The 56,145-nt window shown below is 60.6% G+C and carries 58 protein-coding genes, 1 tRNA gene and 1 pseudogene (1 of these 60 only partly in view); 33 read left to right on the forward strand and 27 right to left on the reverse strand.

The genetic code is table 11. The features are described 5' to 3' along the window. Positions 1-143, forward strand: a 143-nt coding sequence (locus tag NKF26_RS18535) for a Fe-Mn family superoxide dismutase (RefSeq protein ID WP_253234784.1), incomplete at its 5' end; no start/stop codon positions are given. 46 nt (positions 144-189) lie between these two features. Here the strand turns inward: NKF26_RS18535 and NKF26_RS18540 are convergent. After that, positions 190-618, reverse strand: coding sequence for a hypothetical protein (locus NKF26_RS18540; protein WP_253226173.1), 429 nt, complete (start codon positions 616-618; stop codon positions 190-192). 165 nt (positions 619-783) lie between these two features. Between NKF26_RS18540 and NKF26_RS18545 the strand changes: the two genes are divergently transcribed. Together NKF26_RS18545 and NKF26_RS18550 are read left to right on the forward strand one after the other, a co-directional pair. Beyond that, positions 784-1,050, forward strand: coding sequence for a DUF5827 family protein (locus tag NKF26_RS18545; RefSeq protein WP_253226174.1), 267 nt, complete (start codon positions 784-786; stop codon positions 1,048-1,050). Beyond that, on the forward strand, positions 1,047-1,835 hold the full coding sequence (locus NKF26_RS18550) for an ATPase (protein WP_253226175.1): 789 nt from the start codon (positions 1,047-1,049) through the stop codon (positions 1,833-1,835). The genes NKF26_RS18545 and NKF26_RS18550 overlap by 4 nt, the downstream gene beginning before the upstream one ends. Before the next feature lie 9 nt (positions 1,836-1,844). Here NKF26_RS18550 and NKF26_RS18555 read toward each other — a convergent pair whose 3' ends face one another. Beyond that, the gene (locus NKF26_RS18555; protein WP_253226176.1) at positions 1,845-2,423 is read right to left on the reverse strand and encodes an MBL fold metallo-hydrolase; all 579 of its coding nucleotides are present in this window, start codon (positions 2,421-2,423) and stop codon (positions 1,845-1,847) included. A 396-nt stretch (positions 2,424-2,819) separates the two neighbouring features. Then, positions 2,820-3,305, reverse strand: a complete 486-nt coding sequence (locus NKF26_RS18560; RefSeq protein WP_253226177.1) for an Lrp/AsnC family transcriptional regulator — start codon at positions 3,303-3,305, stop codon at positions 2,820-2,822. A gap of 276 nt (positions 3,306-3,581) precedes the next feature. Here NKF26_RS18560 and NKF26_RS18565 point away from each other — a divergent pair, with 276 nt between their 5' ends. Next, positions 3,582-4,481: a DMT family transporter gene (locus tag NKF26_RS18565; RefSeq protein WP_253226178.1), complete on the forward strand. Its 900-nt coding sequence runs from the start codon at positions 3,582-3,584 to the stop codon at positions 4,479-4,481. A gap of 35 nt (positions 4,482-4,516) precedes the next feature. Here the strand turns inward: NKF26_RS18565 and NKF26_RS18570 are convergent, their stop codons facing one another. Both NKF26_RS18570 and NKF26_RS18575 read right to left on the reverse strand, forming a co-directional pair. Continuing rightward, complete coding sequence (locus tag NKF26_RS18570) at positions 4,517-5,134, reverse strand: class I SAM-dependent methyltransferase (RefSeq protein ID WP_253226179.1); 618 nt, start codon at positions 5,132-5,134, stop codon at positions 4,517-4,519. Further along, complete coding sequence (locus NKF26_RS18575) at positions 5,118-5,822, reverse strand: RNase P subunit p30 family protein (RefSeq protein WP_253226180.1); 705 nt, start codon at positions 5,820-5,822, stop codon at positions 5,118-5,120. Before NKF26_RS18575 ends, NKF26_RS18570 begins: the two co-directional genes overlap by 17 nt. Before the next feature lie 163 nt (positions 5,823-5,985). On the opposite strand from NKF26_RS18575, the pseudogene NKF26_RS18580 reads away from it, so the two are divergent. Beyond that, a pseudogene (locus NKF26_RS18580) lies at positions 5,986-7,072 on the forward strand (phytoene/squalene synthase family protein). On the opposite strand, the gene NKF26_RS18585 reads toward NKF26_RS18580, so the two are convergent. Further along, positions 7,069-7,623, reverse strand: a complete 555-nt coding sequence (locus NKF26_RS18585; protein ID WP_253226182.1) for a hypothetical protein — start codon at positions 7,621-7,623, stop codon at positions 7,069-7,071. The pseudogene NKF26_RS18580 and the gene NKF26_RS18585 sit on opposite strands and share 4 nt — an antisense overlap. A 115-nt stretch (positions 7,624-7,738) precedes the next feature. After that, positions 7,739-8,995 (reverse strand): ABC transporter substrate-binding protein, encoded by a 1,257-nt coding sequence (locus tag NKF26_RS18590; protein ID WP_253226183.1) that lies wholly within the window; start codon positions 8,993-8,995, stop codon positions 7,739-7,741. 284 nt (positions 8,996-9,279) lie between these two features. Between NKF26_RS18590 and NKF26_RS18595 the strand changes: the two genes are divergently transcribed. Continuing rightward, a complete protein-coding gene (locus NKF26_RS18595; protein ID WP_253226184.1) occupies positions 9,280-10,158 on the forward strand; it encodes a hypothetical protein in 879 nt (292 codons plus the stop codon). Positions 10,159-10,180: 22 nt separating this feature from the next. Here NKF26_RS18595 and NKF26_RS18600 read toward each other — a convergent pair whose 3' ends face one another. Further along, positions 10,181-11,038, reverse strand: coding sequence for a 3-hydroxyacyl-CoA dehydrogenase family protein (locus tag NKF26_RS18600; RefSeq protein ID WP_253226185.1), 858 nt, complete (start codon positions 11,036-11,038; stop codon positions 10,181-10,183). Between the two features lie 167 nt (positions 11,039-11,205). Between NKF26_RS18600 and NKF26_RS18605 the strand changes: the two genes are divergently transcribed. From NKF26_RS18605 to NKF26_RS18615, 3 genes are all read left to right on the forward strand, one after another. Then, the gene (locus NKF26_RS18605; RefSeq protein WP_253226186.1) at positions 11,206-11,781 is read left to right on the forward strand and encodes a hypothetical protein; all 576 of its coding nucleotides are present in this window, start codon (positions 11,206-11,208) and stop codon (positions 11,779-11,781) included. Between the two features lie 119 nt (positions 11,782-11,900). After that, positions 11,901-12,689 carry a class I fructose-bisphosphate aldolase gene (locus NKF26_RS18610; protein ID WP_253226187.1) on the forward strand — a complete coding sequence of 263 codons (789 nt, stop codon included), beginning with the start codon at positions 11,901-11,903 and terminating at the stop codon, positions 12,687-12,689. Between the two features lie 2 nt (positions 12,690-12,691). Then, positions 12,692-13,528, forward strand: coding sequence for a class 1 fructose-bisphosphatase (locus tag NKF26_RS18615; protein ID WP_253226188.1), 837 nt, complete (start codon positions 12,692-12,694; stop codon positions 13,526-13,528). A gap of 27 nt (positions 13,529-13,555) precedes the next feature. Here NKF26_RS18615 and NKF26_RS18620 read toward each other — a convergent pair whose 3' ends face one another. Beyond that, positions 13,556-15,970, reverse strand: coding sequence for a hypothetical protein (locus NKF26_RS18620; RefSeq protein WP_253234728.1), 2,415 nt, complete (start codon positions 15,968-15,970; stop codon positions 13,556-13,558). Positions 15,971-16,357: 387 nt separating this feature from the next. On the opposite strand from NKF26_RS18620, the gene NKF26_RS18625 reads away from it, so the two are divergent. From NKF26_RS18625 to NKF26_RS18635, 3 genes are all read left to right on the forward strand, one after another. Next, a complete protein-coding gene (locus NKF26_RS18625; RefSeq protein ID WP_066146303.1) occupies positions 16,358-16,696 on the forward strand; it encodes a hypothetical protein in 339 nt (112 codons plus the stop codon). Between the two features lie 131 nt (positions 16,697-16,827). Beyond that, positions 16,828-18,531, forward strand: coding sequence for an acyl-CoA carboxylase subunit beta (locus tag NKF26_RS18630; protein ID WP_253234729.1), 1,704 nt, complete (start codon positions 16,828-16,830; stop codon positions 18,529-18,531). A gap of 178 nt (positions 18,532-18,709) precedes the next feature. Further along, on the forward strand, positions 18,710-19,057 hold the full coding sequence (locus tag NKF26_RS18635; protein ID WP_253226191.1) for a DUF5658 family protein: 348 nt from the start codon (positions 18,710-18,712) through the stop codon (positions 19,055-19,057). 12 nt (positions 19,058-19,069) lie between these two features. On the opposite strand, the gene NKF26_RS18640 is transcribed toward NKF26_RS18635, so the two are convergent. Beyond that, positions 19,070-19,534, reverse strand: coding sequence for a MaoC family dehydratase (locus tag NKF26_RS18640; RefSeq protein ID WP_253226192.1), 465 nt, complete (start codon positions 19,532-19,534; stop codon positions 19,070-19,072). A gap of 165 nt (positions 19,535-19,699) precedes the next feature. On the opposite strand from NKF26_RS18640, the gene NKF26_RS18645 reads away from it, so the two are divergent. Together NKF26_RS18645 and gdhB are read left to right on the forward strand one after the other, a co-directional pair. Further along, complete coding sequence (locus NKF26_RS18645; protein WP_253234730.1) at positions 19,700-20,869, forward strand: PQQ-binding-like beta-propeller repeat protein; 1,170 nt, start codon at positions 19,700-19,702, stop codon at positions 20,867-20,869. Between the two features lie 121 nt (positions 20,870-20,990). After that, complete coding sequence (gene gdhB / locus NKF26_RS18650) at positions 20,991-22,265, forward strand: glutamate dehydrogenase GdhB (protein WP_253226194.1); 1,275 nt, start codon at positions 20,991-20,993, stop codon at positions 22,263-22,265. Positions 22,266-22,336: 71 nt separating this feature from the next. On the opposite strand, the gene NKF26_RS18655 is transcribed toward gdhB, so the two are convergent. Next, on the reverse strand, positions 22,337-22,537 hold the full coding sequence (locus tag NKF26_RS18655) for a hypothetical protein (protein WP_253226195.1): 201 nt from the start codon (positions 22,535-22,537) through the stop codon (positions 22,337-22,339). 145 nt (positions 22,538-22,682) lie between these two features. On the opposite strand from NKF26_RS18655, the gene NKF26_RS18660 reads away from it, so the two are divergent. The 6 genes from NKF26_RS18660 to NKF26_RS18685 all read left to right on the forward strand — a co-directional run bounded on the left by NKF26_RS18660 (position 22,683) and on the right by NKF26_RS18685 (position 27,874). Beyond that, entirely contained in the window at positions 22,683-23,528 is an 846-nt protein-coding gene (locus NKF26_RS18660) for a CoA ester lyase (RefSeq protein ID WP_253234731.1), read from the forward strand. Positions 23,529-23,612: 84 nt separating this feature from the next. Next, on the forward strand, positions 23,613-24,869 hold the full coding sequence (locus NKF26_RS18665) for a Glu/Leu/Phe/Val dehydrogenase (RefSeq protein ID WP_253226197.1): 1,257 nt from the start codon (positions 23,613-23,615) through the stop codon (positions 24,867-24,869). A 141-nt stretch (positions 24,870-25,010) separates the two neighbouring features. Beyond that, the gene (locus NKF26_RS18670; RefSeq protein WP_253226198.1) at positions 25,011-25,664 is read left to right on the forward strand and encodes an HAD family hydrolase; all 654 of its coding nucleotides are present in this window, start codon (positions 25,011-25,013) and stop codon (positions 25,662-25,664) included. Between the two features lie 92 nt (positions 25,665-25,756). Then, a complete protein-coding gene (locus NKF26_RS18675) occupies positions 25,757-26,428 on the forward strand; it encodes a metal-dependent transcriptional regulator (protein WP_253226399.1) in 672 nt (223 codons plus the stop codon). 1 nt (position 26,429) lies between these two features. Continuing rightward, positions 26,430-27,146, forward strand: a complete 717-nt coding sequence (locus NKF26_RS18680) for a TMEM165/GDT1 family protein (RefSeq protein ID WP_253226199.1) — start codon at positions 26,430-26,432, stop codon at positions 27,144-27,146. 71 nt (positions 27,147-27,217) lie between these two features. Continuing rightward, positions 27,218-27,874, forward strand: a complete 657-nt coding sequence (locus NKF26_RS18685) for a LysE family translocator (protein WP_253226200.1) — start codon at positions 27,218-27,220, stop codon at positions 27,872-27,874. A 33-nt stretch (positions 27,875-27,907) separates the two neighbouring features. Here NKF26_RS18685 and NKF26_RS18690 read toward each other — a convergent pair whose 3' ends face one another. After that, on the reverse strand, positions 27,908-28,615 hold the full coding sequence (locus NKF26_RS18690; RefSeq protein WP_253226201.1) for an HD domain-containing protein: 708 nt from the start codon (positions 28,613-28,615) through the stop codon (positions 27,908-27,910). 92 nt (positions 28,616-28,707) lie between these two features. Here NKF26_RS18690 and NKF26_RS24470 point away from each other — a divergent pair, with 92 nt between their 5' ends. Next, on the forward strand, positions 28,708-29,430 hold the full coding sequence (locus NKF26_RS24470; protein WP_342766318.1) for an alanyl-tRNA editing protein: 723 nt from the start codon (positions 28,708-28,710) through the stop codon (positions 29,428-29,430). Here NKF26_RS24470 and NKF26_RS18700 read toward each other — a convergent pair. After that, positions 29,427-30,446 carry a metallophosphoesterase gene (locus NKF26_RS18700; protein WP_253226203.1) on the reverse strand — a complete coding sequence of 340 codons (1,020 nt, stop codon included), beginning with the start codon at positions 30,444-30,446 and terminating at the stop codon, positions 29,427-29,429. The genes NKF26_RS24470 and NKF26_RS18700 overlap by 4 nt on opposite strands. A gap of 163 nt (positions 30,447-30,609) precedes the next feature. Here NKF26_RS18700 and NKF26_RS18705 point away from each other — a divergent pair, with 163 nt between their 5' ends. The 3 genes from NKF26_RS18705 to NKF26_RS18715 all read left to right on the forward strand — a co-directional run bounded on the left by NKF26_RS18705 (position 30,610) and on the right by NKF26_RS18715 (position 32,758). Next, a complete protein-coding gene (locus tag NKF26_RS18705; protein ID WP_253226204.1) occupies positions 30,610-31,044 on the forward strand; it encodes a hypothetical protein in 435 nt (144 codons plus the stop codon). Positions 31,045-31,769: 725 nt separating this feature from the next. Then, complete coding sequence (locus NKF26_RS18710; protein WP_253226205.1) at positions 31,770-32,396, forward strand: PEGA domain-containing protein; 627 nt, start codon at positions 31,770-31,772, stop codon at positions 32,394-32,396. A 131-nt stretch (positions 32,397-32,527) separates the two neighbouring features. Further along, the gene (locus NKF26_RS18715; protein WP_253226206.1) at positions 32,528-32,758 is read left to right on the forward strand and encodes a hypothetical protein; all 231 of its coding nucleotides are present in this window, start codon (positions 32,528-32,530) and stop codon (positions 32,756-32,758) included. An 8-nt stretch (positions 32,759-32,766) separates the two neighbouring features. On the opposite strand, the gene NKF26_RS18720 is transcribed toward NKF26_RS18715, so the two are convergent. The 9 genes from NKF26_RS18720 to NKF26_RS18760 all read right to left on the reverse strand — a co-directional run bounded on the left by NKF26_RS18720 (position 32,767) and on the right by NKF26_RS18760 (position 42,121). Next, positions 32,767-33,609 (reverse strand): class I SAM-dependent methyltransferase, encoded by an 843-nt coding sequence (locus NKF26_RS18720; RefSeq protein WP_253226207.1) that lies wholly within the window; start codon positions 33,607-33,609, stop codon positions 32,767-32,769. Positions 33,610-33,734: 125 nt separating this feature from the next. Further along, positions 33,735-33,837 (reverse strand) — tRNA-Gln (locus NKF26_RS18725). A gap of 55 nt (positions 33,838-33,892) precedes the next feature. Then, positions 33,893-34,633, reverse strand: a complete 741-nt coding sequence (locus NKF26_RS18730) for an HNH endonuclease (protein ID WP_253226400.1) — start codon at positions 34,631-34,633, stop codon at positions 33,893-33,895. Between the two features lie 88 nt (positions 34,634-34,721). Beyond that, positions 34,722-35,150 carry a metal-dependent transcriptional regulator gene (locus tag NKF26_RS18735; protein ID WP_066146353.1) on the reverse strand — a complete coding sequence of 143 codons (429 nt, stop codon included), beginning with the start codon at positions 35,148-35,150 and terminating at the stop codon, positions 34,722-34,724. After that, a complete protein-coding gene (locus NKF26_RS18740; protein ID WP_253226208.1) occupies positions 35,147-35,647 on the reverse strand; it encodes a ferritin-like domain-containing protein in 501 nt (166 codons plus the stop codon). Before NKF26_RS18740 ends, NKF26_RS18735 begins: the two co-directional genes overlap by 4 nt. 78 nt (positions 35,648-35,725) lie before the next feature. Continuing rightward, positions 35,726-36,934, reverse strand: a complete 1,209-nt coding sequence (gene sufD / locus NKF26_RS18745; RefSeq protein ID WP_253226209.1) for a Fe-S cluster assembly protein SufD — start codon at positions 36,932-36,934, stop codon at positions 35,726-35,728. Further along, on the reverse strand, positions 36,931-38,361 hold the full coding sequence (gene sufB / locus NKF26_RS18750) for a Fe-S cluster assembly protein SufB (protein WP_066146363.1): 1,431 nt from the start codon (positions 38,359-38,361) through the stop codon (positions 36,931-36,933). Before sufB ends, sufD begins: the two co-directional genes overlap by 4 nt. 9 nt (positions 38,362-38,370) lie before the next feature. After that, a complete protein-coding gene (locus NKF26_RS18755; protein ID WP_253226210.1) occupies positions 38,371-39,276 on the reverse strand; it encodes an ABC transporter ATP-binding protein in 906 nt (301 codons plus the stop codon). 163 nt (positions 39,277-39,439) lie between these two features. Continuing rightward, the gene (locus NKF26_RS18760; RefSeq protein WP_253226211.1) at positions 39,440-42,121 is read right to left on the reverse strand and encodes a DNA-directed DNA polymerase; all 2,682 of its coding nucleotides are present in this window, start codon (positions 42,119-42,121) and stop codon (positions 39,440-39,442) included. Positions 42,122-42,229: 108 nt separating this feature from the next. On the opposite strand from NKF26_RS18760, the gene NKF26_RS18765 reads away from it, so the two are divergent. Genes NKF26_RS18765 through NKF26_RS18775 form a run of 3 tightly spaced genes read left to right on the forward strand, consistent with a single transcriptional unit; the run spans position 42,230 to position 43,274 of the window. Further along, on the forward strand, positions 42,230-42,415 hold the full coding sequence (locus tag NKF26_RS18765; protein ID WP_066146371.1) for a hypothetical protein: 186 nt from the start codon (positions 42,230-42,232) through the stop codon (positions 42,413-42,415). Between the two features lie 46 nt (positions 42,416-42,461). Next, positions 42,462-42,812, forward strand: a complete 351-nt coding sequence (locus NKF26_RS18770) for a M48 family metallopeptidase (protein ID WP_253226212.1) — start codon at positions 42,462-42,464, stop codon at positions 42,810-42,812. Positions 42,813-42,839: 27 nt separating this feature from the next. Beyond that, positions 42,840-43,274 (forward strand): hypothetical protein, encoded by a 435-nt coding sequence (locus NKF26_RS18775; protein WP_253226213.1) that lies wholly within the window; start codon positions 42,840-42,842, stop codon positions 43,272-43,274. Here NKF26_RS18775 and rad50 read toward each other — a convergent pair. Continuing rightward, positions 43,251-45,917: a DNA double-strand break repair ATPase Rad50 gene (rad50, locus tag NKF26_RS18780; RefSeq protein WP_253226214.1), complete on the reverse strand. Its 2,667-nt coding sequence runs from the start codon at positions 45,915-45,917 to the stop codon at positions 43,251-43,253. The two genes, NKF26_RS18775 and rad50, sit on opposite strands and share 24 nt — an antisense overlap. Next, complete coding sequence (gene mre11, locus NKF26_RS18785; protein WP_253234732.1) at positions 45,914-47,407, reverse strand: DNA double-strand break repair protein Mre11; 1,494 nt, start codon at positions 47,405-47,407, stop codon at positions 45,914-45,916. Before mre11 ends, rad50 begins: the two co-directional genes overlap by 4 nt. Positions 47,408-47,466: 59 nt before the next feature. Here mre11 and NKF26_RS18790 point away from each other — a divergent pair, with 59 nt between their 5' ends. Next, positions 47,467-49,035: a succinic semialdehyde dehydrogenase gene (locus tag NKF26_RS18790; RefSeq protein WP_253226215.1), complete on the forward strand. Its 1,569-nt coding sequence runs from the start codon at positions 47,467-47,469 to the stop codon at positions 49,033-49,035. After that, positions 49,036-50,115, forward strand: coding sequence for an SDR family oxidoreductase (locus NKF26_RS18795; RefSeq protein ID WP_253234733.1), 1,080 nt, complete (start codon positions 49,036-49,038; stop codon positions 50,113-50,115). It begins immediately after the preceding gene. Positions 50,116-50,407: 292 nt separating this feature from the next. Here NKF26_RS18795 and NKF26_RS18800 read toward each other — a convergent pair whose 3' ends face one another. Next, complete coding sequence (locus NKF26_RS18800) at positions 50,408-50,680, reverse strand: helix-turn-helix domain-containing protein (RefSeq protein WP_066146395.1); 273 nt, start codon at positions 50,678-50,680, stop codon at positions 50,408-50,410. Between the two features lie 143 nt (positions 50,681-50,823). Between NKF26_RS18800 and NKF26_RS18805 the strand changes: the two genes are divergently transcribed. Next, the gene (locus NKF26_RS18805) at positions 50,824-52,041 is read left to right on the forward strand and encodes a proteasome-activating nucleotidase (RefSeq protein ID WP_253226217.1); all 1,218 of its coding nucleotides are present in this window, start codon (positions 50,824-50,826) and stop codon (positions 52,039-52,041) included. Positions 52,042-52,169: 128 nt separating this feature from the next. On the opposite strand, the gene NKF26_RS18810 is transcribed toward NKF26_RS18805, so the two are convergent. Both NKF26_RS18810 and NKF26_RS18815 read right to left on the reverse strand, forming a co-directional pair. Then, positions 52,170-52,316 carry a hypothetical protein gene (locus tag NKF26_RS18810; RefSeq protein WP_253226218.1) on the reverse strand — a complete coding sequence of 49 codons (147 nt, stop codon included), beginning with the start codon at positions 52,314-52,316 and terminating at the stop codon, positions 52,170-52,172. 54 nt (positions 52,317-52,370) lie between these two features. Continuing rightward, positions 52,371-52,568, reverse strand: coding sequence for a DUF5800 family protein (locus tag NKF26_RS18815; RefSeq protein WP_066146401.1), 198 nt, complete (start codon positions 52,566-52,568; stop codon positions 52,371-52,373). A gap of 897 nt (positions 52,569-53,465) precedes the next feature. Between NKF26_RS18815 and NKF26_RS18820 the strand changes: the two genes are divergently transcribed. The 3 genes from NKF26_RS18820 to NKF26_RS18830 form a co-directional block, all read left to right on the forward strand. Then, a complete protein-coding gene (locus tag NKF26_RS18820) occupies positions 53,466-54,431 on the forward strand; it encodes a polymer-forming cytoskeletal protein (RefSeq protein WP_253226219.1) in 966 nt (321 codons plus the stop codon). A 170-nt stretch (positions 54,432-54,601) separates the two neighbouring features. Next, complete coding sequence (locus NKF26_RS18825) at positions 54,602-55,450, forward strand: electron transfer flavoprotein subunit beta/FixA family protein (protein ID WP_253226220.1); 849 nt, start codon at positions 54,602-54,604, stop codon at positions 55,448-55,450. A 2-nt stretch (positions 55,451-55,452) separates the two neighbouring features. Next, positions 55,453-56,145 carry the 5' portion of an electron transfer flavoprotein subunit alpha/FixB family protein gene (locus NKF26_RS18830; protein ID WP_253234734.1) on the forward strand. Its footprint extends 885 nt past the window's final position, so 693 of the gene's 1,578 nt are visible here — the first part of the coding sequence; the start codon lies at positions 55,453-55,455; its stop codon lies beyond the right edge, outside the window.

Genomic DNA, 56,145 nt, shown 5'->3' on the forward strand with positions numbered 1-56,145 from the left:
TTCTCGCGGTGGACGTGTGGGAGCACTCCTACTACTACGACTACGGTCCGGACCGTGGCGACTTCATCGACAACTTCTTCGAAGTGGTCGACTGGGACAACGTCGCAGAACAGTACGACAACGTCGTGTCGCGCTACGAATAGGTCCGAACGCACCGATATTTTTTCGAGACAGCAGAGAAAGCGACGGCTATTTCTCGTCCGACGTTACCGTCGGAACGTCGTATCCGGAAGCGATGTCGCTGACGTGTCGATAGAGCGATTCGTAATCGTACCCGCCGGGTTGCAAGTCGAAACTGGCGAACACGCCGACGTTTCGCTCGTCGTCGTCGAAGAACATGCGGAACTGTTCGAAGTCGGTGAATCCCCTGACCGTGTACTGATAGTTGGCGTAGTAGAGTTGGTCGTAGGTGTCACGGGTGATGAATCCGAACCGCTCGTTGTCCACGAACTTCTCCACGTCGACGGTTTCGAGTTTGTCCGCGACGTCCTCACGGAGAAAGAGCATCTCGAAGTCGTGTTGGTCGAACAGCCAGATATCCCGAAGATAGGTACCGCCGAACTCGGCGAAGGCCGAGACGAGCGCTTCTTTCGTCTCGCTTCCCGATTCCTCGTCCATGTCGTTTTCTATCTCTAATGCACCAATATAAAAACTCGGATATAATGATCATTTATTATATTTGTTCGAGTATGATCGAACGATAGTACGCTCACGCATATCAAATAGCTCGTCGACGCGCCTCGATTCGGGAGCTTTTACGCTCGGTCGGACGTAGGTACACGCATGCCGAAGCCAAAAGACGATTTCGAGGAGTTGTATCCGTGTGATTTCTACGAACCGGAAGAACTGCTCGACGAGGAGATGATGTATTCGGTCTATGAAATCGCCCGCCTGCTTCAGGGTCTCGACCCCGACGCCGAACTCGACGTCGAAACCGAGGAGATTCTGCTGGATTGGGCGATTCCGTGGGTGATGCGAAACTCCGAGCGCCTCGTCGTCGCCGAACCGCCGAGCGACGAGGAACCGGGGTACTACGGGCTGAAGGAATGACGATACTCGTCGCCGGAAGCGACCGCGTGGACGCCGGAAAGACGACGTTCACGGTCGGTCTGCTCGCCCATCACGATGCGGTCGGATTCAAACCGCGGGCGGGCAACGACTTCTGGTTCGACCACGACGACGCCGTGCGTGCCCTCTCGGACGGACGACTGTACGGCAAGGACGCGACTCGACTGGCCGACGCGAGCGCAGGAAATCACGCGCCGGAGGACGTGAATCCGGTGCACCGACTGTGGCGGCCCGCACCCGGCAAAGGAAACGGGTTGCTCGGCCAGTCCCGCCGCGAGTTCCTCGTGGACCGCGTCGGCGAGGGATTCGTCGTCAACGGCACGGTCTCACTTCCCGAGCCCGTGCGCGAGAACCTCCCGCTCTCGGATGCCGTCGTCGTGGATTCGCTGAAGGGGTTGAACGACCAGACCGAGCGACGATATCTCCCGCACTTCCGGGCATTGGCCGAGCGGATTCGAGCGGAAGACCGGGCGGTCGTGGAATCCTACAGCGACATCGCTCTGCCGATTCGAGACATTGAGTTCGACGCCGTCGCCGTGGTCGAACCCCGCCGCGTGCGGGTGTACGACGGCACACGCTACGCGAAGGCCTGCGAGGTTGCGGACAGCAGCGTCCACGACGGAACGATGGAAAAACGTGTGGCGGACGTCGTGAGCCTGCTCGACCCCGCCGAAACCATGACGCTCGAACCGCTGGCGAAAGAGGAGCGGAACGACCCCGAAAAAACCGCGTCAGCGTACGGGGAAGCATACGAGGCGCTTCTGTAACCCTGCTTCTCACCGCATCCGCGCCGCTTGCGACGCCAATTCGACGTCCTGATACGGATTGGTCGTCACGCTCGGGCCGTGGCCGACGTGCATCTCCGCCAACTCCTCGTCCACCGTGTCGATGACGGAATCGATGCTCTCGATGAGCACCCGGCGGTCACCCTCATCGAGGTCGGTCCGGCCGAAGCCGCCGTTCTGGAAGATGAGGTCGCCCGCGAACAGGATTTTCGGGGAATCGGCGTAGAAGCAGAGGTGGTCGTTCTTGTGTCCCGGCGTGTGGAGCGCGAGGTAGTCGTGGTCTCCGATTTTCACCGTGTCCCCGTCCTCGATGGCGACATCGACGCCGGGTTGGTCGGTGTCGAAGCCGAACGCTTCGACGCCAAAGGCGTCCTTGACGGTCTCCAGGTTGCCGACGTGGTCGGGGTGAGTGTGCGTGATGATGACCGCATCGAGGTCGTCCACCTCCGCTTGGACTCGGCCTACGGCATCGAAGTTCGATCCGGTATCCACGAGGACGGTCCGCTCTCCGTCCACGAGGAACGCGTTGCTGGTAAACGCCTGCACGCCCGTCGCGATGTTTCGAATCATGTCTTTCCTCGAATTCACACCTCGCACGTTCACCACCCACGACCATCAATCCCGCTCAATCAACATCGATATCGCCGCCAGACCGCGGAAGCAAGGTAATAACCGCACTCACATACACGAGAGTGGTTACCAAACGTATCCACACGGAGTACAATTATAAGCGGTAATATAGATAGGAAAGAACCGTTCGACCGGGGAGTGACGGAAGAGAATCCATCGCGGTCTCCCGAACGAGTGATGCAATCAAGCCGTGGATAAGCCAGTATCGTCATCCCCATACCCACTTCCCCCTTCTACGACCGTTCGGCACCGTCGTTGTGGTATCACGCCCAGTAGCGGAACCTATCTCTCCCGAAGGGGGTGGAACCGGTGGGTCCCGAGAGCGGTGGGACGGCCCTACTCCTCCGCGAGTTCGTCGACTAGGGTGTCCAAACTATAGCTCTGGAGCACGCGGTGGGAGTCACGAAGGGTGGAGATGACGAACGTCGAGTTCGTCCGCTCGACCTCCTCGATGCGTTCGAAATCCCCGATGAGACGTTCGACCATCTCGCGCCCGGTGAGATGCGCGACGACGATGAAGTCGGTTTCGCCCATGGTGAAGTACGCCTGTGTGACCCCTTCGATGTCGAGGATTTTCTCACCGAAGTCCGAGTACGACCCGGTGTAATCGGCGAATACCTCGACGACGACGGTGACGCCGAGTCCGAACTGTTCGAGGTCGATGTCGTACAGGTCGTTTTCGATGACGCCCGCCTCGCGCAGGTTGTTCAACCGGTAATGAATCGTCGAGACTGGGATGTCGGTCTCCTCGTGTAACTTCTCCGGACTGCCGGTCTCCAGATCCGAAATGGCCTTGAGCAGTGTAACGTCACGTTCGTCCATTGATTTCGAACTATACGTCGATCATACTTAATATCACGACTTCGGCGGGGCGACGAATGGTGATGCACGAGGGGTGATCTCCCCTGATGGTTGGCAACTAATGTCTATAACGATTCAATACCAAGGATTTACTCTAACTGTCTCAATAGATCTTGTATGTGATTCGGTTGCAACGCTGTTCCTTGTAGAAGGGTTTAACAATGGTGGCCTGTTACAGTTGGATAGAAATCTATGAATGCGACAAAGCTTGGAAGATATCTTCCGATGAATGGTGTGATGTTCGGATTACTGGCCCTCTTCTGGGGTGGCTCGTTCGTCTCGATCGACGTCGGGCTGCACCACTTCCCGCCGCTCCTGTTTGCGGCGGTTCGCTACGACGCGGCCGGTCTGCTCATCCTCGCGTACGCGGCGTTTACGACCGACCGCTGGAAACCCCGGACGCGCGGTGACGTGCTCGCCATCGCCACGATCGGCGCGTTCATCATCGCGGGCCACCACAGCCTGCTCTACCTCGGTCAGGAACACGTTCCCGGCGCGCTCGCGGCCGTCATCGTCAGTCTCTCTCCGGTTCTCACGGCCGTCTTCGCCAGCGCGCTCTTCGCAGACGAACACGTCTCCCCCCTCGGTGCGCTCGGTTTGGTGCTCGGCGTCGCGGGCGTCGCTATCGTCGCCAACCCGACTTCCGCGAACCTCCTCTCGACGGACGCGGTCGGAATCGTCCTCGTCTTCCTCGCCGCAGCGAGTTTCGCCCTCGGTTCTGTGTTGAGCCAACCGTTCGAGACGAGCGTCTCGATCCCCTCGCTTCAGGGCTGGTCGATGCTGTTCGGTTCGATCATCATCCACGGCGTCAGCTTCGCCAGCGGCGAGTCACCTGCCGCCATCGACTGGTCGTTTTCGGCCATCGCATCGTTGGGATACCTGGTGCTCGTCTCCGGCGTCATCGCGTTCCTCATCTACTTCCACCTGCTCGACTCCATCGGCGCGACCGAACTGAACCTCGTCGGCTACCTCGAACCCGTCGTCGCCACCCTCCTCAGCTGGCTGGTGCTGGGTGAACTGGTCGCCAACACCACCATCATCGGCTTCGCTGCCATCTTCGCCGGCTTCGCTCTGCTGAAACGGCACGCGCTCTTCGACTTCGTCCGCATGGCCTCGCCGAACGTCGGACGCGCGTAAGCGGGAAAAAACGTACTGGTGCGGAAAGCTGATTTTTACGACGATTCTTGCACGCGTTCGGCGACCAGCACCCCGACCTGCTCGTGAACCCGCTCGACGGCGGTCAGCGAGAAGCCGTTGTCGGTCAGCACGTCGGCCAGATGGCCGACCGTCGAGGGGTCGTCCACCTCGGGACTGTAAAACGGGACCTCCGGGTCGGGCGTGCCGAAGAACATCACGTCGCCCAACACGAACTTTCGCGGCCCCAATTCGGCGATTGCTTCGATGGCTTCGCTCTTTTCCTCGTCGGAGAGGTGATGCATGGCGAAGTTCGATACCACGATATCGATGTCCTCGCCGACGTTCGGATCACGGAAGCGACCCTCGCCGAACTCGACGTTTCCGATGTCGTTCTCCTCGGCCTTCGTTCGCGCCTCGTCCATCATCCCTTCGCTGATGTCACGGCCGATGACGCGCTTCGCGTCGGGGGCGAGCGCGAGCGCGATTGCGCCCGTGCCGGTCCCCAAATCGAGGACGACGTCGTCCGCACCGGGGTCGGCGTGCTCCACGACCAAGGAGACACAAGCGCGATACTCCTCGCTGTCCTGAGAATCGTCGTAGTCGCCAGCGATGTCCGAAAAGCGGTCGGCGTGTTCCTCAATCGTCTTCTTCATACCGCCCACGTTTCACGCCGGGCGCAATGAAATCGTCGGACTGAATCGTCCGGTTTCGGTCGGCGAGGTGACCCCACTCGCGCAAGCCCTCCTCGATCTGTTCGGGCGAAAACCCGATGATCTCGCCGACGGCCGTGAGTTCGCGGGGTGCCCGCAGTTCGAGGTGCGTACGCGGGTTGGCGCTGACGACGAACGGGGCGTCGTATTTGACCACCAACTCGCGGAGTTTCCGGAGGTCTTGGATGGCCTGCACTCGCGGGCCGCCGTCGGTACGGAGGACACGGGACAGGTCGAATTCGATGCGGACGCCGTGTTCGGCGGCGGCCTTCGCCAGCACGTGGTTGAAATCCCCGCGTCCGCGCATCGGGTGGGCCAACACGTCGATCCGCTCCTCCTCGACGGCAAACCGGTTGAGCTTCGCCGTGCCGCCGTGGAGCAGGAGGACCGTCGTCTTCGGGCGAAAGTTACCGACGTGGCCGCTGGCCTGCGATGGGTTGTCGGCGCGGATTTCGAGGCCGTCCACCACGTCCACGCCGTACTCGTCGCTGACGGTCTCGGCGTCGAATTCCGCCCGTGAATCGCCGTGATTGCGGACGACGACGCCGTCGAACTCGTACTCACTCGCCGTGGCCGCAAACCGCGCGACGGTAGCTTCCCCATCCGGGACGGCGTGGACGCCCTCGTACATTCTCGTGTTCGAGTGCGGGGTGGTGAGACTTGGTGCTTGCGACTCTCGGTCCACGGGGACGGCGTCACCGGGAGTCGGAACTGATTAGCCGCTCCAGCCAAACCGGAGTGGTAAGCCCAAGGGGTTTTCCCGTCTCAACCCGGAAGGAAGGTTCAATAACAGAATGGATAACCAGCCACCGACCTCCGCGACCGCCGACGAGCCGCCAGGGGCAGACATCGAATGGTGTCACCAAGCGGTTCAAGGTGTCTCCCGCACGTTTGCCATCACTATCGAGCTGCTCGATACGCCGATGGCCGACGCCATCTGCGTCGGATACCTCCTCTGCCGTGTCGCGGACACCATCGAGGATGCGGGCCATATCCCGCCCGCCGAACAGGCGAGCCTCCTCCACCAGTACGACGCCGTCCTCGACCCGACCGATGCGACGACAGTTGAGGAGTTCCGCGAGGCTGTAGACGAGTGGATTCCCGACGATACCGACGGCGACGATGCCGATTGGTCCGTCGTCAGTCACGCCCCCCCGCATCGTGCGGACGTTCGGTACGTGCTCTCCCTCGGTCCGGCAAGCGGTTCGACCGCCGGTGCGTGAACTCGTGAACGGGATGGCGATGTTCGTCGAACGGTATGCCGACACGGGTGGTCTTCGAATCGGAAGCAGGGCGGAACTCGAAGAGTACTGCTACTACGTCGCGGGAACCGTCGGAGAACTCATCACGAACCTCGTCTGCCAGGATGCGGATTCGGCGCAGGCGAGCCGTCTACGCGAGACCTCGGAATCGTTCTCGCTCCTCCTCCAACTCGTCAACGTGACGAAGGACGTCTACGTGGACTACCACGACGAGAACAACGTGTACCTTCCCGAGACGTGGCTGGACGAGGCCGATGTCCCGCAGGACGAACTCTGTGACCCCGAACACAGCGACGACGTCGCGGACGTCGTCGCCCGAACCGCGGACCACGCACACAGCTTTACCGACGACGCCCAGACGTATCTGGAGACCATGCCGCGCGAGCGGGGCAACCGTCTCGTCGCGTGGACGATTCCCTACCTGCTCGCGGTCGGGACGCTCCGCGAAGTCAGAAAGCGACCGGAGGACGCGCTTCGTCGAGCGGGTATCAAGGTTTCACGCGAGGAGGTGCACTCCCTCATCGCATCCCTCTCCAGCGGCGTCGAACGCGAGACGCTCGGCGAACTGCGGCGGACGATTTCCGAGAGGCCGTTTCACCGGTCTTCGAATTCGATTTAGCGAGGGATCCCGACGGAACCCGAAAGACGACCGACGGCGTCCGTAACCCATCCGGACAGCAGGAACACCCATACCGTCGTGCAGGCGACGCCGAATTCGACCGCGACGGCTTCGATTGCGAACGGCGGCCGTCCGCCGAACGCGTTTCCAACGACGACGGTCGCGCCGTAGGTGACGATAATCGGCCAGCCGAGGGTGAGGCCGAGGAGACGGACTGCGAAGTCGAGTTCACCGGGGAGAAACGGGAATCCCGTAACCGCGTAGCCGCCGAGCAACAGCGAAGCGATGGCGAACACGGCGAGCGTTTCGTTCGACGGGGAGAACAGGGTTCGAGCGATACCCGACCGGGTATCGTCGGGATTCACCGCGGCAACCACGAGGATTGCGAGCAGATAGCCGACGGCGACGGACGCGACGCCGAGTGTGACCGTTCGGGGGGTTATCCCGGAGATTTCCGCGTCCCGGTTCACGAACCACAGGAGGGCGGACGCCGTCACGGCAAACGGAAAGACGTGGCTCCGTTGCGGGCGGACGTTGGAGAGGGAGGGCATGGAACAACCGTTGGGTAGCAACTGTTACCAATCCTTCGACAATAGGGAAAAAGCGAAGTGGGAGGTTTTGGAGTTCCCTATCGGTTCGACGCGACGGATCGACGACTTCCGCCGGTCAGACGTCGTCGGCCCGTCCGGTCACGATGTCCGCGACCCGTCGTTTGTCGAACAGCTCTTCGTCCGCTCCGAACTTCGGATACGGCTGGCTCTCGGAGAACTTCGGCCACTCGCCGAACACGTCGGGGTACAGTTGTTTGACCGTCATCTCCAGTTGGAAGAGGTTGACGAGCGGACCCTGATAGCGCATCCCCTGCACGAACACGCGGTCGTTCTTCACCGCCGAGATGTTCGAGGCGACGGGGTCGCTTTCGAGTATCTCCCGAGTCTTGGACATCTCGTGGTCCGGTGCCATGCCGCCGAGGACGAGTAACACGTCCGGGTTCGCCTCCAGCATCGCCTCGAAATCCACCTTGTCGTTCGAGGAAACCTTGCTGCCGAAGGCGTCCGTTACGCCGAGCGGACGGATGTGCGCGCTGAGGAAACCGGGCGCGTTCAGCTTGTAGGCCCAAATATCGGAGAGGTCCGCGGAACCGGTGACCATGATCGCCGTCGGTCGTTCGTCCTCGGGTGGCAGCTTCGATTCGATGGTCGAAACGAGGTCGGCGTGAACTGCCGCGAGCGCCTCGTAACGCGCTTCCTCGCGGAACACCTGTGCGACCTTGCCGAAGATGTCCCAGAGGGAGTAGTACTCGTAGCTGTCACGCCAGCCCTTCGGCGGCTTCCGGTTGGCGTCGCTGTAACTGTTGCCGAACCACGGGCCGACGTTTTTCGCGATTTCGTTCACGTCCGAGCGCGACCAGTTCTTCATCGACACCATCTCCGCCGGGTCCGCGAGGTGAACGTCGCTGTCGAGTTCGTACAGTTCCTCTTTCGGTGCGCCCCACGACGAGAAGCAGTCCGACCAGTCAACCGAGACGCCGTCGAGGCGCTCGTAGTAGAGGTTCATCACGGTGTCGTAGTACTCCGGTGCGTGGAGTGCGTTGACGCCGTCGCCGTGGCCGAGTGCAACGGCCATCCCCGCATGGTGGGTGAGGACGGTGAAGATGTCCTCCGGAACGGCGTCGAACGTCACCTTTCCCATCGGGGACATCGACACCGAATAGCTCCCGTCCGCTGCATCGGTCGTTTCCGTCTCGGTATCGGTCGTTTCGGTCGCGGTCGTGGAACCCTGACCGTCGGATTTCGACCCCACGTTCCCGTCGTTACTGCCGGTACAGCCAGCGAGGAGGCAGGTGGCGGCGACGCCGGAGCCGACTCCGAGAAACCGCCGACGTGTTGGACACCACCGCCCCGCTTGCGTGTCTCGTGTCATAATTTTAGGCTCGCCTAAAACAAGATAACTGTTGCGATTTTTAGGTAGGCCTAAAGAAATTCGGAGACGTTGGTGAGTTTGATACTGTAGCGGTAGAGCCGCGTAATAGCGGAGATGAGAGCCATTCCCGGAATGTGAAAATGATTGGAGGGGGTTATTTATTTTTATGCTGAATTGATGATGTTGGTAATAATGAAGGGTCCCAACCCAACACGGATCGAACGAACTGTCCCTCGAATGACGCTGCCACACTCGGTAGACGAGACGGTCGGCGGTGAGCGCTGATGCGGTCACGATTACCGCTCCTCCTCACCGTTTGTCTGGTGCTGGCAACCGTCAGCGGTTGTGTCGGACAGTTGCCCGATGATGACGCCGGTGCCGGTGTCGAAACGACTTCCCAGACGACGACTGCAACGACCGATACGAACACGTCACAACGGACACCGACCACGACGTTCAGCGACGCGAAAGCTCACGAGGTCGTGAACGACATCCGCGCGAAGCAGGAGAACATCAACACGTACCACGCTGTCGAAGTGGAGAAACGGATCTACCACCTGCCGAACGGCAGTACGTACACTCGAACGAAGAAAGTCGATCGCTCGGAGCGGTACGCGGACGGGACGAAGCTTCTGCGAGTGGAATACCTCCACCCGACCAGGAACAGGATCATCATCGAAAACCGAACGAATACGATAGCGTACGAAAGCGCGACGAACACGTACGACGTGAGTGACCGGCGCGACGGCCCCGCGCACTACTACATCAGCGGCGTCTACGAGGCCAAACACGAGTTCGAAGCCGCGTTCGACCACGACGCGCTCACGTACCACGGGAAAACGCACGTGCTCGGCCACGAGGTGTACGTCATCGAGTTCGACAATCCACAGAAGAACTCCGAGAGAGCATCGTGGTACAACTCGACGTTCTGGATAGACGCTCAAACCGGTGCACTCGTCAAGAGCAAAACGAACTATCCGCTACCGATCGACCAGACGCTCGACCAGATCAAGAACAGGTTCGAATCGGGTCACCAAAAATCGAAGAACGCAACCGTGATTCACAACGGAACGGTCGTCTCCACCTATCGTGACCTCGCCGTGAATCAGAAACTGCCCGAGGGAACGTTCGCGCCGCCGAAGAACGCGACCCGAAAGGACTGATAACGGCGGTCCCGCTGTTTTTTCAGTACTCGTAGAAGCCCTTGCCCGTCTTCTTGCCCAAGTCGCCCGCATCGACTTTGCGCTTGAGCAGGTAGGCTGGCTTGTATCGGTCGCCGAGTTCCTCGAAGAGGGTTTCGCTGGCGTCGAGACAGATGTCCAGTCCGATGTGGTCCGCGAGCGTGAGCGGTCCCATCGGGACGTTCGTTCCGAGCGTCATTCCCTTGTCGATGTCCTCCTTGCTGGCGACGCCTTCGTCGTAGGCGCGGATGCCCTCGTTGATCCACGGCATGAGGATGCGGTTGGTGACGAAGCCGGGTTTGTCGTCGGACTCCCACGTCTCCTTGTCGAGGTCCTCCGCGAGGTCGTGTGCGAGCGTGACGACGTCCTCGTCCGTCTTCTCGCCGACGACGAGTTCGACGCCCTTCATGATGGGGACGGGGTTCATGAAGTGGAGGCCGACGATTTGCTCCTCGCGCTCGGTCACGCTGGCGATGGTTGTAATCGAGAGCGTGCTGGTGTTGGTGGCCAGCACGACGTCCTCGGGGAGCACCTCGTCCAAGTCGGCGAAGATGTCCTGTTTGATCTCCATGTTCTCGACGGCCGCCTCGACCACGAAGTCACAGTCCGCGAGGTCTTCGAGGTCCGTCGTGCCCGTGATCCGGTCGACGGCCGCCTCGGCTTCCTCCTGGCTCATCTTCTCCTTGCCCACGAGTCGGTCGAGACTTCCCTCGATGGTGTCGAACCCGTGCTGGACGAACTCGTCCTTGATATCGCGCATAACCACGTCGTAGCCGTTCGTGGCGGCGACCTGCGCGATGCCGCTGCCCATCGTTCCCGCGCCAACTACGCCGATACTGTCGATGTCGGAAAGCGAACGCATGATGGCAAGTGCTGCCGGAATCGTTGTAAGGATAGCGGAACGCGGGCGAGAAAGTCGAACTGAACTACTGTGATATATGAAATATACAACACCAGTGGACAGTAACGAAACGAATAGGTCGTGTACGAAACATTAATGGGGATCGGGTGGGAGAAAGAAACGAATCGGTGAGGGACGTGAGGGAACACGAGACACGCGAAACGGCCGAGATCGAAACGATAGACGTGAAATACGTCGGCCCAGCGACAGCGGCGGTCATCGAGGACGCGCCGTTCGACGTAACGGATATCCGAAATCGCACCGCCTCCTACGAGATGTTGCGGGAAGCAGGCGTCCATCCGGGCGTCGCTGGCCGTCTGCGTCGGGAACACTCCCTGTCCTGGTCGTTCGAGTCCGGCAACGATCTGACCGACCGTTCGAGCCAAATCCGTGGCCTGCAGGACGGCGAGCGTGCGTGGATTGCAGCCAGTTCCGGCGACTGGGAGGCCGAGACGACCGAAACCGCGACGGACGGAAGCGGTGACGCCGACGCGGAAGAGGCCGCATGGCGGGACCGAAGCAGTCCCGACCCCGTGACCGACGTGCCGGAAATCGACGACGAACTGGCCGGTGAACTCGCCGAAGCGGGTATCACCTCGGTCCGAAGTCTGGCCATTGCCAATCCGGAACGCGTGGCGGACTCGTTGGCCTTCGATTTGACGCGTGTCGCGAAGTGGCGCGAGTCGGCTCACGAACTGTTGTGAATTTACTACTATTGTAGTTTCCCATTCTCACAATAGAGCTACTGAGAACCCCGAAATCAATCGTTTAGGTTCGGACAGTACCAGTACACTCTTATATATCCTCGGTGCAGTTTCGGTTGATGATTCCGCTGACTGACTCGCAAGTCACGCGAGACGGCAAAGCACTTATTCTCGCCCACGACCACGGTCTGGAACACGGGCCGTCGGCCGACTTCGGCTCCGTTCCGGAGACACTGGACCCCGAGAAGGTTTTCGAAACCGCGACCCACGACGCAGTTACGTGTCTCGCGGTTCAGAAAGGCCTCGCGGAGACGTACTACCCCTCCTACGAGGACGACGTCAACCTCCTCGCCAAACTCAACGGGACGAGCAACCTCTGGATGGGCGAACCGTACTCGCCACAGAACTGGACGGTCGATTACGCCGCCGAACTCGGCGCGGACGCCGTCGGCTACACCGTCTACTCCGGCTCGAACAACGAGACGAGGATGTACGAGGACTTCCGCGACGTGCAGGAACGGGCACACCGCGAATACGACATGCCCGTCGTCATGTGGTCGTACCCGCGCGGACAGGGTCTCAAGAACGACACGAAGGAGAGCACTATCGCCTACGCGACCCGAATCGCGCTCGAAATCGGCGCGGACATGGCGAAGGTCAAGTACCCCGGAAGCCGCGAGTCGATGGAATGGGCCGTCAAGTCCGCCGCCGACATGCCGGTCGTCATGAGCGGTGGGTCGAAGACCAGCGACTACGAGTTCCTCTCCAGCGTCGAAGCCGTGATGGACGCCGGTGGTTCCGGACTCGCCGTCGGCCGCAACGTCTGGCAGCGTGATGACCCCGAGCGAATCCTCGACGCGCTCGAAAAGGTCATCTTCGACGGCGCGACCGCCGACGAAGCGCTCTAACGATGGAGACGGTTACAAAAATCATCGAGGTCGTCGCGGCCGCCGCGCCCGAAATCCGTGGCGGTCTCACCGGCCGCCGTCGAAAGGCGGACGAGGAAAACCCAAGCGGGGAAATCCAGATGGCCGCCGACGTGTGGGCCGACGAGTACCTCGAAGCGGAGCTGACGGCCATCGACGGCGTCGGCGAGTTCGCCAGCGAGGAGCGAGAGAGGGTCGTCGATTGCGGCGACGGACTGTCGGTCGCTATCGACCCGCTCGACGGCTCGTCCAACCTCAAATCCAACAACTCGATGGGGACCATCGTCGGAATCTACGATGCGCCGCTCCCGGCGAAGGGAACGGACCTCGTCGCGTCGGCGTTCGTCCTCTTCGGTCCGATCACGACGATGATGGTCGCCCGCGACGATTCCGTGACGGAGTACGTCGTGGAGGATGGTGAACAGCGGGTCGTCACCGAGGACGTGACGCTCCCCGATGACCCCACGGTTTACGGGTTCGGCGGCCGCGTTCCGGACTGGCCCGAGGCGTTCACCGCCTACGCGCGCGAAGTCGAAGACGAACTCAAACTGCGCTACGGCGGCGCTATGATCGGCGACGTGAACCAAGTGTTGACCTACGGCGGCGTGTTCGCCTATCCCGGTCTCGAATCCCGCCCAGAAGGAAAGCTTCGGCTGCAGTTCGAAGGGAACCCGATGGCGTACATCATCGAATCCGCCGGTGGTCGGTCGTCCAACGGCGAGAAATCGATCCTCGAAGTGACGCCCGAGCGACTACATCAACGGGTACCGCTCCACATCGGGAACGCGGACCTCATCGAACGACTCGAAGCCGCGCTGTAGTCGGATTCCCATTTTCGATTTTTTCCGTTAGCTGCTATTCGTCGGCGTCGTCCGTGGCCCGGTCGTCGTCGCAACGGTCGTCGGAGCAGCAGTCGCCGTCGGTCCGCCGACCGTCGTCCGTGGCACGGTCGTCTGATTCGTTCCGCTCACTTGTCGGATACACCTCTGCACGTCGTTTTGCTGCACCGTCGCGACCGTCTGCCCGTTCGAATCGAAGAACGTCGCGTTGACGAAGACGTATCCCGGAACGCCGAGGTCCGCCGTCGAGTTCGTCCACGTCACCTTGCCGTCGGCCGCCGGTTGGAAGTCCCCGGCGGAGATGTTCTGTGTCACCAGCACGCCCGACTGCGGGTTCGAGGCGTTGACCAGCAGCGCCTGCATCCGGTAGTCATCGGGTTGCGTCGCGTTCGCCGTGATTCGGGTGCAGGACAGGTTCGCCGAGAGCGGCGCGGTCGGCGGTGCGGTCGTCGATGTCGTGGTCGGTGTCGCGGTGGCATTCGCCGTCGTGGTTGGTGTCGCGGTGACATTCGACGTCGTTGTCGTCACATTCGCCGTCGTGGTTGTGGTTGGTGTCGTCGTGACGCTCGTGGTCGTCTGCGTAGTAGTCGTGACATTTGGCGTCGTGGACGGCGGTGCGGTCGTCGATGTCGAGGTCGGTGCCTGTGTCGACGTCGCCGTCGTGGTTTGTGCCGATGTCGTGGTCGGCGTCGCGGTGGTCGACGTCGGAATCGGCGACGGAGTCGGCGTTGCCTCGCCGCCCGCTCCCTGTTTTGCGACCGACCGGAGCGTTTTCGGTGGAGCGTTCGCCCTCGACTTCACTCGGTTTGCCGCCTGTTCGGTCCCCGAAACCGCCGTTTGCTGAATCTGGCCCGCGCTGTTCACGTTCCCTTGCGTGGCGGACTGCGTCGCACCGGCGGCCGCGCCGAAGGTGATCGCCTGAATCTGCGTGACCGAGGCTTTCTGCACCTGCGTGATTCCACCCGTCGCAGCGCCCTGCGCGGCGGCTTGTATCTGCGTGACGGTCGCCTGCTGGCTCTGGGAAACCGCGCCGTTCGCCGCACCACGTGTCGCGGCCTGCACCTGTGAAATGCTCGCCTGCTGGCGCTGACTCGCCACAACGCCGCCTTTACACGCCCCTCTTGCGGCGGCTTGCACTTGTGTGACGCTCACCTGTTGGTTCTGGGTAATGGCCCCGGACGCCGCCCCGGCACAGGCCGACTGAATCTGGGTGATTCGAACGGTCTGCACCTGCGTGACTCCGCCCTGTGCCGAACCCTTCGCGGCGGCCTGAATCTGTTTGACGTTCACGACCTGCTTCTGGACGGCACCTTGGGTCGCACCTTGTGCCGCCCCCTGCGCGACGATTTGAATCTGCACGATGTTCACGATCTGGACCTGCGTGATGCTCAATGCACCAATCGCCGCACCGCGACAGGCCGACTGAATCTGTGAAACGGTGGCTCTCTGCGCCTGTGTGAGTCCACCAGTCGCCGCGCCTTGTGCGGCAACTTGAATCTGTGTGACGCTCACCCGCTGGACTTGGGAGACGGCCCCCGCCGCCGCACCGCGGCAGGCCGCTTGGATCTGTTCGACGTTCACCTGTTGAATCTGTGTCGCACCGCCTCTCGCCGCGCCCATCGCGGCGACTTGAACCTGCTTCGCGTTCGCGGTCTGTGCTTGGGCGGCCCCGGTCGCCGCGCCTCGTGCCGCCGCCTGCACCTGTTGGACCGAAACGTTCTGACGCTGGTCGAGCGCGCCGAACGCCGCACCCTGTCCGGCCTCCTGGATCTGTGAGACGCTCGCTCCCTGATTCTGTACCGCACCGGTCACCGCACCCTGTGCGGCACCGCGTGCCGCCACCTGTACCTGCGTAACGTTCACCCGTTGACTTTGAGCGACTGCGCCGTGGCCAGCACCGAACGCCGCGGCTTGCACCTGCGAGACGTTCGCCCGTTGGGTTTGGGAAACTGCGCCGGTCGTTGCCCCCTGTGTCGCCACCTGTATCTGGGTGACGTTCACGTCCTGACTCTGGAGGAGGGTACCGTGTGCGGCACCGCGCGCGGCGGCCTGAACCTGTTTGACGCTCGTCGATTGATCCTGTGAGACGGCCTGTGTCGCACCCTGTACTGCGGCCTGTCGCTGTTCCTGACTGATGGAGACACCTTGTCGCTGTGCCAACGCGGCCCCCTGTGTGACACCGCGGGCGGCCGCCTCCTCACGGGTCGAACGGTTCGAATCGGTCTGTAACAGTTCACTCGCGCCGTCGTTCACCGACAGTACGGGAAGCGTCGCCGCCGACTCCCCGACCAGGGGTGCCGACGCCTCCATCGACTGGGTGGATGACGTCGTGCCGGAGTTGGTGGGAGAAACGACGGCGATGCTTGCGATGCTGACGAGGAGGACGAGTCCGACCGCGACTACAGCCCGTGTGAATCGATCCATAATATACGACTCACACGCGCGAGACGCACGTCAACCGGAGCCATCGTTAATTCCGTTTCCTCACGTCCCCGGCCGGTTGTGATCGTTGACACGTGGTAGCGTCGCCCGACGGTCCCGGCAATCATTGCGAGTCATCGTGGTAATCGAAATTTCGCGATGACGAGCGGCAACCGAATATAGTCGGTGGTGTACTTATTAGAAATAAATTTATTTGGGCCGATGAATTCCTATCCGTTGGCACGTTTCTAGATGTCTAGATTCACCATTCTTTATCTATGCTGGTCAACTCCTCTTGAGCGTCGCATGAGCAATGAGTCACCATACCGTGACGACTCGGGGAACCGCCCGTCGGGACATCCGCCCCACGTACTTCGTGCCGAACCAGGAGTGAGTAGACCGTCTTTCGATGACATCTTCGAACTCCTGTCGGATAAGCGGAGACGATACGCAATCCACTATCTCTCAACGACTGCGGATGGCGTAGCAACGCTTTCCGACCTCGTAGAACAGGTCGTTGAGTGGGAAACGGAAACGTCGCCAAACGACGTTCCGGACGATTACCGACGACGTATCGAAGCGTCCCTTCATCACACACACCTCCCAAAACTCGCTGACGCGAACATCATCGATTACGATGCACGGAGCGAATCACTTCGGTACTGGGGGCAACCAGTGCTCGAAGAGTACGCGGAGCACGTCGCGGCCATGGAACTGCCGGATCAGTAACCACGTCCCGATTCCGCTCCCATCGTCCTCTCCCTAGACACTTCTTTCTCCACTCTCTCCGTCTCCCGCTCGAAAATATTGTCGCGATAGAAAGGGAAAACGGTTTGAAATCGCTTCGCGCATTCTCATTCATGAAAGTCCGTATCGGTGAAGGGGCGACCGACGAGGAAGCCTCGGCGATCGCCAGCGCACTCGCCGAACACGTCGGCAGCGAGGTGGAAGTGTTCGTCGGTGACGAAACGGAACCGACCGTCACGTGGAACGAACCCGGCGAACCGCTGGAGGACGACCTCGGACCGACCGAGCGCGAGGAACTGCTCCGGGAAGAGATCGAGGAGATCGAGTTGGGCGGTCCGGAGAAGTACAAGGAGCGCCTCTCCGAGAAAGGAAAACTATTCGTTCGGGACCGACTCGACCTCTGGTTCGGAGAAGAAGGGATCAAGTTCGAGGACGGCCGGTTCGCCGAGTTCGACGCGGACGACCAACTGCCCGCCGACGGCCTGCTCACCGGCGCGGCCACGTTCGAGGACCGCGACCTGCACTTCATGGCGAACGACTTCACGGTCAAGGCCGGAAGCATGGCCGCCAAAGGGGTCGAGAAGTTCCTGCGCATGCAACAGCGGGCGCTCCAGAATGGGAAACCCGTCCTCTATCTGATGGACTCCTCGGGCGGGCGTATCGATCAGCAGTCCGGGTTCTTCGCCAACCGCGAAGGAATCGGGAAGTACTACTACAACCACTCGATGCTCTCGGGGCGTGTTCCACAGATCTGCGTGCTCTACGGGCCGTGTATCGCCGGTGCGGCGTACACCCCCGTTTTCGCCGATTTCACCATCATGGTCGAGAACATGTCCGCGATGGCTATCGCCTCGCCGCGGATGGTACAGATGGTCACCGGGGAGGACATCAGCATGCAGGACCTCGGCGGCGCGCACATGCACGCGGCGGAATCGGGAAGCGCGGACCTCGTCGCCCGCAACGAGGAACACGCCCGCGAACTCGTGGCGGACCTCATCACGTATCTCCCCGACAAGGCACACGAGAAACCGCCTCGAAGCGAACCGAAAGCGCCGAAACTGTCGCCGGACGGTATCGACGAGGTCATCCCGTCGAGTCCGAACCGGGCATACGACATGACCGACCTCATTGAGCGCGTGGTCGATTCGGATTCGTACTTCGAACTCAGGCCGGAGTTCGGCGGCGAAATCATCACGGCGTTCGCCAAAATCGACGGCCGTCCGGTCGGCATCGTCGCCAACCAACCGGCACAGCGCTCGGGTGCCATCTTCCCGGACGCCGCCGAGAAGGCGGCCGAATTCATCTGGAAGTGTGACGCCTTCGAGATTCCGCTCCTCTACCTCTGTGACACGCCGGGATTCATGGCCGGGTCCGGAGTCGAGAAGGACGCGATCCTGGAGAAAGGCAAGAAGATGATTTACGCCACCTCCTCGTCCACCGTCCCCAAAATCTCCGTCGTCGTCCGGAAGGCGTACGGTGCGGGAATCTACGCCATGTCCGGCCCCGCGTACGACCCCCAGAGCGTCATCGCGCTCCCGTCCGGCGAGATCGGCATCATGGGTCCCGAAGCGGCGATCAACGCGGTGTACGCGAACAAGTTGAACGACATCGAGGACCCGGAGGAACGCGCCCAGCGCGAGCAGGAACTCCGCGAGGAGTACCGCGAGGACATCGACGTGCACCGCATGGCGAGCGACATGGTCATCGACGACATCGTCCCGCCGAGTACCCTCCGCGAGGAACTCGTCCAGCGCTACGACTTCTACGCCGGTATCGAAAAGGACCTCCCGGACAAGAAGCACGGAACGATCCTGTAATCGGCCGACGGGGACCGACACCTACTTTTTCACGTCCGAACGGCGAAATGACCGTATGAACATTATTCGAATCGGACAGTAGCACCCGCTTGAACACCGGGTGAACCGATAAGGCACTTCATAATAAAGCACCGTTCAGGCGTATCCGGGATGACGTGGAACTACCGCGCCATCACCTATGAGTCATCAGCAGTTCTCTTACCGCTATCAACGCACGGGTTGGTTCGATTTCGACGACGTGGAACGACTGCTCTGGGCCGTCGTCCTCCTCGCGCTGGTCGGCGACCTGGTTACGACGTACGTCGGGTTACAAGTGGGACTCGCCGAATCGAACCCGGTCGCACGCGGCGCGCTCGGCCGATTCGGATTCCTCTCGCTCGTCGGCCTGAAGATGTTCGCGTTGGCCGTCGGATTCGTCTGCCGGACGCTCGTTCCTCGACAGTACGTCACGCTCGTCCCCGCCGGACTCGCGTTCCCGTGGATGTTCGCCGTCGTCGTCAACCTCTCCCTATTCACCCGACTGTGAAACCTCCCCTGTCTACTCGGCGTTCGCCTTTTTGAGCGACAACGCCGTCCTGTCGAACTCACAGACGAGCGTCTCGTCCTCACCATCGACCTTGAACACTTCCACGTGCATGGTGACGACCCCGCGCTCGCCGTCGCTCGTCTCGCGTTTGTCGGTCACGGTGGACTGTGCCCGAATCGTGTCGCCGTGGAAAACCGGGTTGGGGTGTGAGACGTTGTCGTAGGAGAGGTTGGCGACGATGGTTCCGTCCGTCGTGTCCGGGATCGAGACGCCGACAGCGAGACTCATCGTATAGAGACCGTTGACGAGGCGCTCGCCGAACTGGGTGTCGGCCGCGAACTCGGCGTCCAGATGGAGTGGCTGTTGGTTCATCGTCATATCACAGTATTTCTGATTGTCGGCTTCGCTGATAGTGCGCCGCCTCTCGTGTTCGATAGTTTGGCCCACCTCGAACTCCTCGTAGTACAGTCCGGTCATGGCGAGATTTGGGTCAGCGGTGGGAAAAATCCTGTCGGTCTCCGCCGGGTCCGTTGCAACCGTTCCAACCGTTGCACGGCCGATAGCGGGCTGTAACCGGTTCATAACAAAGTAGACAGTATTCGAATGACTTGGCAGTCAGGCAGAATTCAGGTCTAGAGAAATATGAAATATTACAGCACACGACAGTCGACGGCGGACGACACGACGTTCATCTCGGATGGCGGCACCGATTCGGGTTCGAAGCCGCCTCGACCGTCCACCGACGGCGGTATCGACTCGGAACCGGATATCCGCCCCGGACCCGTCGATCCCGGGAGCGAGGAGGAACCGACGACGCCGACGACGCCGATGACACCGTTGAGCGACAGCAGGCGCGTTCACGCGCGGTGGTTCGCCCAAGTCGGTGGGCCGGTCGAAACCACACCCGTCGTCAGGGACGGGTCTGTGTACGTCGGTACCGAGAACGGGTTCGTCTGTAGTATCGACCAGCGGGATGGCGTGAGCAACTGGCTGTTCCAGGCACCGAACGCGGTCGGGTCGCCGACGCCGGGTGGGGACCTCACCTACGTCGGTGACAGGAGCGGGAACCTGTTCGCACTCGACAGGACGAACGGAACGCGTGAATGGTGTTTCGAGTCGGATGCTGGCGTGGAGGAAGCGCCGATACTCGTCGGGAACACGCTGTACGTCGCTTCGCGCGATGGACAGGTGTCCATGCTCGACGCCGAAACGGGTGAGTTGAAATCGTCCTTCCGAACCCCCGCACGAGCGCTCACGTCGATGCAGATAGCGGGTAACACCCTCTACGCGACCGGACTCGACGGTGGGCTGTTCGCCCACGACGTGGACGACGGGGAGGAGTTCTTCCGCTTCGCACCGTCACTCGCCATCGCGGGCGCTCCCGCCGTCGTCGGTGACACGGCCTACGTCGGGACCGTGGACGGCGACCGAATCTACGCGCTCGACGCCGAAACGGGCAAAACCAAATGGCGGCATCAGACCGACGCCGGAGTCTGGTCGTCGCCGGTCGCCATCGGCGGTATCGTTTACACCAGCTCCGCGGACGGGAATATCTTGGCGCTCGACGCGCGGGAGGGTACCGTCAGGTGGTGTGTCGAAACCGACGCCCGCGTGTGGGGGTCGCCCGTCGTCACGAACGAACTGGTCTACGCTTGCAACGACGACGGCTTACTGGTCGCGCTCGACCGCGCCGACGGCCGCACCAGGTGGCATTTCCGAGCACAGGATTCGCTGGTCGGGTCGCCAGCGGTCGGCAGCGAGTCCGTCTACGTCGGTGACGTGGCGGGAATGGTTTACGCCCTGCCGCAGTAAGTCGCTCACCGTCCTCCTCCGTATCGTGCCGTGGTATCTCATGCCGACGCAACGACGGATGGCAAGGCATTTCTCGTATTACTACCGACTAAACTGGCAAGCCTGTCGGAGGCGTCCAACTATGGCATCTACTGGGAAGCAGACTACGGACGAACCGGAAACGGCGGTTGAAACGGCACGACGACAACTGGAGCGCGCGGCGGCGCACCTCGACGTGGACCGCGGCACGATCGAGCGCTTGAAGCACCCCGACCAAGTACACCGGGTTTCGGTGCCGCTGAAGCGGGACAACGGTGACACGGATATCTTCACCGGCTACCGCGCACAACACGACAGCGTGCGCGGACCGTTCAAGGGTGGAATGCGCTACCACCCCGGCGTCACCGAAGACGAGTGCGTCGGTCTCTCGATGTGGATGACGTGGAAATGCGCCGTGATGGACCTCCCGTTCGGGGGCGCGAAGGGTGGCATCATCGTCAATCCAAAGGAACTCAGCAACGAGGAAAAGGAACGGCTCACCCGCCGCTTCGCCGAGGAACTGCGCGACTTCATCGGCCCGATGCGCGACATTCCCGCGCCGGACATGGGAACCGACGCGCAGGCGATGGCGTGGTTCATGGACGCCTACTCCATGCAGGAAGGCGAAACGCAACCCGGCGTCGTCACCGGTAAACCGCCGGTCATCGGCGGTTCCTACGGCCGCGAGGAGTCGCCCGGTCGCTCGGTTGCCATCATCGCCCGCGAAGCGTGTGAGTACTACGACTACGACCTCGAAGACACGTCGATCGCCATCCAAGGGTTCGGGAGCGTCGGCGCGAACGCCGCCCTCTCGCTCCACGAGTGGGGTGCGAACGTCGTCGCCGTCTCCGACGTGAACGGTGCGATCTACGACGAGGACGGACTCGACATCGACGCGATTCCGACCCACGAGGAGGAACCCGAGGCGGTCACGACGTTCGACGGCCACGAGGCGATTCCCAACGAGAAACTCCTCGAACTCGACGTCGACGTGCTCATCCCGGCCGCGATCGGAAATGTCCTCACTGAGGCAAACGCTCACGAGGTGCAGGCGGACATCATCGTCGAGGGTGCGAACGGTCCGACGACGACCACCGCGGACGAGATATTCGAGAAGCGCGGCATCCACGTCATTCCGGACATCCTCGCCAACGCGGGTGGGGTGACGGTCTCGTACTTCGAGTGGCTACAGGACATCAACCGCCGCCAGTGGTCGCTCGAACGCGTGAACGAGGAACTCGAATCCGAGATGCTCACCGCGTGGGACGACGTCCGATCCGAAGTCGAAGAGCGCGGCGTGACGTGGCGTGACGCCGCGTACATCGTCGGCCTCTCGCGTATCGCCGAAGCTCACACGGCGCGCGGACTCTGGCCGTAAAACGGTCGGAAGCGTCCTTCGGGACGTTCACGAACGGAAATCTTTTCTGTCGTTGTTCGGGGGGAGAACCATCACCGGTCGGGCATTCCTGCTCCGATCGCAACGCCGATAGCGATTCCGACCCCCATTCCGAGTGCGATGTTGTCCAGCGCGACACCGATACCGGCGCCGAGAGCGACGCCAATGCCGATACCGACTCCCATGTTGGTGTTCGAATCGGACCCCTCGTCCGCGTTCGACTCTTCCGTTCCCGACGTTTCCGTTCGTTCCATGCCGACGTACCGAAGGGTGGCGGGATAAACCTATCTGGGGAGTTTCCGATTCGATACGTTCTTCGAACGACGAAACTGGCGACGTCGAGGATGCACGAACGAAACCGTTCGGTGGGTTGAAATCGACGCCACACGTCGTTCCCGTATGCCACGACGAAGCGTCATGTTCACGCCGGGCGACCGCCCGGAGATGATGCGAAAAGCACCCGGCGCAGGGGCCGACGTGATCGTGTTCGACTTGGAGGACGCGGTCTCTCCCGAGCGAAAGGACGAAGCCCGCGAGGCCGTCCGTGACGTGCTCACGGACCCGGCGTTCGACCCGGACTGTGAGGTGTGTGTTCGCGTCAACCCGACGGGGATCGCGGCGGACGACGACCTCCGTGGAATCGCCGAGGGTGCCGACGCCATCGATTCGGTCATGCTGCCGAAAACGGAATCGGGCGACGATGCCGAGACGCTGGTTCGACTGCTCCACGAACACGACTGTCGGGTCCCGATCCTCGCGCTGGTCGAGACGGCGAGCGGGGTTCTCAACGCCGCGGAGATCGCGGCGGTGGACGAAACGGCCGCACTCGTGTTCGGGGCGGAGGATCTGTCGGCGGACATCGGTGCGACTCGAACCGACGAGGGGACCGAGGTGCTCTACGCCCGGGAACACGTCGTCATCGCGGCGAGCGCCAACGGCGTCGACGCCATCGATACCGTTTACACCGATTTCGGTGATACGGAGGGATTGAGCGAGGAGACGGAGTTCGCCATCCGACTCGGCTACGACGGGAAGATGGCGATCCATCCGGCGCAGGTCGCACCCATCAACGTGGCGTTCACGCCCGACCCGGAGCGGGTGGAGTGGGCCGAAGCCGTCCTGACGGCGAAAACGGACGCCGACGAGGACGGACGCGGCGTTTTCAGAGTTGACGGTGAAATGATAGATGCGCCGCTCATCGCCCAAGCGGAACGGATCATGGAGTACGCGGACGCTGACAACTGACTCTCTTCCTTATACCTCATTTAGGTATAATAGTTCATGGTTATTTCGTCACGTTTAACAGTGGGTGGGTGGGACTGACAAACGATGTCCGAACAAGCTAATCCGTTCGAGAGCTTGCAGGAACAGATAGACGACGCGTCCGAATATCTCGACGCGTCCCCTGACGTTTTCGAGCGGCTCAAGCACCCCCAGCGGATTCTCGAGACGAATCTCTCTGTCGAGATGGACGACGGGTCCATCGAAGTGTTCAAAGCGTTCCGTTCGCAGTTCAACGGCGACCGCGGCCCGTACAAAGGTGGCATCCGCTACCACCCCAACGTCTCCCGCGACGAAGTGAAAGCACTCTCCGGATGGATGGTCTACAAGACCGCCGTGGTTGATATCCCCTACGGCGGTGGGAAAGGCGGTATCATCATCGATCCCGACGAGTACAGCGAGGACGAGTTGGAGCGCATCACGCGCTCGTTCGCCAAGGAACTCCGCCCGTTCATCGGCGTCGACCAGGACATTCCCGCGCCGGACGTGAACACCGGCCAGCGCGAGATGAACTGGATCAAAGACACATACGAGAAACTCGAAAACACGACCGAACCGGGCGTCATCACGGGTAAAGCGCTCGAAAGCGGCGGCAGCGAAGGCCGCGTCGAGGCGACGGGTCGCTCGACCATGCTCACCGCTCGTGAGGCGTTCGACTACCTCGGCAAGGAGATGGACGGCGCAACCGTCGCCGTGCAGGGCTACGGGAACGCCGGATGGATTGCCGCGAAACTCATCGAAAACCTCGGCGCGAAGATAGTCGCCGTCTCGGACTCCAGCGGCGGTATCTACAACCCAGACGGACTCCACGCACGCGACGTCAAGGACCACAAGAACGAGACCGGTAGCGTCGTCGAGTACGCCGGTGCCGAAGAGGAAATCAGCAACGAGGAACTCCTCACGCTCGACGTGGACCTGCTCGTTCCCGCGGCGCTCGAAAACGCCATCGACGGTGACCTCGCGAAGGACGTTCAGGCGGACGTCATCGTGGAAGCCGCGAACGGCCCGCTCACGCCGGACGCCGACGACGTGCTCACGGAGCGCGACGTTTACGTCTTCCCCGACATCCTCGCCAACGCGGGCGGGGTGACGGTCTCGTACTTCGAATGGGTCCAGAACCGCCAGCGCTTCTACTGGTCGGAAGAGCGCGTCAACGAGGAACTCGAAGACGTCATCGTCTCCGCGTTCGGTGACCTGACGGACGCTTACGAGGCGAACGACCTGCCGAACTTCCGGACTGCGGCCTACGTCGTCGCCCTCCAGCGCGTCATCGACTCCTACACCGAGAGCGGCAACTGGCCATAGCCGACGAATAAGGCCATTCACGGAGCAGTTTTCGAACGACGACGGTTCGATCGAACACCTTTTTTGGCCCGGTCATCGCGTGCGAACGGGGAACGTCCTGTCCTCGAAGGGTACTTTCCGCCGGGGTAGAGATATCATCTAATGACGACTGCCGTTTACTTCGACCTCGACAACACTCTCCTCGAATACACCGCCTCGTTCGGGGAGATAACTGCGCGGTCGTTGCCCGTCGAACCGACGGAGGAGATGCTGGTACGGTATTCGGATGCGGTGTTGGAGGCCATTACGGAACTGCAATCGAATCCGTACGAACGCGCCTTCGCCGCGGTCTGTGCGGAACACGACCTCGATGCGGATCCGAGCGCGTTGGCGACACGCCACATCGAAAACGAGGCCGAGGCCACGCGCATCCGACCGGCCGTACGGCGGTTGGTCGAAACCGTCTCCGCTCGACATCCGACCGGAATCCTCACGAACGGGGACGGGCGGGCACAACGGCGAAAGATCGAAGCGCACGGACTCGAAACGCTCGTCGATACCGTCATCGTCTCGAACGAGTTCGGTGCCCGGAAACCCGACCCGGTGATCTTCGAGGAAGCGAAACGGCGACTCGACGCGGACGACTACATCTACATCGGCGACACCTTCGAAGAGGACATCGTTCCCGCCCGCGAGCAGGGATTCGGAACGGTGTACGTCGGCGACGAGTCACGACCGGCGGCCCCGGTCTCGGCCGCCGATATGACGGAACTCGCGGACGTACTCCTGCCGTTGATCGAAACGACGGGGACGTAAAAGGAACGTCAGAAGTGAACGGGGAGGGGACCGTATCAGCCACTGAGTACACGACAAATTGAAGGTTTAGAAGCGTCTAATCCTCGGTAGTGATGCTGAGCGACGTGATGGAGGACTACTTGAAGGCCATCTATACGCTCCAGACGGAGGACGGGGGTCCGGTAGCGACCTCCGAAATCGCGGACTATCTGGGGGTAACACCGCCGACAGTCACCAGTATGGTTGAAAAGCTGACCGACCGTGGACTGCTCGATCGGGAGAAGTACAAGGGGGTGGAACTCACCGCCGAGGGAGAGACGGTCGCGCTCGAAGTGCTCCGTCACCATCGATTGCTGGAGGCCTACCTGACGGAACATCTCGACTACTCGTGGAGCGAAGTCCACGATGAAGCCGACCGCCTTGAACACCACATCAGCGAGGAGTTCGAACAACGCGTCGCCGAGGCACTCGGGAACCCGACCATCGACCCCCACGGGGACCCGATTCCCGACGCGAACCTCTCGCCCATCGAGGAGGACGACACGACACGCCTGAACGAACACGAGGCCGGTCAACACGTCGTCGTGGCGCGCGTCAGCGACCGCGACGACGAGGAGTTGCGCTACCTCGCCGAAGCGGGAATCTCGCCGGGAACGGAACTCGAAATCGTTGACGTCGCCCCGTTCGGCATGGTGACTGTGTCCGTCCTCGGTGGGGAACAGAGCCTTCCGGAAAGCGTCGCTCGGTCGATTCGCGTCCGGGCGGTCGTCGAAGAAATCGCCTGAGATGGTCGGAGAACCGACGCCGTTAGCGGCGGGTCTCCAAGGGGTCATCAACCGCTACGACGGCTACGGCCCGCTCGTCGCCGCGTTTCTCGCCAATCTGCTCGCCACCTTCGGTGACAAAGGACAACTCGTCGTCGTCACCCTCGCGTCACGCTACGACGCGAAGAAGGTGTTTCTCGGCGCGATGGCGGCGTTTTCGTTGTGGAGTACCGTCGAAATCGCGTTCGGTCACCTCATCGAATCCACCCTTCCAGGGAACGCCATAACGGTACTGACCGGCGGTTTGTTCGTCGTCTTTGGACTTTGGACGTTGACGAACGCGGTACCGAAGTTCGCCGAGGACTCCTCGTCCGACCCACCGCTCGTAACCGGCGGCGGAATGGACGTGGGCATGACTGGGAGGCTGATTCCGGACGAGTTACTGAATCGGATGGGTGCCTACGGCGGCGTGCTTTCGACGTTCGTTTTCATCATGTTCGCCGAGTTCGGCGACAAGACCCAACTGCTGACGATCAATCTCTCGACGACGTTCCCGCACTCGCCGCTTTCGATATTCGTCGGCGTCATCGCGGCGCTCGGTCTCAGGACGGGACTCGACGCCTTCATCGGCGAGCGCTTCGAGCGCGTCCTCCCGACGAAGTGGCTCGAACTCGTCGCGTCGCTCGTCTTCCTCGCCTTCGGCGCGCTCGTCTTCGCCGAATGGCTCGGTTTCCCGTGAACTCCCCGCGCCACTCACCTCTTTCCCCTAACCGCGGTCTTTTACTCACCCCATCCCAAACTGGGTGACAGATGTTTGCCGTACTCGTCTCGGCGTTCGCGGGGGTCGTTCTCGGACTCTCGCTCGCCGCACCACCGGGTCCGATGAACGCAGTTATCGCCGAGGAGAGCGTTCTCCGCGGGTGGCGGTCGGGCTTTTTCGCTGGACTCGGTGCGATGACCGCCGACGCGTGCTTCTTCGTCCTCGCACTCGCGGGCGTCGTCACGGTCGTTCGGGAAGCCCCACTCGTCCGCGGACTCATGGTCGGCGTCGGCGGACTGTTGATGCTGTATTTCGCCTACGGCGCGGCGAAGGACGCGACCTCAACGTTCACCACGGATTCGGTGGATGAGGACGCGAGGGGGTTCCGGAAGGCGTTCGCGCTCGCCATCACGAACCCGTTTCAGATCATCTGGTGGCTCACGGCCGGCGTCGGTCTGCTCGACCCGGGTCAGTTCGACGTGCTCTCGGGACTCCCCGGACACCTCACGGTATCGACCGGCGGGCCGATAATCATCGTCGGTTTCTTTTTGGGCATCGCGTGCTGGATTACGGGCTTTCCGGCGGCGCTGTCCGCGGCAGAAAAACGGATCGACTCGCTCGCACCGGCCGTCGCGTACATCAGTGCGGGAATTCTCGCGCTAGCGGGGATTTCGTTCCTCTACGACGCCGTGACGACGCTCGCATAAATTAGTCGGATTCGAATTCGATCTTCCGTCCGCTCAGCGTCCGGTGCCGCGGGGCGAACCCGACGGTTCGGCGTCCATCTCGGGAACTTCGTCTTCGAGCCATTCGCGGAACCACTTCACGCGCTTGAGTCTGCGGTGAGCGATGTCCTGTGCCGTCTCGCTCTGCACGCGGGAAGACGCGTCCTTGCCACGTTCGAGCACGCGGTCCACCATCTCGGCGGCGGCCATGTGCGTCCGCGCCTCGTAGCCCATGCGCAACAACATCAAGGCGGTCCCGTTCGCGCCGACCTTGTCGAGCATGTCGGCTTCGATGAGGGACTGGGCTTCCTTCGAGAGGCGCGAGAGGTCCCCCTGATAGGAGTGGTCTTCGACGGCTTTGCACACCTGGTCCACGAACGATTCGGGGAACTCCCCGTGCGATTCGAGGTACTCGCGGGCGACCCGCGCACCTTCCTCGGCGTGGACTTCCTGATCCGCGTCGAGTTTGGCGATGTCGTGAAACAGCGATGCGACGCGGGCGACGTCCACGTCGGCCCCTTCGCGTTCCGCTATCGTTTCCGCGAGGTTCACGACGTTGAGAATGTGGTTGAATCGGTAATCCGCGGAGTGCCACGGATACCACCGCATGCGTCCCCCACTTTCTTCGTTTTGGACGCTCGCATCGAGATACTCGTACACGAACGTCTTCATCTCCTCGAATTCGGAATCGGAGACGGGTGAACCCTTAATTTCGACACCCACAAAAATCCCTCCAGCGTTCAGCATTCGTACTCATTACTGATACAAACGCACGATTCGCTCTTTAGCGTTACGACGAGGTCATTAAGTCCCGGGTGTTCTTCTCCCCGTGTATGACCGAAGCGTTGTACCTCGAAGCGACCGAGGAGCGGGAATTCGAAGCCACAGTCGAGCGCGTCGTCGACGACCGCGTCGTGCTCGACCGAACGCTGTTCTACCCTGAAGGCGGTGGCCAACCCTTCGATACTGGAGTTCTCGAAACCGACGGCGAGACGTGGAACGTCACCGACGTACAGAAGAAGGACACCGTCTACCACACCGTCGATGGAACCCCGCCCGAAGCGGGGACGACCGTCACCGGACGAATCGACTGGGACCGACGATACGCCCACATGCAGTATCACACCGCCCAGCACCTCCTCTCGGCGGTGTTGTTGGACGAGTACGACGCGAGCACGACCGGAAACCAATTGTACACCGACCGCGCCCGAATCGACTGTGGCTACGAACGGTTCACCGACGAGGAGTTCGCCCACATCGAGTCGGTCATGAACGACCGCATCGAGGACGGACTGGAAGTCTCGTGGTACGAACTGGACCGCGAGGAAGCCGAGTCCTCCCTCGACCCGGAACGAACGCGGATCCATCTGCTCCCAGAAAGTATCCGCGAAATCCGTATCGTGGAGATCGAAGCGTTCGATAAAACCGCCTGTGCCGGGACACACGTCCGACGGACCGACGAACTCGGGGAGTTCAGGATTACCGGTCGGGAGACCAAAGGAAGCGACGAAGAGCGATTGAAGTTCGTGCTGGATTAGTGAGACGCCAACTGGCGCTCGTCTACGAGCGGCAACGAGTCGAGTCGCGCCGCCGTAATCTCAGCGAGGGCATCGCTTCGGGCGGAATCCTTCTTCGCGTGCATGTAGGCTTCCCTCGTGCCCTCCGGACCTGCCGTGGGAACGAATCGAACGGTCGTCCCGTGTCGGTCGATGTCGAACAGGAGGTACGCCTGTGGGAACGAACACAGCGACGGGGCGAGGAGTTCGCGTACGCCCATCGTTTCGGCCGTCGCCGGGACGTGCAAATGACCGGAGACGTGGAGCGGAACGTCGTGTCGGGAGAGGAGTTCGGCTAGGTCGCTCGCGTTTTGCATCGGGAACGACGACCGCCACGAATGGGCGTCCGTTTTATCGCCGAGACCCGGAAGGTTGTGATGGGAGACGACGATCGGGGCGTCCGTCTTCGGAAGCGTCTCGTCCAGCCACGCGAGTTGTTCGGCGGAAATACAGCCGTCGTGGCAGTCCGACAACGTACCGGTCGGCGTCGATGCGCTGTTCAATCCGATGACGTCCACGCCGCCCACCTGCCGATGGAACGGGAGTTCTTCGGGCGTGAAGTTCGATTCGAACGAGGAGAGCGCCGGTGTCTCGTGGGCGTCGAACGACTTCGGAACGTCGTGATTGCCGGGGACGGCGACGAACGGAACGTCGAGGTCAGCGAGGAGCGATCGGACGGTTTCGAAATCCGCGACGGACCCATCCTCCGTGAGGTCGCCCGCGAACACGACCGAATCCACGTCACGGCTGTTTACGTCCTCGATAACGGTCCGGAGGCGGTCGCGTGTTCGGTGGAAGACCTTCCACGTCCCCTGCTTTTCGGTAGAGACGTGCATGTCGGAGACGAGCGCAATCCTCGTTTTCGTCTGACTTCGAGGATGCGAGAATCGAGCGAATAGAGGACCGGAGTCGGTAGTCGCCTCGGATGATTCGATGACCGCGTCAGTTGGGCCGGATTTCTCGGTGATTTCCAGCGCCATCCCCTCTTCGAGCATCATACGTGTAAACTGCCGCGAGAAGTATAAACCTAGCGTATAGAATATATATCTACCACCATATTCTATATAGACTTGGCCGAATAGTCTATTAGGGATCAGGTCATGTCCGACACACATGTCTGACTGACTTTCATTACGTCACACGTCGAAACGGAAGGTGAGGATGAGCACGAGAAGCCTCCAAGGAATCGGAACAACGAGGACGACGACGACAACGGAGTCGTCGTCTCCCTATCTCAACAAGATTCTACAGTTGATGGGGTTGTTTTTCTTCATCAACGGGATCTATGTAGCGTTTTTCTCGGATAACATATTCACGGCGTTCGGCTACTACTTCGTGGTGATCGCTGCCATCTGTGCGATACTGTCACGGGCAATCTCGCCGGAAGAACCACTCATCTCCAAGGAAACGCAACGCAAAGTTCGACAGCTAGCTGGCGGTTCGACGTCGACTCAGACACGCCGTTCCGGACGCCAACGTTCGGGACGACAAAGCGAGTTCGACGTTCGTCGGTATCTTCGTAAGGTCGTGAAAGCAGTAGAGCGAATCGACGTGGGCGGGTCGACGTCGCGTGGCAACGGCCGCGACCGGCTCTAAACCCCTATTTTCCATATTATATTACAGATTCAGATCACTCGCTATCGAAATCACGTTTCCCCCGATACTGGCCGTTTTCAGCAGCGAGACCGCTCGTAGAGAGTCAATGTTCCGTCTTCGACAAAATCGTCCCCATCGTACACGCTTAGTTTAACATATCCCTTCGTGAGCAGTTTGTCCAACGGTGGTGTCTCATTCGGATCGAAGCGAAGCGACAGACACAACGATCCGTCCTCCTCGAACTGTGCATTTTTTACTGTCATCCCATATCGCCCATGTTGTCTATATCTCATAAGGAGTCTCGATTGATGGTAGATATTACAGAAGTAGCGCGAGGGTATATGTCTTGTTTCTATTTGTTAGCGAACCCATCACTTGTCTGTAGAAAGGACATATCCAAATACAACTGATCGAGAGCTGTAACGGACTATTTCGGCGATATCGATCCGTGTCGCTTTCAACACTCACTGGTGTGTGCTAACGATAGTCTGACGTTTTCGAATCGTTTTATAATGAGATGTTCGTCAAAAACGGGTAGGCCGATTCAATTTGCTTGTGGACGATTCGACGAGCGTGTACGACCGGCTCAGAGTCGGGTAACGTCCTCCTACTGACGAATGATCACGTTACTCTCCCCCTGACTGGTTTCGAAATGAGGAAATGGCAGATTAATTACTGACAACAGGATATTTATGGAGCATCGCGTATATATGAACATACCACATATGAATCGGAATCGATCAATCGCAATCGTCCTCGTCATCTCCGTGCTCCTCGCCGGTTGTGCCGGTCTCGGTGGTTCGGATACGACGAGTTCGAGTACGGCGACGACGACCACGACGAGCGCCCCCACATCGACGAGTTCGAGCGCGTCGACGACGACGGCGACGACTACGACCACCACGACGACCACGACCACGGAGGAAACCACGACGACGGAAGAGGCTTGGGAGCCGCCAAAAGCACCGAACACGCCGTTCCAGCACAAGGAGGACCCCACCCGCTTGAAGAGCGTCAAACTCGTGGACAAGGTGAAAGCCAAGAGCGGTAACGGCTACTCCAACTTCAACGTCGAAGTCGTCGCCAACACGTCCATGAAGAACGTGGACCCGGAACCGCTCGTCGACGGTGACCCGTACTTCCTCGTCCAAATCAACGGCAAGAACGTCGGTCGGACGGGCGTCCGATTCCAGCACGACGAAGGTACTTACCCCGTCGATATCGACAAGAGAGCGTTCGAGCAGTTCAACGACGGCACGCTCCACGTGACGGTGTACCTGCTCGACAAGGACCACCAACACGACGACGTGTACGCCAAGTGGACCGGCACCATCCAGTATAGCTCGAAGTAAGCGGTTCGATTCTTTTTTCTAGTTTTTTAGCTCGTGATGAGTAGCACTCCGCTATCGCTACTCCGGATAGGTGGCAGAATTCGTTCCGACTACCGACAAAGTACTTACCACGAGTGTTCCAAAATCCGAATATGATCGAGATCGGAAAAACGCTCTTCGGACTCGTACTCCTCGTCGGGGGCGTGTTTGCGTACCGGTACGCCTATGAGTTGTCACGGTTGAGTGAACGTCTCGATTCCATCGGGAGCACGATGTCTTGGGACGAGGTCGAACCGACAAACTGGCGGGTCCTTCTCAGTCAACTCACGAGCGTCATCGTGGCGGGCGTCGGCGTACTGATGGTGCTCAGAGGGGTATTTTAATTTCCGAATTATCGAGAATTACTCGGGACGCGTGCCACGGCGAGCATTTCTCGGGAAACGTCTACGACCGTTCGGTCTTCCCGAAGTTCCCGGAGGAGTTCTCGCACCGTCCCCCGAGCCTCTTTTTCGTGAGTTTCGAAATCGACGTCGAGCATCGTGCAGATACCGTTGAACCCTGCGGTCCGCTCTACGCGCAAGTCGGCTTGCGCGAACTCCGCTTCCAGTTCAGCGAGGCGATAGTAGTGGCACTCGGTCCAATCCGGTTCGTCGTACGTCTGCATGGCGAGTTCACGGGTGTAGTCACCCGAGCGTGCCTCGGGAAGCAGTAACGGATACGTCGTCTCCAAATTCCCTTCGCGAAGGATGATTTCGAGGTTCGCCAACCGCCCGAAGACGGAGACGACGATAGGTGAACCGGGAGTCGAGACCCGACTGAGTTCGTCGAGCGCCGCTGCCCTCCCGTCGGCATCGAGAATATGTGAGAGCGCACCACCGAGACAACACACGCCGTCGAAGGTGTCATCATCGAACGGAAGTCCACGGAGGTCGCCTTGAACGGTACGAACCTGATCAGCAACGTCGTGCTCGGTGATTTTCTCACGCCCGGTACGAAGCTGTGTTCGACTCACGTCGAGGAGAACGGGGCAGTTTCCACGCTCGGCGAGGCGAATCGCATACCGACCGGGGCCGCCACCCGCATCGAGAATCAATCCGTCGTCCGGAAAGAACTCATCGAGGTACTCGAACGTCCCTTCAAACGCGATTTCCGAGAGGAACGAACCTCGGCGTCGGCCCCACTCCCAGTCGGCTTCTTCGTCGTAGAACCGACGGGGGTTCATCGAGTCGAACATACACGTTCTGTGCGTTCTTCAGTTATAATCTCTTCCGTGGGAGTTGAAATTTCGTTCAGATAGCTTCTGGATTTACTCCGCGACAGAAGTCACTGTGTTTCGGGATGACTACTGTAAAATTCTAGTAGTCCCGGGCGGATTCGAACCGCCGTCAATGGCTGTCTTCCGCAGTTGGAAAAACCAACCACGTCCAAAGGCCATTATGATTGGCCGCTACACCACGGGACTGCGATTACGCATCTTCGGATAATGCGTCCTGGTACAAGTGTGTTGCTTTTCTTGGTTAGTTTGGAAGAGTCGTATTCCCCTCTTCCACATTTCGATGACAACTTCTGCAGAGGGTGATGACGTTGTCCAAACGATGTGCTTCTTGTGGGTTATCAAATTCACGTAGTCGGATAATGTGATGCACATCCGGTGTTTGTCCGATTTCTGACTCTGTTTTTCCACATTGTTGGCACGTCCTAGCATCTCTTTCAAGCGCTTGCTGTCGAATACGCCACCATCTTCCAGTATAGTTAATTGTAGAATCTTCCCACTGGTGATGGTTTTCTCCAACAATATTTTCAGATAGCCAGCTGCCATAGCAACCCATATCACAAAATATTCCTCTGCTACGACCCTTATTTCGAGATGGTCGGACAATCATCTGCTCGTGACAGTACAAACATTCTGTTTCAATTCGCTTGCCCTTCTTTGATGGGTTTTCGGGAAGTAAACCCGTAGCTTTTTGAATACAATCTGAACAATAAATCCCCTTCTTATTTGAAGGATAATAGCTAAACTCACTCCCACATTCATGACACTCAGTAATCACTCTTCCACCACGCCAGTTCCCATTATTTTCAGCAGCGTTGGGCGAACAGCTCTGACAAAATTGCTTCCGAGCTTTTTCATCGTAAAACTGTTTTCCACACCCTTTGCACGTCCTATTTGGAAGGCTCTCACCATGTTTATGAGTGTGATGTATTCTCACCCCTTGTTGCGAATCAAATGATTTGTTGCACGTCGGGCAGCCCACCATAGTCACTATTGACTATGTAGTCACATTATATATATAGTTTAAGAATTGAAATCTGGTTTCACTGACCGAAATCCCTTTGGTCAATTCTTCAGTCCGCGAATCCGTCTTCGACCAGATGTTCACACATGTCCTCGTCGGCGTAGAAGCAGTCCGGACACTGGGGTTCGCGGTCGATGATGGTGTCCAGTCGGTTCGCGACGGTTTCGTCGATGACGCTTTCCAGTTGTTTCGCCTCCATCTGGAAGTCATCGACTTCGAGGACGTTGGCGAGGAAGCGTTCCAGAATGCAGTAGGTCTGAAGCGCGTCGCTGGCACGGGCTTCGCCCTCTTCGGTAAGCGTGACCCCGCGATACTTTTCGTGCTCGACCAACTCCCGTTCCTGGAGTTTGCCGACCATTTCGTTGACGCTCGCGGGACTCACGCCGAGTCGGTCCGCGAGTGCCCCGGTCGCCGCCGGGCCGTCTTCGATACGCTGGACGAGATAGATCGCTTTGAGATACTGATCTGCTGTGTTCATTCTGCGTCCTCCATCAATTCCGCGACTTCTTCGGCACCCTCTGCTTCCTCCGCTCGAATCCCCGAGAGCGTTTCGAGCAGTCGCTCCCGCTCGACGCCGAACGTCGTCTCGCTCTCCTCGATGGCGACGATGAGGTCGTCGTAGAACTTGTACGCCGTCTCCTCGCCGTGCAGTTGGTCGTAGAGCACGCCGTCGAAATCGTCGGGGGCGGTCTGTGCGTACTGCTCGCCCACCAACAGTTCGATCTCCTCGAACGGAATCGTCTCGGCATCGAGCTCGTCGATCAACGATTCGAGTCGACCCCTGTGTTCCGCCGATTCCTCGCGTGCCTCCGCGAGCATCTCGCGTATGTCCTTGTGAAGTTCGTCCTGTTCCTCCGAAGGGAGGGTCTCGAAATGACGCGCAGCCCGTGCCTCGACGACTTCTTCAAGTACGACGCCGATTTGGAGCAAGCGCGCGAGTTGGCGGTCCGACGAGACGCGCTGACTCACACTCATATCCGTGAAAAAGTGGTGGGGAAACTTAACACTCCCTGATGTCGGTCGCGGAAACGAAGGGAAAGAAAACGGTGAAGATCAGTAGTCGAGTCGCTCGACGATCTTCGCGTCGAGGTCTTCACGGAGCTCCTCGACTTCGACTTCGTCGAGAACGGGGACGAAGAACCCTTCCACGAGCATGTTCTTGGCCAGTTCGTCCGGCACGCCGCGCGATCCCATGTAGAACAGGTCCTCCTCGTCGACCTGTCCGACCGTCGCGGAGTGGCTGGCTTCGGTGTCGTGGTTGTTGATGATGAGTTTCGGCGAGGCGTCGGCTTCGCTCTGGTCCGAGAGCATCAGCGTGTTCTCACGCTGGTAGGAACTCGTGTCCCACGCGTCCTTTCCGACGTCCTGGACGCCCTCGTAGACGGAGCGCGCTTCGTCGTCGAGCACGCCGCGGGTGACGAGGTCGGCCGTCGTGTGTTCGTTCTTGTGCCAGACGCGGGCAGCGACGTCGAAGTGCTGGTCGTCGTGACCGAAGAACGCGCCGACGGTCTTCGTCTCCGAGCCTTCGCCGTCGAGCAGCGTCTCGACGGAGGATTTGGTGAGTCGAGAGCCGACGTTCCCCTCGACCCAGTTGACGGTGGCGTGGTCGGCGGCGGTACCACGCTTCAACGTGTAGGTGTACGTCTCCTCGTCGACGTCCTGCAGGGAACCGTACTGGACGTGGCTGTTCTCGCCAGCCGCGATTTCGACCAGGCCGCTGTAGTAGCGTTCGCCTTCCAACTCTTCACTCTCCTGGCGTTCCATGATGGTCACCGAGCTCGATTTCTCGGTGACAACGAGCGTGTAGTTGAACAGCGACTGGCTCTGCATCGTCGTCCGAATCGTCACGTCCTCGGCGTCGACGCCCTCGGGGACGTAGACGAGCGTACCGGACGTGAACAGCGCCGTCGAGAGCGCCGTCAGGTAGTTGTCTTCGGGGTCGATGACGGAGCCGAAGTACTCCTCGACGATCTCCTCGTGCTCGTCCAGCGCGTCGGACAGCGAGAGGACGGAGACGCCTTCGGGTTCGACGCGCTCTTTCTCCTCTGCGGCCGACAGCGGATCGACGAAGCTGTCGTAATCGAGCGCGTCGAGGTTCGTCCAGTCACGTCCCGGCGTTCGAATGACGTCGGGCATGTCGAGGTCGTCCAACGCGGAAAGCGCGTCGAGACGTGCTTCGAGCAGCCACTCGGGTTCGCCGAGGTCGCTCGAAATCTCGCGGACGGTCTCCTCCGAGAGGGTGCTGTGAACCTGCGTGCTCATCCGAGGCTGCCCTCCATTTCGAGTTCGATGAGGCGGTTGAGTTCGACCGCGTACTCGATGGGGAGTTCTTCCGTGATGGGTTCGATGAACCCGCTCACGATCATCTGTTTCGCGTCGTCGTCGTCGAGACCGCGGCTCTGGAGGTAGAAGACGTCCTCGTCACCGATTTTCCCGACGGTCGCCTCGTGGGCGACGTTGACGCGGTTTTCGTTGATCTCCATGTACGGCATGGTGTCCGACGTGGACTCGTTGTCGAACATCAGCGCGTCACATTCGACCGACGTGGACGAGTCGACTGCCCCTTCGCTGATGTGAACGAGACCGCGGTAGTTCGTGCGGCCTCCGTCCTTGCTGATGGACTTCGACTCGATGGTCGAGTTGGTGTTCGGCGCGTTGTGGTACACCTTTGCGCCGGTGTCGATGTTCTGTCCCTCGCCCGCGAAGGCGATGGAAATCTGGTTCGCGGACGCGCCGCGACCCTTGAGGATGGAACACGGGTAGAGCATGGTGGATTTCGAACCCATGCTTCCCGAGACCCACTCCATGCGGCCACCTGCTTCGACGATGGCGCGCTTGGTGTTGAGGTTGTACGTGTTCTTCGACCAGTTCTGCACGGTCGAGTACTGGACGTGAGCGTCCTCGCCGACGAAGACCTCAACGCCACCGGAGTGGAGGTTGAACGCGGAGTATTTCGGTGCCGAACAGCCCTCGATGTAGTGGACTTCGCTGCCCTCTTCCGCGATGATGAGCGTGTGTTCGAACTGGCCCATCCCTTCGGAGTTCATGCGGAAGTACGCCTGCACCGGCATCTGGACGGTCACGTCCTCGGGGACGTAGACGAACGACCCTCCGGACCAGACCGCGCCGTGGAGCGCCGCGAACTTGTTGTCGCTCGGCGGCACGCACTTCGTCATGAAGTACTCTCGGACGAGGTCCTCGTGCTCCTGGACCGCTTGGTCCATGTTGCAGAAGATGACGCCCTTTTCCTCCCACTGTTCCTGCATGTTCTGGTAGACGACCTCGGACTCGTACTGGGCACCGACGCCGGAGAGCGCGTTGCGCTCCGCCTCCGGGATGCCGAGTTTGTCGAAGGTGTCCTTGATGTCGTCCGGGAGGTCGTCCCAGTCGTCCGCGCCGCCGCGTTTGTCGACGTCGGGGCGGATGTAGGGAACGATCTCCTCGACATCGAGTCCCGAGAGGTCGGGCTGGCCGGGCCAGTCCGTCGGCATGGGCATGTTCTGGTAGTGTTCCAGTGCGCGAAGACGCCGCTGGAGCATCCATTCCGGTTCGTCCTTGTCCTCGCTGATGAGGCGGACGACCTCCTCGGTCAGTCCCTTGTCGGACTTGACCGCGGCTCGCTGTTCCTTCTTGAACTCGAACCGTTCTTCCGTATCTGTCTCTTTCAAGTGGTCCTGATCTGAACTCATGATATCACCTTATGCGGTCTCGTAGACCTGGTCGCGGACCCAGTCGTACCCCTTGTCTTCGAGTTCCTCGGCGAGCTCCGGGCCGCCTTCCTTGACGATTTCGCCGTCGAGCATGATGTGGACCGTGTCGGGTTCCACGTAGTCGAGGATACGCTGGTAGTGGGTAATCTGGAGGATGCCAGTACCCTGCTCGTCGCGGAGTGCGTTGATTCCTTTCGATACGTCCTGTAGGCGGTCGATGTCCAGCCCCGAGTCGATCTCGTCCAGCACCGCGATGGACGGTTCGAGGATGGCGGCCTGCAGCACTTCGTTCTGCTTCTTCTCACCGCCGGAGAACCCGGCGTTGAGGTAGCGCATGGCGAACTTCTCGTCCATGTCGAGTAGTTCCATCTTCTCCTTGAGGAGTTCCTGGAACTCGGCGACGCCGACTTCACCGTCGTCGGCCGGGCCTTCCATCGGACTGGTGTCGTAGCCGGACTCTTCCTCTTCGTCTTCAACTTCGTCCTCTTCACTGAAGAGGTCTTCGCGCTCTTCGAGTTTCGCGTTGAGTGCGGTGCGGAGGAAGTTGGACATCGTGACCCCTTCGATTTCCGCGGGGTACTGGAACGCGAGGAAGATGCCGAGCGCCGCGCGCTCGTTCGGTTCCATTTCGAGAAGATTCCACGTCCGCTTGTCTTCCGGAATCTCGATGTCGCCGAAATCACCCTCTTCGAGGTGTAGGAGTACCTCTCCCTCGGTGACTTCGTACGCGGGGTGTCCCGCGATGACTTTCGACGTCGTCGATTTCCCGCTTCCGTTCGGTCCCATCAACGCGTGAATCTCGCCGGATTCGACTTCGAGATCGACGCCGTTGAGGATCTTTTCGCCTTCTTCCACGACCTCTGCGTGGAGGTTTTTCAGTTCGAGCGTTGCCATTGTTAGGTTCACCTAAGTCGTTTAGACGAAGGGTAGGTCGTCCCATAACCGTTTCGCATTCCTGTGCAATCGATTTTCGGAAAGGAAAAAATAGTTTCCCAGAGTGGAAAAGGAGTGCCCTCCAGGACGGCGCAAGAACGGATCGGAAATCAAACCGACCCAGTCACATGAAACTGCTGAGGCCGGTCTGCTGTTGGCCCGTTTTCACTTCCTCCCACGAGACGTCGAGCGCCTCCAGCACGCGCTCGATGGGGCCCTTGAGCGTCTTGTCGAGCATCTTGTCCCAATCGATTTCGAACTCGTCGGGAATCTGGTCGGCGTACTCGAAGCAAATGACGTCCTGTTCGTGTTTGAACTCGCCGTACAGCGTGTCCGGACGAGCGTCGAACTCCCCTTCACGCTCGATTCGCTCGAAGTACGCTGGATGTACCTTCTTTAGATAGAGGCGTTTCGGCTTGCTTCCGCGCTGGAAGTTGGTTCCAAGCAGGAGGTTCGCGTACTTCGCGCCGCGAACCTGTGCCGTATCGGTGTCGTAGTTGTCGAGTCGTTTGCCGATACCGCCCGGAATGGCGACCTCGTTCAAATCGACGTTCCCGTCCTGGAAGTCCACGATGATGTCGTGGACGTACTCCTCCACGTCGTCCAAATCTTCCCCGGTTACGATCATCTCGATGACCTGCCGCTGGACCTCCTTCGTGATGGGCGCGATGTCCGAGCGTTTGTACTCGAACCCGGTGATGTCGATGTCGTCTACGTCCTTGCCTTCCTTCCAGATGATGTAGCCCGCGTACCGCTTTTTCTTGCCCGCCTGGAAGAACCGCCGGTACAGTTTCTCGAACTCGATCTGGAAGCGATGTTCGTTCGCGTTGAGTTCCTCGCGCGCGAACTCGTCATAGCGGGAGTTGATGTGCTCCTCGATTCCGAAGGACTGTTCGAGGGCCTCGTCCTTCGCGATGTCGCCGCCGAGTTCGAGCATCACCGAATCGGTGTCCCCGTATGCCACTTCGTAGTCGATTTCGTTCGCCGCCGTCTCGGTGAACTCGATGACTTCCCGGCCAGTGGCGGTGATGGCCGCGCCCATCTCCTTGTCGTAGAGGCGGAACCGGTCCCACCCCAGCACGCCGTACAGCGAGTTCATGATGACCTTCACCGCGGCTTGCTGCCGGTCGTAAATCCCGTACTCGGCGCTGTTCGGGTCGTGTTCGTTCCGCAGTCCCTTTTTCTCCTCGCGCTCGGCCAGCGTTTCCGTGATGATGTCGCGGATGATGCCGTCCTCGTCCTTCCGGAAGTGGGTGCCGTTCGGCGCGACGTAGGTATCCCCGTCGAACGTTTCCGGGTCCACCTTCGTCTCGGGGGACGCGTTGATGGTCGCCATCGACATCGGATACAGGGATTTCAGGTCCAGCACCGTCACGTTCTCCCTGACGCCTGTAATCGGGTCGAACACGGCACCGCCCTCGTAATCCTCGCTCTCGACCTGCCCCTTCGACGGGAGCGCGAACTGACCGTGGGCTTTGTGCAGGACGTACACGTCCACCGCATCGCCTGGCGTCGTCGCGTCTTCGAGTTTACATCCGACGAACGAGGCGACCTCCTTCCAGAAGGTGACGATGTCCTGTTTCTTGTCGAGTTCGACGCAGAGTTCCACGTCCCGAACGTTGTACTCCAGCAATCGAGTCGGGTTCTCCTCCCAGAGGTCGCCGATGTCGCCCGCGTAGCGCTCCTTCCCGACGCCGAGTTCGACCTCGCCGACCGCGTCCAGCCGATAGGAGTCGAGTTCGCTGAACTGCGTTCGTTTGTACGCGTACAGCAGGTCGAAGACGACGCGACCCTTGACGGTCGGGCCACCCCAGTCGCTCCGCCACACTTCGTTCACGCGTGAGAGTCGGTTGTAGTTGAGGTCGTAGTCGTGATGCGGTCCCTCCAACCGTTCGAGTCGGTCGAGGAAGTACGGCGCGTCGAAGTCCTCGAAGTTCCACCCCGTGAGGACGTCGGGGTCGGTGTCGTCGATGTAGTCGAGGAACGAAGCGAGCATGGCCTCCTCCGTCTCGAACGTCCGGACGTCGATGGACGGTTCCTCCCGAAGCGGTTCGTATTCCGGGAGGTCCGTCGGCAGGTCGGCCTCGCCGTCGGGCGCGTCGAACAGCCACGCGATGTACTCGTCGCGATAGGAGTCGTGACTCGTCAGACAGACGATCGGCTCCTCGCCGTCCTCCGGGAAGCCGGAGCGGTCGTCGACTTCGATGTCGAAGGTGTGTACCCTGAGATTTGCCTGCACCTCGGCCGCTTCTACTTCGCTTTCCTGAACGACGAGGCCGCCGTCGTCCCGTCGTCGTTCCGGAATCCGAATCCCGCTGTTGATGTCCTTGTCGATGAGAAACCGGTTGGGAAAGAGGATGTCGGCCTCGAAGTGCTCGAACTCGTCGCGGATGTTACCGACGTCGCGTGGCGTCCGACCGAAAATCTTGGTCAACTGCTCGCCACGGATACTCTCGTATCCCTCCTCCGAACCCGTAATTCGGCCATCGTTCAGCTTCCCGTCGTTCAGCGTCTTCGTCGGCGCGTAGAAGTACGGTTGAAAGCCGACGACGCGGACGTGTTCCTGTTCGTCGTCCGACGTCCGGCCGAAGACGTGGATGATGGGTTCTTCGTCGTCGCCGTTCCCGTCGATGGTGTAATCTACCTGTGTCACCGCGAGTTCGATGGTTCCCTGCGAGTCCGGGAGCCAATCGGTATCGGCGTCCACGACGTGCGCCGTCGTGTCGTTTGCTCCTGCAACGGCGTGGGCTTCCGCTGCGGGGCGTTCCTCGCCGCCCGCAAAGTCGCCAAGCCCGGATTGAGTCATGTCGATTGTTTTTGGCGCTTCCGGGTAAAAACCCTCCCGTTTGTGCCAGTCCCGGAAGGGGAAAGAGATTTAATGTGTTAACTCATAGCACAGGTTGAGGTCAAGCCAATGTCTGACCGTGCAACAGAAGACGGAACGCTGGACTGCGCAGAAACCGAACTACCGGTTCCCGACGAACCGATGAGTTCGATTGAAGCCTATGAGACGGAGGACGGTGTCGTATTCTACGATGCCAACAATCCGCTCGGCTGGCTCAAGGCGTCCAGCACGGTCACGCTAGAAAAACACGTCTGAATCGACTCCGAACGCTTTTCCCTTTTATCCACCAACGTTCGACACCGTGTCCGACGACTTCGGCGATGACGATGAATCCTCGGAACCTGATGAGGCTTCTGAAGGGGGTCTATTCCCGAAAAATCCGGCCGACTGGTTTCAGGTCGGCGGGGTGAACGACAGTGATTACAACGGGCCAACGGTCCGCGATTACAGCGAGGTGGACGCACCTTCCGAGATCAAAAACGAGTTCTGGAGACAAGTGCTGTTGTTCAATATCGCCATCTTCTGTCTCGCCCTCGGCGTCTTGCTCATCGCCTTCGAGCAACGATGGGCCTTCGGCGGCGGATTGCTCGCCGTCGGCGTCGTGGCGTTCGTACGCGGGTACCGCCGTTATCAGGAGTTCCAGAAGGACTAACCCGTCCGCCGCCGCTAGAACGACCGTATGCGAACCGTGCGCGACGAATCGGGGAAGCCGTATCTACTGGTCAAACGGTCGAGCGAGTCAAGCCTCGTCCGCGACCCGAAAACTGGAGAGGAGCGATATCTCGAAAACGATAGTCTCGAACCCGCCGAGGGGGAATCCCCACTGGAAACCGCTGCACGCCGAGTACACCCATCGGTCAGACGAATTCTCACCGCCGTTCCGAACGACCGCGCCCTCGGCCTGTTGGTCGAGTTGTTCGAGCGGGGGGCGGTTCCGGCACGAACCCTCGTCTCGTCGTACGATCTCTGTGAAAGCGATCTGCACGGCTTGCTCGCCGAATTTCGTGCGGCAGGGCTCGTTGAGGAGCGCAAAATCATGGGTGAACGTGGATACGGGTTGACCGATATCGCACGGGAGGGACTGGAACTGTTAGTCGGCGACGCCGAGCAGTGAATCGAGTTCCTCGACGTGCGATCGATTCGTGGTCGAATCCTTCTCCACGCGCACGAGGTTGTCCGCACCACCGACCAACTCGTCGTCGTGGCTGACGACGATGATCTGTTCGACGCCCAACTCGCGCATCGATTCCACGAGTTCGACCAACTGCGAGACGTGTCCCGAGTCGAGGAACACCGTCGGTTCGTCCAGAATGAGCGGGGGCATCGGCGCGCTTCCCTCGATCCCCTCCGCGAGCAACCGATAGATGGCACAGCGCAGGCTCAGGTTGAACAGCGCCCGTTCCCCGCCCGAGAGCTGTTGTGGGTCGAGCGGTTCCCCGTCCTTCTGATAGATCGTGAGACGGTACTCGCCGTCGAGCGCGATGCGCGCGTACGAATCGTTCTGGTACACCAGATCGAACACTTCGTTCAGCATCCGTTCGAGGCTCCGCACGTTTCGCTGGCGGAGTTCCGATCGGAGGTCTCCGTACATCGACTGCAGATCCGCGGCCTCGTCGTACAGCGATTCCAGCGCCGAAACGCGGGCTTCGATATCGTCACGCCGATTCCGAAGTTCTTCCAACTCCTCGATTTCACCACGAACGCCACCGATTCGATCAATGAGGTCGTCCCGCCGTTCGCGGAGCGACGACAGTTTGTCCGTAACCTGTTCCAGGTAGTTCTCCGCCCGTTCCTCGTCGTCACGGGCTTTTTCGACCGCCGACTCGTCGTACGCTTCTCGGAGCTCCGACTGCCGCGTCCGTTTGTCCGAGAGGCTCTCGCGGCGCTGATCGTTGAGTTCCTCCAGATGGTTTCGTGTTTCCACAAGCCGTTCGAGCTCTGATTCCGCGTCCGATATCTTCCCCTGAATGGTTTGGATCCGCTCGATTCGTGCCTCGCGCTCGGCTATCGCCTCGCGCTTGGCTTCGAGCGTTTCGGCTTCCTCCCGGTGGGTCGCCGCCTTCGCTTCGAGTTCGTCCACGTCCGAACGGCGTTCCTCCGCGTCCGATCCGAGCGTTTCGGCTTCTTCCCGAAGCTTCTCGGCCTCTTCGCGCTTTTCCTCGACGGTTTGCGCCCGACTTTCGACCAACTGTTCGACGTTCTTTCGGTTACTCTGGCGCTCTCGAACGCGGTTTTCGGCGGTGACGAGTTCCTCCGCACGCTCGATTTTAGTCTCCAGTTCCGTGCGCGTTTCCCGGAGCGACTCCACTTTCCCTTCCAGTTCCGCTACCTTGGATCGGTCCTCGTCCACGGTATCGACGTGTGGAGATTCCTCCACGGGTTGCCCACACTCCGGACATTTCCCGGCATCGAGGAGACGTTCGGCTTCCGCGACCCGCTCCTTCGCGGTTTGCAGTTTCGCCCGAACGTCGGTCTCTTCCTCACGACAGTCCGTGAGGTCCGAGCGAAGCGATTCGAGATGCTCTTTCGCCTCGCCGAACTCGATAGGGGTATCCGTGAACCGCTTCCGATACGATTCGATTTCCTCGTCCAGTTCGGTCAGTTGCTCGCGGCTGGTTTCGAGTTGTTCGGTCGTCTCCTCGACTTCCGCGTCGAGTCGCTCCGCTCGCTGGCCCTTTTCGTCCGCTCGCGATTCGAGTTCGTCGGCTCGTTCCCCGAGGTTCGACGCCTGATTGTCGAACATCTGGGCCTTCATGCGCCGGTCTTCCAACTCCTCCGCGACGGATTCGTCCTCGGAGTCGAGTTCCGCCAATCGCGCGTCGAGCACGTCCTTGTCGGCCGTTTCGAGCGTCGTCTCGGCGAGCAGTTCGTCGACGTTCGATTCCAACTCCGAAATCCTCTCCCGAACCTCGCTCGCCTGCGTTCGGCAGTTCTCGCGTTTCCCTTCCGTCTCGGCGATTTCGTCCCGCAGGGTTTCGATATCCTCGGAAACAGATTCCAATTCTTCCCGTTTTTCCTCGGACGTTTCGAGCGTCTCCCGTGCTCCTTCGAGCGTTTTCCGCGCCTCGTCGCGGTTCCCTTCGAACCGCTCGATTTGCGACTCCATCTCGTTGCGCTTCGATTCGAGGTCGTTCAGCAGTTCGTGGAGGTTCTTCTCCTCTTTTCCCTCGATCTGGGATTCGAGTTCCGATAGACTCCCGCTCCGGTCGTCGAGGACGCTTTTCACCCCGAGGCGGGCGTCGCTCGCACGCTCCCGGTACTCCTCCAGTTTCCCGAGTTGGAGGAGGTCGTCGATCATGTCCTGTCGCTGTGACGGCGTCGCGTTGATGAGTTTGTTCACCTCTCCCTGTCGGACGTAGGCACAGTTGACGAACGCCTCCGCGTCCATCCGGAACAGGCCGACGATGTGGTTGCGGACGTCGCGGGCACCGTCGAACGTCGCGTCGGGGGTTTCGAGTACGCATTTCGCGGTCTGGGCGTTCTCCCCCGTCGCACGGATTCGGCGGTGGATATGGTAGTTCCCGCCAGCGTGCTGGAACCAGAGTTCGACTTCGGCGTCCTCCGCACCGATGGTGACGACGTCTTCGAGCGTTCTGTCGAGCGCTCGCGCGCCGTACAGCGCGAAGAAGCACGCTTCGAGCAGGGAGGATTTGCCGCTCCCGTTGAGGCCGTGGATGACCGTGATTCCGGAATCGAGCGTGAGGTCGGCATCCTCGTAGCATTTGAAGTTCGACAGCCGAACGCGTTCGAACTTCACAGGTAGTCCTCCATCGAAACCTGCCCATCCGTTCCGTCAGCAGCGTCGGCGGCGTCAGACTCGGCCTCGACGTCACTGTCGTCAGCGCTCGCAGCATCGCCCGTACTCCCTGTTTCGTCCATGCTTTCCGTATCGTCCGTACTTTCCGTTTCGGCCGTACTTTCCGCATCCGCGGAGGACTCCACGGGCTGAGATTCTGCGATCGATCCTTCGGTCGAATCCTGCGACCCTACTTCGGACCCGTCGTCGGCCGGGGAATCGGCGGTCGATTCCACCGCGACAGCCGTTCCGTCTTCGGGATTCGAACTCACCGAAACGGAAATATCGGACCCGTCCGTCTCGGATTCCTCGTCCGTCGATTCCGATCCTTCGCCTTCCATCGGTTCGAACGCCCCGACGTCGTCCGCGATGCGGGTCGAAACGTGATCCTCGATGGCCGCCCGGACGTTCGAATCCGCGACTTTGCTCGCGCGAACGAGTTCGTCCAGTTCGTGTGCGGCCTCGCTGAGTCCCATCTCACGGACGCGCTGGCGCACGGCGTCGTCCGGGTCGGCGAACGAAACCGACAGTTCGTCGGCTTCGGCTTCGATCTCCCGTCGGTCGGTGATACGGGCGACGAGCGCCCCCGCCTCCAACGCGAACTCCTCCACGCGGGCGGGCGTGACGTCCTTCCCTTCGCCCTCGATGGAGATCAGGACGACCGAATCCTCCACGTCGTACTCCCGAATCGCATCACGCACGCGGTCGATACCATCGTCCTCGCCGAGCGTCACCGAGACGTACTCGAAATCCCGGGTCGGGATGCCGCGCCGGGTGATGGTCACGTCGTCGGAAAAGTGGACGATGTTGTAGCCCCGGTCGTCGCGCTCGCTCGCGCTGGCGCGCTCGGTCGAACCGCAGTAGGTGACCCACGCGTCGGCGACTTCCTCCCGTTGCGGTTTGTGGTTGTCGCCGAGCAACATCGCGTCGAAATCGACCGACGCCTCGGTCAGCACTTCCTCCGCGTCCCAGTTGCCGAACTCGAACGGTTGAAACAGGCCGTGGGCGACGAGCGCGGCGGTATCCGCGTCGTGTTCGTCGAACTCGTATTCGAGTTCGTCGCGTTTCGAGAGCGGAACGTGGTCCAAGCCGTAGAAGGCGGTGTCGCCGACGAGGACCGGGGACGGTCCGAGTCGCGTCGCAAGCCCGAGCGTCTCGAAGAGGTCGAGCCACTGTTGGCCGTGCGTGCTCTCGTGGTTCCCGACGATTGCGAGAAACGGGATGTCCGCCCGATTGAGTTTCCGAAGGACGGAAATCGTCCCGTGGAGGTCGATGAGTCCCGGTCGGCGGTCGTGAAACAGGTCACCAGCGTGGACCACGGCGTCGACGTCGTCCTCGATGGCGTCCTCGACGACCCTGTCGAAGGCGGCAAGAAAATCGTCCCGTCGCTCGGGCGAATGGTACTGGCGATACCCGATGTGAGTGTCGCCCGTGTGAATCACCCGTGTCATTGCTTTCGGTAGGTTCCCTTCTCATAAATTGTTTCCGTGACGGTCGCGTTGAGAGGTGCATGACGTTTCAGACGGCGAGGGTTCGAGCCGACCTGCTCGCCGACCTCGACGGAGCGGCCGCCGTCGCTGACAGCGGTTCCGACGATTCGATCCCCGTCCACCTCCCGTTCACCGGCGAACAAGTCGGAAGCGTTCCGGCGGCGACCGAGCGGGACGTTTCCGAGGCGGTTTCGCGTGCGCGAGCGGCCCAACGCGAGTGGTCGTCGTGGTCGGTCGAACGACGGGCGTGCCTTCTGTCCCGGTTTCACGACCTCGTGCTCGACAGGCAGGACGAACTGCTCGACGTGATGGGGTTGGAAAGCGGAAAAGCGCGACAACATTCCTTCGAGGAAGTCCTCGACGTGGCGACCAATGCCCGATACTACGCGAACCGTGGAGCGGACTTCCTGCGGCCACGTCGGCGAGATGGAGCGATTCCGTTCGCGACGAAGACGAAGGAGTACCGGACTCCCGTCGGCGTCGTCGGGATTATCGCACCGTGGAACTACCCGCTCACGCTCGCCGTCTCGGACGCGATTCCCGCGCTGTTGGCCGGAAATTCGGTCGTTCTGAAACCGGCAGAGGAGACGCCGTTTACCGCACTGTTCGCCACGAAACTGCTTCGGGAAGCGGGAATCCCCGAAAACGTCTTCCAGGTAGTGACCGGTCGTGGGGGCGAGGTCGGCCCGGCGCTCATCGACGGCGTGGATTTCGTGGGTTTCACCGGCAGCACCGAGACGGGGCGAACGGTGGCGAAGCGCGCAGGAGAGAACCTCGTGAAGTGCTCGCTGGAGCTCGGCGGAAAGAATCCCATGCTCGTTCTCGACGATGCGGACGTGAGCGAGACGGTCGAGGGTGCGATTCGTGGCTGTTTCACGAACGCCGGACAGCTCTGTCTCTCCTTCGAGCGACTGTACGTGCAGGACGGCGTGTACGACGCGTTCCTGGGTCGATTTGCGGAACGAACTCGGAACCTCACGATGGCCCCGTCGCTCGACTACGATATCGAGGTCGGATCGCTCGTCTCCGAAGCGCAGTTCGAGAAAGTACGGGCACACGTCGAGGACGCCGTGGAGAAGGGAGCGACGGTCGTGACGGGCGGAAACGCGCGGCCGGACCTCGGGCCGTACTTCTTCGAGCCGACGATTCTGACGGACGTGACGGACGGGATGGTTCTCGCGCGCCAAGAAACGTTCGGGCCGGTCGTCTCCGTCACCCGGTTCTCGGATTCGGAGGAGGCGATTCGACTCGCCAACGACTCCGAACACGGTCTGAACGCGAGCGTCTGGACGACCGATTCCGAGCGAGGATGGGATGTCGCCCGGCAAATCGACTGTGGGACGGTGGGGATCAACGACCCGTATCAAGCAACGTGGGCGTCGGTCGACGCCCCGATGGGCGGCATGAAGGCTTCGGGAGTCGGTCGCCGTCACGGCCGCGAGGGGATTCTCAAGTACACGGAAGCACGAACGGTCGCCGAACAGCGGTTCGCCTCGCTCGCGCCACCGCGACGGATTCCGACGGAGTGGTACACACGAGCGATGACGGGCGTGATGCGTGCGTTCAAGTGGCTTGAGGGTGGCCGATAGATGTCCGTCTTTCTCACCGGATTTCCGGGATTTCTCGGGTCGGCGCTGACGGAGCGATTGGTCGCCCGTGGACGTTCGGTCACCTGCCTCGTACAGCCGAAATACCGGCAGAAAGCCGAGCAACGGGCGCGGGAAATCGAGCGTGAGTCTACGGGGGACGAGTCGGGACGAATCGAACTCCTCGCGGGGGACATCACCGAATCGGACCTCGGACTCGGCGAAGGGATGGATCCGTTGCAAACCGATACCGACGCCGTCTACCATCTCGCGGCCGTGTACGACCTCGCCGTGAGTCGGGAGGTCGGAATGGTCGTCAACGTCGACGGGACGACGAACGTCCTCGATTTCGCGGACGGTTGTGGAGACCTCCGGCGGTTCCAGTACGTGAGTACCTGTTACGTGAGCGGGCGCTACGACGGGACGTTCACGGAGGACCACCTCGTGGAGGGCCAGCAGTTCAACAACTACTACGAGACGACGAAGTACCTCGCCGAGGTGGCGGTACAGGAGCGGATGGCCGACGGGTTGCCCGCGACGATTTACCGCCCGGGAATCGTCGTCGGGAATAGCGAAACCGGCGAGACGCAGAAGTACGACGGTCCGTACTACCTGCTTCGGTGGCTTCTGCGTCAACCCTCGGTGGCCGTCGCCCCGACCCTCGGAAACCCGGCGACGTACGAGGTCAACGTCGTCCCACGGAACTTCGTGGTTGACGCGATAGCCGAACTGAGCAGACTGGACGAATCGATCGGGGAGGTGTACCAGCTTTGTGATCCGAATCCGCTCACGGTGGACGAGATGCTTCGAGTCTTTGGACGGGCGACGGGGAAACGGGTCGTCCGAGTGCCGGTTCCGAAGAGCGCCCTGAAACGGGTGCTTTCCAGCCTCCCGGAGTTGGGTATCGAACCGGCAACGCTCGATTACTTCGACCAGCCGACGAGCTATGCCTGTGAGAACACGCTGGCCGCGCTCGAAACGATCGACGAATCGGTTCGCTGTCCGGCGTTCGGGTCGTACGTCGGGAATCTGGTGTCGTTCGTCCGCGAACACCCGGAGATCACGCCCGACGCGATGGTGTGACCGTGGAGCAATGGAAGCGGGAATTGGTAAGATAGCTACCGTTGTAAACGGCGAAGTGAGCAAAACAGGGTGAGTAGACGGAGTGGGAAGAGCGGGGGAAGTGGGGTGAGTGGAGGGAGCGGGGGAAGTGAGGTAAGTGGAAGGAGCGGGGGAAGTGGTGGGTGTGGGGTGAGTGGAGGGAGTGAATCGAGTGGGTGGCGTCAGCCGATCGAGAGGTGTATGGTATGGTTGTGCCACGGGTGGCTACCGTTGGCCGCGCCATGAGATATAAACGCTCAGGTGGGTCGGGGAATTAGAGGTCGAGCGTGTAGAGGCGCTTGCGGGCGTCGGAGAACGAAAACCGAGAATCCACGAGGTCTTCGTCTTCGAGACGGGTCAGGGCGTAGCGAACGGTTCGCGGGGGCAGTAGCGTCTCGTCCGCGAGTTCGCTCTGGGTCATCGTCTCGTTGTATTCCAGCACCTTTGCGACTAACTTTGCGCTCGGAGGGAGGTCGCGGATGGTGGCGGTCGAATCCACGTCCTGAAGCCGAGTATCGGTCGTTCGTGATAGCTCTGGGGCACTCATCAATCATCCATTTCGGATACAGCGTAATAATATTTCCCATTCGTTTTTATTACCTTCAGGAATTAAAATGCAGGGATGGTCCGTGTGTACCAACAGGTCGTTCACCCGAAGCCTCTTAAGATGCAGGCTCTTATCCGGAACTGATGACCGATACTGTGGATGACGTAGAACTCCCATACGACGAGGAGAGTACGTCACAACAGGAACAAATAGAGGCTCTCCAAGAGCGTCTCGATGTCCTCGAATCCCAGAACGAGGAAATGCGGGACAAGCTTCTCGACGCGAACGCAGAGAACAACAAGTATCAGCAGAAACTCGAACGGCTCACCCACGAGAACAAGAAGCTGAAACAGTCACCGCTGTTCGTCGCCACGGTACAGGAGATTACCGACGAAGGCGTCATCATCAAACAACACGGCAACAACCAGGAAGCGGTCACCGAAGTGACCGAGGAAATGCGCGAGGACCTCGACCCTGACGCGCGTGTCGCCGTGAACAACTCCCTCTCTATCGTGAAGACGCTCGACGACGAGACAGACGTGCGCGCTCGCGTGATGCAGGTCACGAAGAGCCCCGAGGTCACCTACGCCGACATCGGCGGACTCGAAGAGCAGATGAACGAGGTTCGGGAGACCGTCGAGATGCCGCTCGAACACCCCGAGATGTTCGAAGAGGTCGGTATCGATCCGCCGAGCGGCGTGCTCCTCTACGGTCCGCCAGGTACCGGGAAGACGATGCTGGCCAAGGCCGTCGCCAACCAGACCGACGCCACGTTCATCAAGATGGCCGGATCTGAACTGGTCCACAAGTTCATCGGCGAAGGTGCGAAACTCGTCCGCGACCTGTTCCAAGTCGCACGTGACCACGAGCCAGCGGTCCTCTTCATCGACGAAATCGACGCCATCGCGTCGAAGCGCACCGACTCGAAGACGTCGGGCGACGCCGAAGTCCAGCGGACGATGATGCAGTTGCTCTCGGAGATGGACGGCTTCGAGGATCGCGGCGAAATCCGCATCATCGCGGCGACCAACCGCTTCGACATGCTCGACCGCGCCATCCTCCGCCCCGGTCGCTTCGACCGTCTCATCGAAGTGCCCAACCCTGGCGAGGAAGGCCGCGAGCAGATCTTCGAGATCCACACCCGCGACATGAACGTCGCCGACGACGTGGACTTCGAACACCTCGCGGAGGAGACGGGCGACGCCAGCGGTGCCGACATCAAGGCCATCTGTACCGAGGCCGGGATGTTCGCCATCCGCGACGAGCGCACCGAAATTCGGATGCAGGACTTCCTCGACGCACAGGAGAAGATCGAGCAGGAAGAAGAGGAGAACGACGAAGTCTCCAAGACGTTCGCGTAATCTCGTCTAAACAATTCTGGGCCGCCCGCAGCACCCGCTTCGGGCGGATTTTCCATCGTTCGCAGTTCCCAACTCGCAGTTGTCGAGCGGTCAGTCGTTTCAGAACGCTCAATTATTCGAGCGACCAGCTATCCTAGCAGCCAAAAAATAGCGTACGGAATCCCGAACAGCAGGACGGTCATCGACACGAGGATGAGCAGATACGATCCGACCGTGCTCGCCGCGGTCTTCCACGCGGGGTGGTCGAAGCCAGCAGTTTCAGCGGTTTCGGTCATACCCGACGTTTCGTGTCTCTCACCTAAACGCTACCGGACTGTCAGGGGGTTCGATTACCGCAAGATGTCCCCGATTCGGCGCGCCTGACCACCTGTCGCCGGGTCCTTCTCCACGATATGCAGCACTTGGTGGTCCGTCACGTCGTAGTAGGACTTCCCCGTCGCCTCCTCTATGAGGTCCTTCGAGAGCCGGAATTCCGTCCCTTCGTACACGACATCGACGCCATCATCATCGAACGAGAGCGTAGTCATGCCCCTTCGTTGGCCACGGTCGGATAAAAAAGCTACAAATCGGAGACGACGATACTGGTTCTGAAAGCTCCCGTCCGTTCGCTACGAAGAGACGTGTTTGATCCTGTTTTTGGGATTGTAGTTGCCGGGGAATAGAGTTTGAACGTCCCCATTCGTTTGCTACACAGGGGTGTTCGCTGGGTTTGTGAGTGCAGTCGCTAAGAAGACGACCTCGACAGCCTCCGCCCATGTGGATAGTTGCTCGCGCAGACGACCACGTAAACGTAAGCGTACAGCCCCTTTCAACCCACCCACACCACGCACCTCATCCTCCCCAACCTCTTCTCCCGTCCGGTCGCTCGTCCACCGTCGGAGACAAGCTCCGACGAGCCACTCGTTCACTCCGGAAGAGCAAGCTCTTCCGTGCTCCCGTTCGCACGCTCACGGGAACTTCGTCGCCGGCGCTTTGCGCCGGCTTCCAGCGGGACCTCCGGTCCCGCCCGGTTCACGAGGACCTCGCGCGGGCGCACAGGGGTGCGCCTTCGCACGCCGTAGCGGCTGGTCCGTAGCACTCAGCCTGTCCTTCCGAGTGGCGCACGCTGGCACCGGCCGGAGGCCAGCGGTCGGCCGACGGTCGGTGCCGATAGCGTGCGAGGGATGACGAAGGGAGCGCTAGCGACCTGAGGAATCGGCTGGGGAGGCGTGTGGTGTGGGGCGGGGGCTGTCGAGGTCGTCTTCTTAGCGACTGCACTCACATACCAGACAGACACCTCTGTTCGGAGTGAACGGGTGGGGACTTTCGAGGTAATCATCCCAGCAACTGCGATCACAAAACTATCACTCACAGCCCTTCGTGGCGGCAGACGGGCGTCAGACGACTCGGGAGGATTTATTACGAGCGAACCGGTGGTAGGATGTGTGCCGCTCCGTTCCGACCCTCTGGATGAACTCTCGATTCCCGACGGGACGACCGTCGAAGAACACGACCTAGTGACCGACGGGGACATCATCGTCGGCGCGCAGAGTACCGTCGAGTTCGGCGTACGGGGAAACAACGTCGTTGCGGGCGAACGGGCGACGTTCGGCGGACACATCGAAGCCGAGGACGACTGCCGACTGGACCTCTGGTGTGACGTGGACGGCGACGTGCTCGTCGGACAGGACGCCTATCTGGGCGAACGCGTCCACGTCACCGGCCAACTGATGGTCAGCGGCGATCTGGATATCGGCGACGACGTGGAAATCGACGAGGGGTTCGAAGCCAACGGCTGGATCGTCATTCGCAACCCGATGCCGACCGTGGTCTTCCTCTTCGTCTACCTCTCGCAACTCCTCCGACTCGGCGAGGAGGAGGCCGCCCAGGGCATCATCGACGATGTGCTGGACGAGAGCGACGCGGAACCGATCACGATTCCGCGAAACGCCCACGTCAGCGATGACGCGTGGCGCGTCTCCACTCCTGCCGCCGTCGGCGACGACTGTCGCCTCCACGGCAACATCCGGGCTGAGGAAATTACTGTCGGCGCGGACAACGAAGTGTTCGGAAGCCTGCGCGGCCGCGGCGATATCGTGGTCGGCGAACGAACGCGAATTCACGGCGACGTGACGACTCGCAACGGGACCGTCGTGCTCGAAAACGGTGCCGAAGTGCTGGGCGACGTGTCCTGTACGGACCTCGAATTCCACGAGAACGCGACGGCCGACGGGACCATGCGCGCACGCGGGGAGATGACGATGGTGCGCGCCGAAACGCGAAGGCCGACCGACGAGGAGGAATCGGAGAGCGAACCCGAGGAGGTAGAAGACGCAGAAGACGCCGCCGAAGCGGTCGAGACGGCCCATCGAGACCGAAGCGGTTCCGACGGGCCAGCACCACAGGCCTGAGCAGTGACACGTTTTCGCCGTCATTTCGTCTGAGCGACAGCCATCAATCTTCCATTGAATCCGGCAAGTATGTCAGATTATTGTTAGACCTCCGACAGTATAATAACGACTGAGGGAATTGGTAATGATTGACGTATGCAAACTAAACACACTCACGGTAGGAGGTACCGATGCACTCGGTCGTGTTGACCAAGGGCGTTCCGGACTTCCGCGAGGGGCAGGTGTCGTTCGACGAGGACGGCCACCTCGAACGTGGGAATACACCGACGGTGATGAACCCGAACGACCGGTTTGCACTTCAAGCCGCCCTCCAGACGAAGGTGAAACACGGTGGAACGGTGAGTGCGATGAGCATGGGGCCACCCGGCTACGCCGACGTGCTGGGCGAAGCGATGTCGGTGTACGCCGACGACCTCTACTTGCTCTCCGACCGCGCGATGGCCGCCGCCGACACGTGGTCCACATCGATCACCCTCTCCGCAGGTATCGAGAAACTCGACCATCCCGACCTCGTTTTCGCGGGATTCAAAACGGCTGACGGAGAGACGGGACAGACCGGCCCACAGACCGCGTGGTGTCTCGATTATTCCGTCATCACGCACGTCATCGCCATGGAGGTGGACGAGGACGAGGGCCGCGTTCGCGCCAAGCGACTCGTGGAAGGGGACGTGGACGAAATCGAGACGGTCGAATCCCCGCTTCCGGCGTTCATCGTCATGGACCCCGAGTACGAGGCGAGCTATCGGAAGGCCTCACATCGACTCCGGCGCAAACAACTCCAGGACGAAACCGAGGAGCGCGCCGCGGAGTACGAGGAGTATCTCACGACGTGGGATCACGAGGACCTCAACCTCGACCCGGATTACATCGGGTTGGACGGATCGCCGACCATCGTTTCGTCCGTGGACCCGATCCCGAAGGCACCGGCCGAGCGCGAAGCCACGATGGCGACGTTGGACGACGAGGAGGCGATGTCCGACGTGCTCGAAACGATCCAGCCGTTCGCGGCAGGTGACTGATCATGGCTGAAATCACCCCCGGCGAGCGAACCGTTTCGGAAATCGAGGACGAGGTTCGAACCATCGAGGACCCCGGTGCGCTCTCCGAACTGCTTACCGAAGAGGAGGACGGAAAGGACCGCAAGACGGCGAAGAAAGCGATTCAGGAGCGGATCGACGAAGTCGCCGACGAGTCGCCGGTCAGCGAGGCCGACGGCGGGACGGATACCGACGACACGGAAACCGAAGGCGAGTACGAGGAGACCGAGGAAGACGTGGAAAGCCCAGACGAAGCGGAAGCGACGGCGGAAGAGCCGGAATCGGACGAATCCGAGTCCGCGGAGAGCGAATCGACGGACGGCGAGGACGAGGAAGCCGAAGAAGACGACGGCCTCACCGAACCGACCGTCGACAAAAAGCACGTTCGAGCGCTCGAAGACGGCGTCTACCGCGACATGTGGGTGTACTGCGAGACGCAGGGCGGCGAACTCCTCGACGTGTCGAGGGAGATGCTCGGCAAGGCCCGCGAGTTGATGGACGGCTACGCCGAGGAGTACGGCGACGAGGAACGGGTCGTCGCCGTTCTCGTCGGCGACGACATGGAGGAACTCGCCGAGGAGTGTATCACCCTCGGTGCGGACGTGGCGGTCTATCACGACGACGAGCGACTGGAGCGGTTCCGCCACAAACCGTACACCGAAATCGTCGCGGACATG

Source organism: Haladaptatus sp. AB618 (genome assembly GCF_024136965.1).
Classification (GTDB): Archaea; Halobacteriota; Halobacteria; order Halobacteriales; family Haladaptataceae; genus Haladaptatus.

Bases quoted from the DNA above. Each gene is read 5' to 3' on its own strand.
- NKF26_RS18575 (WP_253226180.1), bottom strand. From the start codon at position 5,822: ATGTACGAGGGCGTCCACGCCGTCCCGGATGGGGAAGCTACCGTCGCG.
- NKF26_RS18595 (WP_253226184.1), top strand. From the start codon at position 9,280: ATGCGGTCACGATTACCGCTCCTCCTCACCGTTTGTCTGGTGCTGGCA.
- NKF26_RS18810 (WP_253226218.1), bottom strand. From the start codon at position 52,316: ATGACCGAAACCGCTGAAACTGCTGGCTTCGACCACCCCGCGTGGAAG.
- NKF26_RS18635 (WP_253226191.1), top strand. From the start codon at position 18,710: ATGAGTCATCAGCAGTTCTCTTACCGCTATCAACGCACGGGTTGGTTC.
- NKF26_RS18800 (WP_066146395.1), bottom strand. From the start codon at position 50,680: ATGAGTGCCCCAGAGCTATCACGAACGACCGATACTCGGCTTCAGGAC.
- NKF26_RS18720 (WP_253226207.1), bottom strand. From the start codon at position 33,609: ATGTTCGACTCGATGAACCCCCGTCGGTTCTACGACGAAGAAGCCGAC.
- NKF26_RS18735 (WP_066146353.1), bottom strand. From the start codon at position 35,150: ATGAACACAGCAGATCAGTATCTCAAAGCGATCTATCTCGTCCAGCGT.
- NKF26_RS18620 (WP_253234728.1), bottom strand. From the start codon at position 15,970: ATGGATCGATTCACACGGGCTGTAGTCGCGGTCGGACTCGTCCTCCTC.
- NKF26_RS18700 (WP_253226203.1), bottom strand. From the start codon at position 30,446: ATGATGCTCGAAGAGGGGATGGCGCTGGAAATCACCGAGAAATCCGGC.
- NKF26_RS18590 (WP_253226183.1), bottom strand. From the start codon at position 8,995: ATGACACGAGACACGCAAGCGGGGCGGTGGTGTCCAACACGTCGGCGG.
- NKF26_RS18795 (WP_253234733.1), top strand. From the start codon at position 49,036: ATGTCCGTCTTTCTCACCGGATTTCCGGGATTTCTCGGGTCGGCGCTG.
- NKF26_RS18540 (WP_253226173.1), bottom strand. From the start codon at position 618: ATGGACGAGGAATCGGGAAGCGAGACGAAAGAAGCGCTCGTCTCGGCC.
- NKF26_RS18680 (WP_253226199.1), top strand. From the start codon at position 26,430: ATGGTCGGAGAACCGACGCCGTTAGCGGCGGGTCTCCAAGGGGTCATC.
- NKF26_RS18755 (WP_253226210.1), bottom strand. From the start codon at position 39,276: ATGGCAACGCTCGAACTGAAAAACCTCCACGCAGAGGTCGTGGAAGAA.
- NKF26_RS18645 (WP_253234730.1), top strand. From the start codon at position 19,700: ATGAAATATTACAGCACACGACAGTCGACGGCGGACGACACGACGTTC.
- NKF26_RS18660 (WP_253234731.1), top strand. From the start codon at position 22,683: ATGCCACGACGAAGCGTCATGTTCACGCCGGGCGACCGCCCGGAGATG.
- NKF26_RS18655 (WP_253226195.1), bottom strand. From the start codon at position 22,537: ATGGAACGAACGGAAACGTCGGGAACGGAAGAGTCGAACGCGGACGAG.
- sufB (WP_066146363.1), bottom strand. From the start codon at position 38,361: ATGAGTTCAGATCAGGACCACTTGAAAGAGACAGATACGGAAGAACGG.
- NKF26_RS18775 (WP_253226213.1), top strand. From the start codon at position 42,840: ATGCGAACCGTGCGCGACGAATCGGGGAAGCCGTATCTACTGGTCAAA.
- NKF26_RS18730 (WP_253226400.1), bottom strand. From the start codon at position 34,633: ATGGTGGGCTGCCCGACGTGCAACAAATCATTTGATTCGCAACAAGGG.
- NKF26_RS18585 (WP_253226182.1), bottom strand. From the start codon at position 7,623: ATGCCCTCCCTCTCCAACGTCCGCCCGCAACGGAGCCACGTCTTTCCG.
- NKF26_RS18790 (WP_253226215.1), top strand. From the start codon at position 47,467: ATGACGTTTCAGACGGCGAGGGTTCGAGCCGACCTGCTCGCCGACCTC.
- NKF26_RS18630 (WP_253234729.1), top strand. From the start codon at position 16,828: ATGAAAGTCCGTATCGGTGAAGGGGCGACCGACGAGGAAGCCTCGGCG.
- mre11 (WP_253234732.1), bottom strand. From the start codon at position 47,407: ATGACACGGGTGATTCACACGGGCGACACTCACATCGGGTATCGCCAG.
- NKF26_RS18665 (WP_253226197.1), top strand. From the start codon at position 23,613: ATGTCCGAACAAGCTAATCCGTTCGAGAGCTTGCAGGAACAGATAGAC.
- NKF26_RS18555 (WP_253226176.1), bottom strand. From the start codon at position 2,423: ATGATTCGAAACATCGCGACGGGCGTGCAGGCGTTTACCAGCAACGCG.
- NKF26_RS18570 (WP_253226179.1), bottom strand. From the start codon at position 5,134: ATGAAGAAGACGATTGAGGAACACGCCGACCGCTTTTCGGACATCGCT.
- NKF26_RS18545 (WP_253226174.1), top strand. From the start codon at position 784: ATGCCGAAGCCAAAAGACGATTTCGAGGAGTTGTATCCGTGTGATTTC.
- NKF26_RS18715 (WP_253226206.1), top strand. From the start codon at position 32,528: ATGATCGAGATCGGAAAAACGCTCTTCGGACTCGTACTCCTCGTCGGG.
- NKF26_RS18675 (WP_253226399.1), top strand. From the start codon at position 25,757: ATGCTGAGCGACGTGATGGAGGACTACTTGAAGGCCATCTATACGCTC.
- NKF26_RS18740 (WP_253226208.1), bottom strand. From the start codon at position 35,647: ATGAGTGTGAGTCAGCGCGTCTCGTCGGACCGCCAACTCGCGCGCTTG.
- NKF26_RS18565 (WP_253226178.1), top strand. From the start codon at position 3,582: ATGTTCGGATTACTGGCCCTCTTCTGGGGTGGCTCGTTCGTCTCGATC.
- NKF26_RS18615 (WP_253226188.1), top strand. From the start codon at position 12,692: ATGGAGACGGTTACAAAAATCATCGAGGTCGTCGCGGCCGCCGCGCCC.
- NKF26_RS18825 (WP_253226220.1), top strand. From the start codon at position 54,602: ATGCACTCGGTCGTGTTGACCAAGGGCGTTCCGGACTTCCGCGAGGGG.
- NKF26_RS18760 (WP_253226211.1), bottom strand. From the start codon at position 42,121: ATGACTCAATCCGGGCTTGGCGACTTTGCGGGCGGCGAGGAACGCCCC.
- NKF26_RS18550 (WP_253226175.1), top strand. From the start codon at position 1,047: ATGACGATACTCGTCGCCGGAAGCGACCGCGTGGACGCCGGAAAGACG.
- NKF26_RS18710 (WP_253226205.1), top strand. From the start codon at position 31,770: ATGAATCGGAATCGATCAATCGCAATCGTCCTCGTCATCTCCGTGCTC.
- NKF26_RS18805 (WP_253226217.1), top strand. From the start codon at position 50,824: ATGACCGATACTGTGGATGACGTAGAACTCCCATACGACGAGGAGAGT.
- NKF26_RS18670 (WP_253226198.1), top strand. From the start codon at position 25,011: ATGACGACTGCCGTTTACTTCGACCTCGACAACACTCTCCTCGAATAC.
- NKF26_RS18610 (WP_253226187.1), top strand. From the start codon at position 11,901: ATGATTCCGCTGACTGACTCGCAAGTCACGCGAGACGGCAAAGCACTT.
- NKF26_RS18560 (WP_253226177.1), bottom strand. From the start codon at position 3,305: ATGGACGAACGTGACGTTACACTGCTCAAGGCCATTTCGGATCTGGAG.
- NKF26_RS18685 (WP_253226200.1), top strand. From the start codon at position 27,218: ATGTTTGCCGTACTCGTCTCGGCGTTCGCGGGGGTCGTTCTCGGACTC.
- NKF26_RS18705 (WP_253226204.1), top strand. From the start codon at position 30,610: ATGAGCACGAGAAGCCTCCAAGGAATCGGAACAACGAGGACGACGACG.
- NKF26_RS18765 (WP_066146371.1), top strand. From the start codon at position 42,230: ATGTCTGACCGTGCAACAGAAGACGGAACGCTGGACTGCGCAGAAACC.
- sufD (WP_253226209.1), bottom strand. From the start codon at position 36,934: ATGAGCACGCAGGTTCACAGCACCCTCTCGGAGGAGACCGTCCGCGAG.
- NKF26_RS18640 (WP_253226192.1), bottom strand. From the start codon at position 19,534: ATGACCGGACTGTACTACGAGGAGTTCGAGGTGGGCCAAACTATCGAA.
- gdhB (WP_253226194.1), top strand. From the start codon at position 20,991: ATGGCATCTACTGGGAAGCAGACTACGGACGAACCGGAAACGGCGGTT.
- NKF26_RS18815 (WP_066146401.1), bottom strand. From the start codon at position 52,568: ATGACTACGCTCTCGTTCGATGATGATGGCGTCGATGTCGTGTACGAA.
- NKF26_RS18600 (WP_253226185.1), bottom strand. From the start codon at position 11,038: ATGCGTTCGCTTTCCGACATCGACAGTATCGGCGTAGTTGGCGCGGGA.